This is a genomic window from Bradyrhizobium sp. USDA3010 (genome assembly GCF_056429065.1).
The window spans coordinates 57,672-113,973 of record NZ_JBWJZD010000007.1 but is presented as its reverse complement, the minus strand read 5'-3'; the positions used below and the strand labels follow the sequence as shown (position 1 = coordinate 113,973).

Here is a 56,302-nt window from a genome sequence, read left to right as displayed (position 1 = left end):
CGAGCGCGGCGCGCCAATCGGTGGCGGGACTGAGCGAGCCGATCGCCACGTCGTTTGCATCCTGCAGCGGGGTGCGCACCGCGCGTCGGACCAACCAGCCATTCTGCTGCAACTCCGGCACCACGTGGCGACCGACAAAGCCGCTCGCACCCGTCACCAGAACCGTCGGGCGGCGATCATTCATGCTGTCCGCTCCACATCGTGATTGGCTAACAGCTCCGCAATCAGCGCGGCGTAGCTCGACAGGGCCCGCTCGGGACTGAAGGTCCGCGCGGTCACAACGGCACGCTCGGCCATCGCGGCGTCCTGCGATTGCGACGCCATCCTGATCGCATCGGCGAGTTGGTTGGGCCGTCCCGGCGTGACGACCCAGCCCAGCCGGTTCTCGCTGACGGTCAGCGCGGCCTCGGCTTCCGGTTCGGAGACCAGGATGACGGGCCGGCCGGCTGCGAGCAGATTATAGAACCGGCTCGGGACCGATACACCGGCAACGTTCTCGCGATAAGGAATGAGCCAGACGTCCGCGCTGGAGAGCAGCGCATCGAGCTCGCCGTCCGCGACGCGGTCGACCAGCGTGACGTTGGCGAGCTGCGCCTCGGCCTGCATCTCCTTCAGCCGCGCAAAGCCCATGCCCCATCCCGAGAGCAGGAAATGGATGTCGCGTTCGTCACGCAACAGCCGCGCGGCCCCGAAGACGATGTCCGGATCGTGGGTGAAGCCGAGATTGCCGGACAGGCCGACGACGAAGCGGGCGGCGATCGCCTTGCGAAACGGATTATCGGGGCTGACGGGACGATTGCCGGGGTCGAGCGTGGCCCAGTTCGGGATGAACCTGATCTTGTCGGGTGTCATGCCGCGATAGCGCAGCAGCAGCTTCTCGGCGTCGCGGCCGATGACGATGACAGCGTTCAACGCACGGAACATCAGCGCGTTGATCGCACGCATCGCGCGCGCCACCAGCGAGGACGGCCGCAGCAGCCCGGCCATCACGAGAACATCCGGAAACAAATCGTGCAGGATCAACGCCGACTTCGCCCCCTTCAGCCGCGCCGCGGCGGCAACCGCATAGGGAAGCGCGAAAGGAGCGGTCACCGTCAGCGCCACGTCGCCGCGCTGCAGCCGCGACAACAACGCAAAGAACATCCGTGCGGTGAACAGCGCCTCGGCCAGCGCGCGCTTGATCAGCGCCGCCTTGCCCGGCAGCCAGTTCCTGATCTCGACGACGACGGGCCGACCCGGCGCCGGCGCCCGCGCCGAGCCCGGCATCCCGGAGACCACCACCACCTCCGCCTCCTGCGCGATCCGTTCGGCGATCGCGGACATGATCGCGGCGGTCGTGCTGTGGTCCGGCGGATAATGCTGGCTGGCGACCACGACTTTTCGAGAACTGGGCATCAATGGCTTTCGAAACGGTCCTGCCTGATTACCCGCAGGACGGCGCGGTCAGGCGGCATTCGATCCGAACTCGGGCACGGCGTCCTGAAGAACGGCACGGATGGTCACGCGGTCATCCCTCTCGATCGCATCTTCCAGCGCCGCGAGCCACTTGCGCAGCGTCGACATCGGAGGCTGGTTCGGCTTGGCGGCCATGACGCCGGCAACGCCGATTTCGAGCGTCGGCTCCTGGCTTGCGAACAGGATCTCGTTCAGCCGCTCGCCGGGACGGATGCCGCTGAACACGATCTCGACGTCGACGCCCGGTTGCAGGCCCGACAGGCGGATCATCCGCTCTGCGAGATCGACGATCTTCACCGGCTGCCCCATGTTCAGCACATAGACCGAGACGTCGGGTCGCGCCGGCGTCATGGCGTGCGTCGCGGCGGTGATCACGAGATCGCAGGCTTCGCGGATCGTCATGAAATAACGGACCATGTCCGGATGGGTCACCGTGATCGGTCCGCCGGCCTCGATCTGGGCCTTGAATTTCGGCACCACGGATCCGTTGGAGGCCAGCACATTGCCGAACCGCACCGAGATCAGCCGCATGTGCGACTTGCCCCTGGCCTCGGTCATCAGGTCATGATCCATCGCCTGACAGTACATCTCGGCGAACCGCTTGGTCAGGCCGAGCATCGACACCGGCTCGATCGCCTTGTCGGTCGAGATCATCACCATGGCGCTCGCGCCCGCGGCACGCGCGGCGTCGGCGACGTTCACCGAGCCGAAGATGTTGGTCTTGACCCCTTCGCTCCAGTCGCGCTCCAGGATCGGCACATGCTTGAGCGCCGCGGCATGGAACACGATGTCGGGCTTGAACTCGCTCATCAGGCGCGTGATGCGCTCGCGATCCCTGATGTCGGCGATCCGACCCTCGATCTCGGGGCCGGTGTCGCGCGCGGACAGCGCCTCGGTGACCGCATAGAGCGCCGGCTCCGAGTTCTCGACGACCAAGAGACGCGCCGCGCCGAAGGTCGCGACCCTCTCGCAGATCTCCGCACCGATCGAGCCGCCGCCGCCGGTCACGATGACGGACTTGCCCTTCACCAGCGTCTCGAGCCGCGCATAGTCGATCTTCTGGCTCGGGCGCAGCAGCAGGTCCTCGACCGCGACATTGGTGAGCCGTGGCGTATCGCCGCCCTCCAGCGACGGCAGGCGGCTGACCATCAGACCGAGCCGCTTGGCGCGCATCAGCACGCTTTCCGGATGTGCATCCGGCTCGAAGGCCGAGGGCGTCATGATCACGCGCTTGATCGGCCGCTGGCGGCTCTCGAAATCCCGAATCACGGCTTCGATATCATCGACGCCGCCGACCACGGGAATGTTGCGGATCATCTGGCCGCGGTCCGCGGCCGACGGCGAGAGCACGCCGACCGGCCAGAGCCGCTTGATGGCGCCGTTCTCGATGCCGCGCAGCACGACTTCCGCGTCGGCCGTGCGTCCGACCAGCAGCGCCGACGCGGCATTGTCGGATCGGGCATGAAGCCGCGTGCGCGAATAGCGGAAGTAGCGATAGCCGAGGCGCAGCGCGCTCAGCGCGAACACCTCAAGGAAGAAGAACAGGATGATCGTGACCCGGCCAAGGAACACGGGGCTTGGCGAATTCGCTCCGGTGAAGAAGTAGACGTAATCCACCACGACCAGCGCCAGCGTCAGCACCGCTGCGACCCGCAGGATGTTCACCGCGTCCGGCAGCGAGGTGAAGCGCCATTTCGCCGTGGTCAGATTGGAGAAATAGCTGACCACGACGCTGAACAGCACGAACCAGGGCAGAATGCGCAGCAAATGCGGCAGCCGATCGGTAAGCAGGCTGCCCTCGAAGCGCAGATAGAAGCTCGCCAGCAACGCAAACGTCGTCGCGAGCGCGTCATGCGCCAGAATCAGGAAGTTGCGCAGATGGAATTGTGAAAGGCGCGTCATCTAACGGACGGGTTGCTGGCAACTGGGAGTTGGCGACGAGACATTGGCAGGCTGTAGCGTATCTGCGGAGCCCTTGCCAGCGATCATGGACGGATCGGAGGCTCGGGTTCCATATCCGTCCCCAATCGCCCCTTCAACGCCATACCCCCCGCAACGCCGACGCCCAGCACGTACATCCAGCCTTCATGAAAGTCGAAGATGTGTGAATTAAACAACGAACTTGAAATATTCTGTACCACGACGAGAAGCCCGATCCAGTTAACGAGACCGTCGCCGCGGAACAGCAACAGGTGCAGCAGCCACATCGCGTACAGTATCGCTACACCCACAATGCCCCACTGCACAGCGACGTTCAACGTTTGATTGTGGGGGTTTCCGATGACTTCGGCGGAAGCCTGGTTCACGCCGCCGGCCGCGACGCGCTCGAATAGGCCCCGCGTTGCGCCGGTGCCATGGCCGATGACCGGGGCCTCGGCGAAGAAGCCGAGCGACTTGCGCCAGAATTCGAGCCGCAGACCAAGCGACGTCGGCTCGTTGCGCTCCATGTAGAGCTTGTAGTCGCGTTGGAATGAAGCGGCCGTCGCGCGCAGTTGTGGCGAGGCGTACCACGCCGCCACGGACAACGCACCGGCCGCACACAGGATCAGGGCGATGCTGCGCCAGCGCAGATGCAGCAGCGCAAACACCGCGAACATGATCGGAACGGTCACCAGCGCGGTCCGCGACACCACCACGAACGCCATGTTGGCAAGCAGGCTGAGCGCGATCCCGACCAGCAACACGGCCGGCAGGACGCGATTGGCCCGCAACAGCAGCACGATCGGATAGGCCAGCGCGACCGCGCACAGCGTGAATTCCTGGCTCTGGTCGATGTAGTTCTTGACGAAGACGCCCTGCTCGCCGGGGGCCGGTGCCCTCAGCGCGAGATGGGGCAAGGCAAGCACCAGCCACGACATCAGCATCAGAAGCGTGCAGGAGACGAGGAAAGCCACGAACACCCAAGTCCCGCGGGCCGAGCGCTGGAAGTGATAGAGCAGGACCGGAAGCACCAGCAGCTTTGCGGTCGGCCCGACCGCGTACAATCTCGCGCCCCAGGCGGCGTCCGACCAGAGCGTGCCGGTGAGCGCGAGGCAAAACAGCGCGATCGGTGCCACGCAGATCGGCCGCTTCAGCAGCGTCCAGAACGCCCGCAGGTCGACGGTCGGCGCAATCGAGATCAGCAGCACCACGCCGAAGATGCCGACCAGCGAGGTCGACCACGGCAGCGATAGTGCAATCAGGACCGCGACCACGTCGGTCGCACTCTGCCAGCGCGCCGGATCGCGCCAGGCCGGGCACGCCGCGGCGCCTGCCGGGGATGCCATGCTCGCGCTCACGCCTTGCCCTCGCGAGCCCGCGCAACCAGCGACGTCGTGCTGTGGCCCTGCAGGATCTCGACCAGCACCACCTCGCCGCCGGCGGCCTCGATGATCTCGTGGCCGACCACCTGCTCGCGGGTATAGTCGCCGCCCTTGACCAGCACGCTCGGCCGCACCTTCGTGATCAGGTTGATCGGCGTGTCCTCCTCGAAGATTGCGACGAGGTCGACGGCTTCCAGCGCCGCCAGTACCTCGGCCCGGGCGCGCTCATTCTGCACCGGACGCCCCTCGCCCTTCAGCCGCTTCACCGAGGCGTCGCTGTTCAATCCGACGATCAGGCGGTCACAGGCGCTGCGCGCGGCGGTCAGCACCTTGACGTGGCCCGGATGCAGGATGTCGAAACAGCCATTGGTGAAGCCGATCCGCAGATCCTGCCTCCGCCATTCATCGAGATACGCGTCGATATCGCCGCCGGCCGGGACGATCTTCTCCTCGGCCGCCAGCGAGGCGTGCGGCAGGATCCTTCGCCGCAACTCGGCGGACCTGACGGTCGCGGTACCGGTCTTGCCGACCGCAACCGCGGCCGCGGCACTCGCGATCCGCAGCGCGCCGTCCCAGTCGGCACCAGCAGCCAGCGCCAGCGCCAGCGCCGCAGCGACGGTATCGCCGGCCCCGGAGACATCGCGCACCTTGACCGGCAGTGCCGGCACGTGGATCGAACCGCCCTCCCGCGTCACCAGCGTCATGCCGCGCTCGCCCTGCGTCACCAGCATCGCCTCGCAATCGGCGAGGACCATCGCATCGGGCGCGGCCTGCGCGATGCTGTCCTGGCTGTCGGCGCGGCTGCGGGTCGCCTCCGCGAATTCCTTCCGGTTTGGCGTCAATACGGTCGCGCCGCGATAGATCGCGAGGTTGGCGCTCTTCGGATCGACGATCACGCGCTTGCCCGCCTGGCGCGCGGCGTCGATCACGTTGCGGATCACGCGCGCGGTCAGCACGCCCTTGGCGTAATCGGACAGCAGCACGATGTCGGCGCGCGCAAGGTGCGGCAGGATCGCGTCGATCAGCTGCTGCTCGATGGCCGGCGCGGCCGGCGCGGCCAGCTCCCAATCGGAGCGCAGCATGTGGGTCGAGAACTGTTCCGAGACGAAGCGCACCTTGCGCGTGGTCGGACGCGCGGCGTCGCGCACCAGCACGGTCTCGATCCCCGCCTCTTTCGCCAGCGCCTCGGTCAACACCGTCCCGGCGGCATCCTCGCCGATCAGGCCGACGAAGATGCAGCGGCCGCCAAGCGCGGCGATATTGCGCGCGACATTGCCGGCGCCGCCGATATTGATCTCGCTGCGCCTGACCGCGATCACCGGCGCCGGCGCCTCCGGCGAGATCCGCGACACCTCGCCATACACGAACTCGTCGAGCATGAGGTCGCCGACGCAGAGCACGGTCTGGCCGGACATTGCACGCGAGATCGCTTCAAAATCGAACATCAGTCACCGTCATCCGCTCTAGCGATAGCGATCCGCGCGATCGAGAAAGCCGTTCACATAGGCTCCGACCGCGTCTTCCAACTGCGTAAAACCGCCATTGTATCCGGCACGCCCGAGACGATCGACGACGCTCTGGGTGAAATATTGGTAACTGCCGCGAATCTGCTCGGGCATGTCGACATACTGGATGTTCGGCTGCAGGCCGAGCGCGCCGTAAGCCGAGACGATCAGGTCCTTGAAGCTGCGCGCCTTGCCGGTGCCGACATTGAAGAGGCCGCAGACCCGCGGCGTCGCGACCAGCCACATCATCACCCGCACGACGTCGTCGACATAGATGAAGTCGCGGCGCTGATCGCCATCGGCGATGCCCTCGCGATGCGACTTGAACAGTTGCACGACGCGGCCCGCCTTGATGTCGTCGAAGCGGCGCGCCAGCACGCTCATCATCGCGCCCTTGTGATATTCATTCGGGCCGAACACGTTGAAGAATTTCAACCCCGCCCATTGCGGCGGCAGAAGTTCGCCTTTCGCAGCGCGCTCGGCGACGGCGAGATCGAACAGGTTCTTGCTCCAGCCATACAGGTTCATCGGCCGCAGGCGCTTCAACGCCTCCACCGAACCATCGTCGTCGAAGCCCTGGTCGCCGTCGCCATAGGTGGCGGCCGAGGAGGCATAGATCAGCGGGGTTCCAGTCGCGGTGCACCAGTCGAGCAGCCGCATCGAGAGACGGAAATTGGTCTCGATCACCAGATCGCCATCGGTCGCGGTGGTCTCCGAGATCGCACCGAGATGGAGGACGGCATCCAGCCGCCGGCCCTGCAGCCAAGCCATCAATTCGGCCGGCGGCACGAAATCGGCGATCTGGCGCTTGGCCAGGTTCCGCCACTTGCCGTCGTCCCCAAGAATGTCGCAGACCGCCACGTCGCTACGCCCAACGTCATTCAACGCGGCCACGACGTTCGATCCGATAAAACCGGCGCCCCCGGTTACCAGAAACATGATGAAATCCCGCCAGATTCCTTTGCAGCCGCCAGCTTTGCCTCACTCCCGCGCCACAGGCAACGACGGCTTTACCTCACTTCGCGAACCGGTTACCGACTTGGCCGCGCCGATCCGGCTTTGGCCTGTTTAGAAATGAATATTGATTCAATATCTGACATCGAAACCCAGGATACCGAGGATGCCAGACCGATCCTCGTCGTGCCCTATGTTTGGATCGGCGATTTCGTGCGCGGCCACACCGTGGTCAGGGTGCTCCGCAAGCGCTGGCCCAACCGGCCGGTCGACCTCCTGACCAGCCGGCTTTGCGCCCCTTTGGTCGATTATATGCCCGGGGTCCGTGCCGCCGTCGTGTTCGACCTGCCGCGCAGCCGGCTGGCGCTGGCCCGGCAGCGGGCGCTCGCAGCCGAATTTCGCGCCCGGAATTACGCCACCGCGCTTGTGCTGCCGCGCACCTGGAAGGCCGCCATTGCACCGGCGCTGGCGGGCATTCCGGAGCGGGTCGGCTTCGTCGGCGAGGCGCGGTTCGGCCTGATCAACGCGATGCGATGGGGCGAGAAGAAGCAGCCGCGCTTCATCGACAAGAACGCCATCCTGGCGCTGCCCGATGGCACCCCTCGGCCGGCCGAATGGCCGGTGCCGCAGCTGCGGGTTCCCGCCGACGAGGTCGGCCGATGGCGGCAGGCCAACGGCTTCGGCGCCGGTCCGGCGATCGCACTCGGACCCGGCTCGGTCGGGGTCTCGAAGCGCTGGACCTATTATCCTGAAGCCGCGCGGCTGTTCGCCGAACACGGCTTCGACGTCTGGGTGGTTGGCGGCCCCGGCGAGAAGGCGCTGGCGCAGGAGATCGCCGCTGTCGGCGGCGCGCGCGTCCGCGATCTCACCGGCACCGATCTGCGCAACGGCGTGCTGGCGATGGCCGCAGCCAGCGTCGCTGTGACCAATGACTCCGGGCTGATGCACATCGCAGCCGCAATCGGCACCCCGACCATGGGCATCTTCGGCCCGACCGATCCCTATCTCTGGGCGCCCCTCAACGGCCTCGCCGCCACGGTGCGGCAGACCAAAAGCAAGCTGCCGTGCCAGCCGTGCCAGCGCACGGTCTGCACCATGAACGACCATCGCTGCATGCGCGACATCCCCCCCGAAGACATCGTCGGGATCGCCGAGCGCGTGCTGGCTCAGATCAGCGCGCGATAGACCGCCGCGATCGCGTTCGCCTCCGCATCGAGGCTGAACTTATCCACAACTCGTTGGCGTGCCTGCGCGCCCATCGAAGCGGCCGCGGCCGGATCGCGCATCAGGGGCTCGAGTGCCGCCACCAGCGCGTTGGCGTCCCCGGGCGGCGTCAGCACGCCGGTCGTGCCGTCCTCGACCACGAACTCGGCGGCGCCGGCGCGCGCGGCCACCAGCGCCGCGCCTGCCGACATCGCCTCGATCAAGGTCAGGCCAAAACCTTCATTGCGCGAGGTGAAGGCGTAGATCGTCAGCCGCTGGTACCAGCGCACGACATCCTCGATCGGTAGCTCGCCCGTGATGATGATGCGCGATTGCAGGCCGGCAGCCTCGATCTTCCGCTTCAGCTCGTTGGCAAAGGCCAGCTGCTCCGGCACCACCGCGCCGACGATGACCGCAGTGAAATCGGGATAGCGCGGCAGCAGCCTGCACATCGCCTCGACGAACACGTCGCTGCCCTTCTGTGCGCGCACCCGCCCGAAGCAGCCGATCGCGTAGCGCCCGGGCAAGCCGCTCTCGGCGAAGGCGCTGGCGCGATCGGCTGGCGGCGCATAACTGATGGTGTCGACGCCATGCATCACCACGGTGGCGTCGCGCTTCAGATAGGAAGCCGACAGCGGGCTGGTGGCGATGACCGCATCCATGTTGCGGATCAGCCAGCGCGTCAGCCAGGTGTGATGGCGCTGCGCGGCTGACGTGAACAGCAGCTTCAGCGGCCAGCCCAGCGCGCGCAGCAAGAGCCCGACAATCATCTCGTCATTGCGCCGCGCGTGCCAGATCAGCGGCCGCGCGCGCCGCCACAGCCGCATGAGATCGGCAAATCCGATCGCGTCGATGCCGTCCGGCCGGTGCGAGCCGAGCCAGGCTGCGCGAAACATCTTGGCAAGCTTCGGCGCGACCATGCGGTTGGTCGCGGTGACACCCGAATAGCGTCGGTGCAGATTGGGCACGATGAGCACGAGCTCGCCGGCAGGTGTGTTCTCGATCGGCACGCAAGTCTCCGTTTCGTGCCAGCTCCTATACGCAACATTAAGCATAGTGGCCAGTTCGGCCGCCGCGAAACCCCCTCTTCACCGCACTCCCGCTAGCATCACCGGTTAAAGATATCGGGAGAGCTCTATCCATGACCGTGCTCGTGACCGGCGGTGCCGGCTATATCGGAAGTCACATGGTTCATGCGCTGGTCGATGCCGGCGAAAGCGTCGTCGTCGTCGACAATCTTTCCACCGGCTTCTCGGCGTTCCTGCCCGAAGGTGTTCCGCTGTTCATCGGTGACGCCGGCGACGAGAACCTCGTCGAGGGTGTGATCGCACAGCACGGCATCGACAGCATCATCCATTTCGCCGGCTCGGTCGTGGTGCCGGACTCGATGCGCGATCCGCTCGGCTACTACCGCAACAACACCATGACGACGCGCAGCCTGCTCAACGCTGCGGTGAAGGGCGGCGTCAACCGCTTCATCTTCTCCTCGACCGCGGCCGTCTACGGCAATCCGGAGCAGGTGCCGGTGCCCGAGATCGCGCCGACGCGTCCGCTGTCACCCTACGGTTCGTCGAAGCTGATGACCGAGATCATGCTGCACGATGTCGCCTCCGCCCATGGCATGAGCTACGTCGTGCTGCGCTACTTCAATGTCGCCGGCGCCGACCCGAAGGGCCGCGCCGGTCTTGCCACCATCGGCGCCACCCATCTGCTCAAGATCGCGGTCGAGGCCGCGACCGGCCAGCGCGCCAAGATCGACGTGTTCGGCACCGACTATCCGACCCAGGACGGCAGCTGCGTGCGCGACTTCATCCATGTCAGCGACCTCGTCGAGGCGCATCGCTCGGCGCTGTCCTATCTCCGCGCCGGCGGGCAATCGGTGACCATGAACTGCGGTTACGGCCGCGGCTATTCCGTGCTCGAGACCATCGAGGCGGTGCGCCGGGTCTCGATGCGCAATTTCGCAGTCGCCTATGCCGCGCGCCGGCCCGGCGACATCATGACCATGGTGGCCGACACCACCCGGATCCGCTCGCTGCTCGACTGGACCCCGCGCTACGACGATCTCGAGACCATCGCGAACCACGCGCTGGCCTGGGAGGAGAAGCTGTTCCGGGAGCGCGGGGGCGCCGCGCGACAGGCAGAATCGGCCTAAAAATCAAGCCGTTATCAAGCAGTTATTGTGCTTGAAAAAGCCCCGCCAAGCGGGCAAGGAGGTCCGCAACCCTGACGGCCGGCGCTGCCCGCCGTCAATGGAACGCGGATGGCTCAGTTTCCAAAGAAAATTACCGACGATCCCTATGGCGCGGCGATCCTGATTCGCCGCCTGGTCACGGAACAGGGGATCACCTACTGGCGGCGCTATCTGACGGCGTTCGCCCTGATGGCCGTTGCGGCCGGCTCGACGGCCGGCGCCACTTACGTGCTCGGCCAGGTGATCAACCAGGCCTATGTCGACAAGAACATCCCCGGCATCGCGATGTTTGCCGGGGTCACCGTGGTGCTGCTGTTCATCAAGGGCGTGGCGACCTACGGCCACATGGTGATCCTGTCGAAGATCAGCAATGCCATCCTGGCGCGGAACCAGCGGCAATTATTCGCCAAGCTGATGAGCGAAAGCATCGGCTTCTTCTCGCAGCGGCACTCGTCGGAATTCCTGGCGCGGCTCACAGCCGGCGCCAAGTCGATCACCGACGTGCTCAACATGCTGGTCAATGCGATCGGCCGCGACTTCCTGATGCTGATCAGCATGGTCGCCGTCATGGTATGGCAGGATCCGCTGATGTCGTTCATCGGGCTCGTGGCGGTGCCGCCGGCGATGCTGGTGCTGCGCAAGCTGGTGAAGCGGATCAAGGGCCTCGCCTACAACCAGTTCACCGGCACCGCCGACATCATGGAGACGATGCAGGAATCGCTGCAGGGCATCCGCACGGTGAAGGCGTTCACGCTGGAAGACACCATGCAGCAGCGGATCGACGAGAACATCGCGATCGTCGAGCGCAACGCCAACAAGATGGCGCATGTCGCCAACCGCTCCAACCCGCTGATGGAGATGCTCGGCGGCTTCGCGGTCGCCGGCTGCCTGATGTATGGCGGCTACAGCGTGGTGGCGCTCGGTTCCACGCCGGGCCAGTTTTTCACCTTCCTGACCGCCTTCCTGATGGCGACCGAGCCGGCCAAGCGCCTGGCGCGGCTCAACATCGATCTCAACAGCCAGCTGGTCGGCGCGCGGATGCTGCTCGAGGTCGTCGACAGCCCCGCGAGCGAGCAGGCCGACGACGACAAGCCGGCGCTCAAACTCTCCGATGCGCGGATCGAACTGCGCGACGTCAGCTTCGCCTATCGCCCCGGTGAGCCGGTGCTGAACCGCTTGAGCTTCATGGCCGAGCCCGGCAAGGTCACCGCGCTGGTCGGCCCCTCCGGCGGCGGCAAATCGACGGTGCTCGCCCTGCTGCTGCGCTTCTACGAGACGCGCGAGGGCGACATCCTGATCGACGGACAGTCGATCCTGTCGGTCTCACGCAAGTCGCTGCGCCGGCAGACCGCCTATGTCGGCCAGGACGTCTATCTGTTCCGCGACACCATCCGCGCCAACATCGCCTTCGGCAAGCCGGGCGCGACCGAGGCCGAGATCGTCGACGCCGCCAAGGCCGCCTGCGCGCACGACTTCATCATGAGCTTCCCGCTCGGCTACGACACGCCGGTCGGCGAGCACGGCACGCAACTGTCCGGCGGACAGCGCCAGCGCATCGCGGTCGCCCGTGCGCTGGTCAAGAACGCGCCGATCATCCTGCTCGACGAGGCCACCGCCGCGCTCGACTCGGAGTCCGAGAAGCAGGTGCAGGAGGCGATCGAGCATCTCTGCCAGGGCCGCACCACGATCGTGATCGCGCACCGCCTGCACACCATAATGCATGCAGACGCGATCCTGGTGGTCGAGGGCGGCGAGATCGTCGAGCGCGGGCGACACGACGAGCTGCTGCGCCGCAGTGGCCGCTACGCCTCGTTCTTCCGCCTGCAGCACCACCACGACCCGTCGCCGCTGGCATTGGCGCCGATCAGCGCCACCGGCTAGACCGATCAAATCCACCCCAAGAGCAGCGAGACCCACATGAACGCCGCCTCCACCGTCATCCCGCTTCCCCCGCAGCCCTCGCTCCCCGTCGTCGGCGAATCCGGCGTCTATCCGGTCCGCCGCATCTGGTGCGTCGGCCGCAACTACCTCGAGCATATCAGGGAGATGGGCAATGACGAGCGTGCGCCGCCGTTCTTCTTCGGCAAGCATGCCGACATGCTGGTGCCGGATGGTGCGACGATCCCCTATCCGCCGCTGACCAAGGACCTGCATCACGAGGTCGAGCTGGTGGTGGCGATGAAGAGCGGCGGGCTCAACATTCCCGCCGACAAGGCGCTCGAGCATGTCTACGGCTATGCAGTCGGCATCGACCTGACCCGCCGCGACCTGCAGATCGCCTCGCGCAAGAAGGAGCGGCCCTGGGAGATCGGCAAGTCGTTCGACTATTCCGCGCCCTGCTCCGCGATCCAGCCGGCCTCGAAGATCGGCCACCCCTCCAGCGGCAAGATCTGGCTCACCGTCAACGGCAAGGAAGCGCAGAAGGGCGACCTCACCGAATTGATCTGGAATGTGCCTGAGATCATCTGGCAGCTCTCGCAGCAGGTGAAGCTCGCCGCTGGCGACATCATCATGACCGGCACGCCCGCCGGCGTCTCGCAGCTGCAGGTGGGCGACAAGCTCGAATGCGGCGTCGATGGCGTCGGCACGCTGAAAGTATCGATCGGCAAGCCGGAGTAGACTCCGGATCCGATCCACCAGCAGACCGCGGCCCCGAACCTGGTTCGGGGCCGTTGCTTTTTCAGAACTGCTCGTGGCCGGGATAGTTGGGGTCGCCGAGATATCCGCCGCCTCCGCTGCCACCGGCACTGTCACCGCTGTAACCCGTTCCGAGATAGGGCGGCGGATCGACCGGCTGGCGATGCGGGCCGCCCGAACCGCCCGGGGGCAGTTTCGCGCCCACGGGCCGGGCACCATGCGCCAGCTCCGACGCCGCACGCTTCGCACGATCGCACCGGCCTGGCTGTGAGGTGGGTCACGCCCATTCCGCGGCCACTTCCGGGCGACATCGCATCGCCCGGGAAACCCCGGACCAGAGGTCCGGGGCTTTCCGCTGCGCGTGGTCAGCGCATCGTGCCGGGCATGCAGGGCGGCTCGGTGAAGGGCGCGGTTGCGAACGATCCGACGTTCGGCGCGCGCACGCAATCAGTCGTCTTGCTGCTGACCGGTGTCGTCGTTGTCGTCGTCATCGAAGCATGGGCGCGCCGCACCGCAGCATTGTTGCTGGCGGCCGAGGCCTGAGCCGAGAACGCAGCTGCCGCAACCAGAGCAAGCGTCACGAAGGTCAATTTGGTCATCGGGTTTCTCCGCACGTGGATGAAGCCGACCAAGCTCGGCTCCTGTGACCAATGACTGTGGATGCCGGATAATTATTTCATCACGCGCGATCACCGAACCGCGAGCGACCTCATCACGTTCGATGGACCGGGGAATACCAGAACGCGAGAGGCACTCCATTTCATCAAGGCCGCGCGCAAACGCGGCGATGACTGTATGGAGATTCTCATGATCGATCTTCGGCGACTCGGGAAAAGACTTGGCCTGGCTGCAATCCTGTCAGTGGCAGTGACGACCTCCTGCTTCGCGCAGGCGACGGTCCAGGTGCCCCGTGCATTTGCCTCAAATGAAACCGCGACGCGGCCATGGTCGGCGCCCGTCGGTCATCGCCAGCCGCGCGCTGCCGACGTTCCGGCAGCGGCGTCGGCATCGCAGCAGATCATCGATCAGGAGGACGCGATCGTCGACCGCAAGATCAAGGGCATTTGCCGCGGCTGCTAGCTTCTAATGCTCCCCTGGTCCTGCGCTGCGGCCGGACCAAGATGCGTCTTCTCGTACTCGAGCCACAGCTCGAGCAGCGCCATGAATGCGACCACCGCACCCGCCGCGATGGCAAAATGCATCGCGCGGGTGTGCGTGAAGCCGAGCAGCCAAGGCGAGGCGATCAGCCAGCATCCGACGAACAGATTGATCCACTCCTCCCAGATCGAGAACGCGAAGATCGCCGCCAGCGACATGATCGCGATCGCGGCACCGCTGATCCTCAGATCGATCGCCGCCGTCGGGTTGGCCCGCGCAAACAGCCACGGTGCCGCGAGCAGGAAGATCGCTGCTGCGAGGTTATAGAGATCGAGCGCCGATTCCTTTCGCCATTTCATCATCGATTGCTCCCTTGCTCCTCAAGCCCGCTGCTGATGCGCGTCCGGCGCGTTGATGTCCCGGCCGGTGTAGTCGGTCATGAGCGCGGTCGCGACCAGCGTGATGACTGCGCAAGCCGCGATATAGGCCGCGATCGCGGTCGCCGAGTGGAACGTGCCGAACAGCCAGGTCGCGATCAGCGGTGCCGGACCGCCGGCGATCACGGAAGCGAGCTGATAGCCGAGCGAGGCGCCACTGTAGCGCAGGCGGCCTGTAAAGCTCTCGGCGATCAGGGCGGCCTGCGGGCCGTACTGCATGTCGTGCGGAATCAGCGACAGGAAGATCGCGAGGAAGACGATCGTTGCCGATCCGGTGTTGAGCATCGCGAAATAGATGAAGCCGAACACGCCGGTCACGGCAGCGCCGATCATGTACATGTTCTTGCGGCCGATCTGATCGGATATATGCCCGCACAGCGGGATCGAGACGAACGACAGAACCGAGGCCGCGAGCACCGCGGTCAACAGGAAGTCGCGCGACACGTGCAGCGTGCCGATGCCGTAGGAGAACACGAAGGCGGTGAAGATGTAGAATGGCGCCTGCTCGGACATCCGCGCGAAGGCGGACAGCAGGATCTCCTTCGGATGGTCGCGGATCACGGTCAGCATCGGCGTGCGGTCGAGCTGACGCTCGGCCACCAGCTTGGCGAAGACCGGTGTCTCCAGAATACCGAGCCGGATGTAGAGGCCGACGCCGACCAGAATGATGCTGAGCGCAAACGGAACGCGCCAGCCCCATGCCAGGAACTGGTCGCCCGACATCTGGCTGAACGCCAACACCGCAAGATTGGCGAGGAACAGCCCGCAAGGCACGCCGAATTGCGGCCATGACGCGATCAGGCCGCGGGAGCGATCGTTGCGCGCCCATTCCATCGACATCAGCACCGAGCCGCCCCATTCGCCGCCGACGCCGACACCCTGGATGAAACGCAGCACGGTGAGGATCACCGCGCCCCAGATGCCGATGCTGGAATAGGTCGGCACCAATGCGACCGCCGCGGTCGCCAGTCCCATCAACAGCAGCGTCGCGATCAGCGTCGACTTGCGTCCGATGCGGTCGCCAAAGTGGCCGAAGATCGCGGCGCCGATCGGCCGCGCGATGAAGCCGACAGCATAGATGGCGAAAGCCTCCAGCGTGCCGACCCAGGGGTCGGAATGCGGAAAGAACAGTTTTGCGAAAACCAGCCCGGTGACGGTGCTGTAGAGGAAGAAGTCATACCACTCGATCGCGGTCCCGATCGTGGAGGCGATCACCGCGCGGCGCAGCTGACGCTGATGCTCGGATGGCGTGAGTTGGGTCGAGTCGAGGCCAAGCGTCGTCATGGGAGCATCTCCCTCGGACAAGCCCCCGGATGGATTTTGACTGTTCGGGTCGTTTGAGTACGAACGACATGGCGGCAGCGAAGGTTCCAACAGAATGGAACGCGCAGGCTAGAACTTTAGTCGATCGTGAGCGGCGCCGGGCAGCGGCACCGAAGGAAAAACAGTGGCGGCGCGCGGCCACAAAGTTTTCCAAATTCGAACTTAGGCGAAAACCGAGGTGACGAAGATGGTTCGGATACGTTCGTTCTCGATCAGTCTCTTTTTACTGGCGCTGTCCGCGACTTGTCCCGCCGCGGGCCAGATTCCGGATGTCAGGACCGGCGGCTCGGTCCCGACGTTGGCGCCGCTGGTCCGCCAGATCACGCCGGCTGTCGTCAACATCTCCGTGCACGGCCGGATTCGCGAGGACAACCCGCTCTACCGCGACCCGGTCTTCCGCGAGTTTTTCGACATCCCGAAGCAGATCGAGAAGGAGGTCAACGCCACCGGCTCCGGCGTGATCGTCGATGCGCCGCGTGGCTATGTTCTGACCAACAATCACGTCGTCGAAGGCAGCACCGTGGTCCAGGTCACCACCAAGGACGGCCGCCAGTTCTCCGCCAAGGTGATCGGGCGCGACCCGCCGACCGATGTCGCCGTGTTGCGAATCCAGGACCCGGGCGGCCTCAAGGCGCTGGCGCTCGGCGATAGCGACACGCTCGAGGTCGGCGACTTCGTGCTCGCGATCGGCAATCCCTTCGGGCTCGGCCAGACCGTGACCTCGGGCCTCGTCAGCGCGCTCGGCCGCACCGGGCTCGGCAAGCAGGGTTATGAAGACTTCATCCAGACCGACGCCGCGATCAACCCCGGCAATTCGGGCGGCGCGCTGGTCAACTTGCGCGGCGAGCTCATCGGCATCAACTCGGCCATCATCTCGCCCGCCGGCGGCAATGTCGGGATCGGGTTTGCAATCCCGGTCAACATGGCGCGGCGCGTGATGGAACAGATCGTCGCCACCGGACGGGTCGAGCGTGGTCGCATCGGCGTCGCCTTGCAGGACCTCCACCCGTCCAGCAACAAGGGCCGCACCGAAGGCGCTCTGGTTGCCGAGGTTGCCTCGGATTCGCCGGCGCAACGAGCCGGCCTGCGCAAGGGCGACGTCATTACGATGGCGGACGACCGCCCGATCCGCACGGCGGCGCAGCTGCGCAATCTGATCGGCCTGGCCCGCATCGGCCAGGACGTGAGATTCACGCTGCTGCGCGACGGCGCCGCCGCCAGCGCGGTGGTGAGGGTGGCGCCGCCGCTTGAGCAAAGCGGCGCGCTGGCCGGCGGGAATCGGCTGCGCTAGACATAAACTATTCTCAAGCGAACGCGTCCGCGTCGCTCCTACACAGCGGATGGCTTTGCGCCCGTCAACCCTGCGTGCTGCGCCGATACGGCACGTAGCGCGGCGTCCAGACCTTGGCCTGGATGCGCGCCTCGACCTGGTCGATCGGAATATCCTTGGCGAGCCCTTCCTTGTGCGCCTGCAGCGCGACCGCCAGCGCCACCGTCAGCGACACATCGCGCAGCGCGCTGACCGGCGGCAGCAGATTGTGCTTCGGGTTGTTGCGGGCCGGCGAGACGCTGGCCAGCGCCTTGGCGGCAGCCATGAACATCCCGTCGCTGACCCGGCTGGCGCCGACCGCGAGCGCGCCGACACCGACACCCGGGAAGATGTAGGAGTTGTTGGTCTGGTCGACCTTGAAGCGCGCACCGTCGCGCGTGATCGGCGGGAACGGGCTGCCGACGCCGATCAGCGCCCGTCCCTCGGTCCACGCTTCGATATCGGAAGGCGTCGCCTCCTCGCGCGAGGTCGGGTTGGACAGCGGGAAGATCACCGGCCGCTTGTTGCACTCGGCCATCGCGCGGACGATCGGTTCGGAGAACGCGCCGGCCTGGCCGGAGACGCCGATCAGCACGGTCGGCCTGGCGTTGCGCACGACGTCGAGCAGCGCGATCTTGTCGGGATGGTTGAGCTGCCAGCCCGCGATCGCCTGGTTGCTCTGGACAAACGGCAACTGGAACGGGGCGAGCCCGCTCATGCCCTCGAGCAGCAGTCCGTCGCGGTCGACCATGAAGAAGCGCTTCGCCGCCTCGCTCTCGGACAGGCCGGCGTCGATCATCGCAGCGCGGATCAGGCTGGCGATGCCGCAGCCGGCGGAGCCCGCGCCGAACACCGCGACACGCTGCTCGGTCAGCGGCACGCCGGTGACGTTGATCGCGGAGAGCAAGGCGCCGGTCGCGACCGCCGCGGTGCCCTGAATGTCGTCGTTGAAGGTGAGGAGCCGGTCGCGATAGCGCTCGAGCATGCGCGTCGCGTTGTTCTTGGCGAAATCCTCCCATTGCAACAGGACGCGCGGCCAGCGCTTCACAACCGCCGAGACGAACGCCTCGATGAAGTCGTCATAGGCCTGACCGCGGACGCGCTCGTTGCGCCAGCCGATATAGAGCGGATCGGCCAGGCAGTCGGGATTGTCGGTGCCGACATCGAGCAGGATCGGCAAGGTCGTCGCCGGGTGCAGGCCGCCGCAGCCGGTATAGAGCGAGAGCTTGCCGATCGGGATGCCCATACCGCCGGCGCCCTGGTCGCCGAGGCCGAGGATGCGCTCACCGTCGGTCACCACGATCGCCTCGACATGATCGAAGCGCGGATGGGCGAAAATGCGGTCGATCCGGTGCTGGTGCGGAATGCTGAGGAACAGCCCGCGCGGCTTGCGAAACAGCCGACTGAATTTCTGGCAGCCCTCGCCGACGGTCGGCGTGTAGACGATCGGCAACAGCTCCTCGAGATTCTCGACCAGCAGCGCGTAGAACAGCGTCTCGTTGGTGTCCTGCAGTTCGCGCAGAAAGGCATAGCGCTCGATGTCGGTCTCGTAGCCGCGCAGCGCCTCGAGGCGGCGCGAGACCTGTTCGTCCAGCGTCAAGATATTGGGCGGCAGCAGGCCATGCAGGTCGAATGCCTCGCGCTCGGCCTCGGAGAACGCCGTGCCCTTGTTCAACTGCGGATCGGCCAACAGCTCGTAACCGCTCAGCGCAGTCGTCGCAAAAGCTCCAGTAGTCTCCGACATGGCAAGATCTCCTTCAATGCGAAACGCCGGATCGGACTCTATCACGCCCGTGTAACGGATCGGAGCGCGAAGACGTCATGCTGCGCAAAGTTGAACGGCGCCGACGTCGCGGCCGGCGAGATGGACCTCGTAGAAGACTGCATCAGCCCGGTGGAGTTTCGGCGAGGCGGCCATCAGCGCTCATCCGGACTGAGGCAACGCACTCCCGCTGCGCCTCCGGACAGACATCAACATACCTTGGTATGGCCTCTCTGATTCCTTGTGATGCCTGTACCTACGCTCGTACAGTTGAGCGATGGCGGGCGATTTTTATACTTGCGGCCACTCCAACGGGCGACCAACGACTGCGGGCGCAAAAAGTGTTCCGAAATCTGTGATCGGGATCACTGCACCGAGGCATGAAGCGCGGGACTATCACGAGTAGTAAGTGTCGACTGGGAACGCGGGTTATCGAGGAACATTCACATGATCGTCAACATTCAGAAGCTGAACGGCCTGTGGCACCTCGTCGTCGGATCATGCACGATCCGAACGCCGTTCCTGGAGACCCAGGACCGGGAGTGGGTCGTCGCCTATGCCCGGCGCGTCTACCCCGGCGCCAAGGTTTTCGAACGCGACTGATGCCGTTGCGCTTCACAGCTCACACCCAGACAAAAAGCCCCGGTTTGCTCCGGGGCTTTTGCGTTCAACGCGGCGCGGCCGCTGCCTTCACCGCAGCGCCGACACCACGATCAGGCCGAGGATCAGCGCGGTCAGGGAATATTTCAGCGTGTAGTACACGTTCCGGTTCCACGCCTTGACCTTGCGGCTGGCGAGATGGATCTCGTAGAGCTTGCCGAACACCTTGTTCAGCGCGCCGACATGTTCGCCGTCGACGTTCTGGGTCGCCGACGCCTTGACGATGTTGTGGCTGACCCAGCGATTGATCCGGGTCATGAAGCCGTACTTCATCGGGCGCTCGACGTCGCAGAACAGAATGATGCGGTTGACGTCGGTCTTGTTCTCGGCGCTGTGGATGAAGGTCTCGTCGAACATGAAGGCTTCGCCGTCGCGCCAGACGCATTCGACGCCGTCGACCAGGATGCGGCACTCCTTCGAGTTCGGCGTCACCAGGCCAAGGTGATAGCGCAGCGAGCCGGCGAAGGGATCGCGATGCGCCCCGAGCTTGCCGCCGGGCGGCAGCATCGCAAACATCGCGCCGTGCACGTTCGGGATCGAGTTCAGCAGCTCCACCGTCTTCGGGCACAGCGTGCGCGCCGACGGCAGGAAGTCGTCGTACCATTTCAGATAGAACCGCTTCCAGCCGCTCTTGAAGAACGAGTAGAAGCCCCAGTCGTTGTTCTTGGCCGCGGCACGGATGAAGCCCTCGTCGAACAGGCGCGTCGCCTCGTCGCGGATCGTCTCCCAATTGTCGGAGAGCTTCTTGAGCTCGGGAAACTGCTCGACCGGGATCACCGGCGTGTTCGGCACCGCTGAGCCCGCATACATCAGCACATTGTAGGGCGCGAGGTAGGTCGAGTGATCGCCGAGCTGGCGGGCGAAGCGCAGCCGTTGCTTGCCGCGGAAGTGTACGTAGAGCGTGGAGGCCGCCAGCACGTAGAGAATGACGAGCTGCGGCGCAAAGAGTTGTCTCAACATGGTCCGTCTATGATCGCAGCGCGCCGATGCTCTCCGTGCACCGCCCCGTAGCAGCCTTGACCCTTGATGGGCGGCTTAGCCCCGGGCGGCGAAGCGCAACGCCGTCCGCGAAATTCCCCTGTTTCATAGTGACTTGGCACTGCCGCTGAACTCTGGCGCGAGCCCGAAGTTCTGCCGCGGTGCCATCCCGGATGAGCCATGTAAGCGTATGCTCACCAAATGTGAAGCACCGCCTCATTCGAGCGGACCGCCCTGTGGCAACATTCCCACACCTATTATTCGTCATTGACAAACCGATTAGATAATTACTAATCGCCAGATGGTCCGCCCGAGAACGCGGACATCAGAGGGAGGAACGATGAGACACGTTTTGGCGGCAGCCATTCTCGCGGCGATGACCACGGCCGCGCACGCGCAGGTTTCCGATGACATCGTGCGCATCGGGGTGCTGACCGACCTGTCGAGCTGGGGGCGCGACAATTCCGGCCCGGGCTCGGTCGAAGCGGCCAAGATGGCGGTCGAGGAATTCGGCCCCACCGTGCTCGGCAAACCGATCGAGATCATCTCGGCCGACCATCAGATGAAGACCGACGTCGGCGTCCAGATCGTGCGCGGCTGGTTCGACAACGGCAAGGTCGACGCCGTCGTCGACATTCCCAATTCCGGCATTGCAATCGCCGTCCACAACATGGTGCGCGAGCGCAACAAGATCGCGCTGCTGTCCGGCCCCGGCGCGAGCTCGCTGACCGACGAATTGTGCAGCCCCAACACCGTGCACTTCACCTACGACACCTACGCGCTGTCGAAGGTCACGGCCTCGGCCGTGATCGCGGAGGGCGGCAAGTCCTGGTACTTCATCACCGCGGACTACGCCTTCGGCCAGCAGCTCGAGAAGGATGCGACGCGCTTCATCAATGAGATGGGCGGCAAGGTGCTCGGCAGCGTGCGCCATCCGACCAACACGGCCGACTTCTCCTCGTTCGCGCTGCAGGCGCAGAGCTCGAAGGCGGACGTGGTGGCGTTCGCCAATGCCGGCCAGGACACCGACAATTCGATCAAGCAGTCCGGCGAGTTCGGCCTCGTGCAGGGCGGCCAGAAGCTGGTCGGCCTTTTGATGTTCGACACCGACGTGCATGCGATCGGGCTCAACGCCGCGCAAGGCACCTACATGACGACGGCGTCCTACTGGAACATGGATGAGACGACCCGCGCCTGGTCGAAGAAATTCTACGCCCGCACCAACGTGATGCCGACCATGATCCAGACCGGCGTCTATGGCTCGGTGCTGCACTATTTGAAGGCGATCCAAGCCGCCGGCACAGATGATCCGAAAGCGGTGATGGCGAAGATGCGCGAGCTGCCGATCGAGGACACCTTCGTGCATGGCGGCAAGCTGCGCGAGGACGGCCGCGTCATCCGCGACATGTATCTGGCGAAGGTGAAGAAGCCCTCGGAATCCAAGGAGCCGTGGGACTATCTCGACATCATCAAGACGGTGAAGGGCGAGGACGCCTATCGTCCGGTGTCAGAGTCCAAGTGCCCGCTGCTCAAGAAATAGGATCGATCGCGTGGCCAACGAAGAAACCTATGACTGCGACGCGCTCGTCGTCGGCTCCGGCTGCGCCGGGCTGTCGGCGGCGGTCACCGCCGGCCATCATGGCCTGAAAGTCCTCGTCGTCGAGAAGGAGCCGCGCTTCGGCGGCACCACCGCGCGCTCCGGCGGCTGGCTGTGGATTCCCGGCACCTCGCTGGCGAAGGCCTGGGGCATCGAGGAAGGCCCCGATCAGGCCAGGACCTATTTGCGCCACGAGGCCGGCAACAGCTTCGATGCCGCGCGCGTCGATGCGTTCCTGACCGAAGGGCCGAAGGCGGTCGACTTCTTCACGACCAAGACCGCGGTGCGCTTCGACATGCCGCTGACCTTCCCGGACTATCATGCGGAAGCGCCCGGCGGCGCGCAGGGCGGCCGCTCGATGGTGACGCGGCCGTTCGACGCCCACGAGCTCGGCGACGCCCTCAAAAATCTCGGCAGCCCCCTGCCCGAGCTCACCGTGTTCGGCATGATGCTCGGCTCCGGCAAGGAGATCGTCCATTTCATGCGCGCGACGCGGTCGCTGACCTCGGCGGCCTATGTCGCCAGGCGGCTGTCGAAGCACGCGATCGACGTGATGCGCAACGGCCGCGGCATGACGCTGACCAATGGCAATGCGCTGGCCGGCCGGCTGGCGAAATCCGCCTTCGACCTCAGGATCCCGCTCTGGCTCAATTCGCCGGTGCGCGAATTGATCGTCGAGAACGGCGTGGTGCGCGGCGCGGTCATCGAGCGCGAAGGCCGCACCATCCGCGTCAACGCCAAGCGTGGCGTCGTGCTCGCCTGCGGCGGCTTCCCGCATGACGTCGCGCGGCGGCAGAAGATGTTTCCGCACGCGCCGACCGGGAAAGAGCACTACTCGCCGGGACCTGCCGGCAACACCGGCGACGGCCTGCGGCTCGCGGAGTCGGCCGGCGGCCGCGTCGAGGACTCGCTGCCGAATGCCGCGGCCTGGGTGCCGGTCTCGGTCACCACCCGCAAGGACGGCTCGAAGGGCGTGATGCCGCATTTCATCGACCGCGCCAAGCCCGGGGTGATCGCGGTCATGCGCGACGGCAAGCGCTTTGCCAATGAAGGCAATTCCTACCACGACTTCGTGCAGGCGATGATCAAGGCGGCGAACCCCGGCGAGGAGATCGCGGCCTATCTCGTCTGCGATCACGAGACGCTGCGCAAATACGGCCTCGGCTGCGTGCCGCCGCGCCCGATGCCGCTCGGCCACCATCTGAAGACCGGCTATCTCAAGCGAGGCGCGACGCTGTCCGAGCTTGCTGCGCAGGCCGGCATCGACGCCAAAGCGCTCGAGGCAACCGTCGCGGCGTTCAACACAACCGCGGCGGAGGGCCGCGACCCCGTCTTCGGCAAGGGCTCGCGCGCCTACAACCGCTATCAGGGCGATGCGCTGCACGGCCCCAATCCGTGCATCGCGCCGATCCAGCACGGGCCGTTCTACGCCATCAAGATGGTGGTCGGCGATCTCGGCACCTATGCCGGCATCCGCACCGATGCCAATGCCCGCGCGCTCGACGCCGATGGGCAGCCGATCGCCGGCCTCTATGCCGCCGGCAACGACATGGCGAGCATCATGGGCGGCAACTATCCCGGCGCCGGCATCACGCTCGGGCCCGCACTGACCTTCGGTTACATCGCGGGCAAGCACATCGCCGGCGCCGCGGCGGAAAGCAGCGAGGCATGAGCACGATGGCGACGCTGCTGGCAGGCAAGCGCGCATTGGTGACCGGCGCCGCGCACGGCAACGGACGTGCCATCGCGCTTGGCCTCGCGGCGCACGGCGCAGAAATCGTGGTCGCCGACATCGATCGCGCCGGCGCCGAGCAGACCGCTGCCGACATTGGCCAGCGCGGCCGCGCGGCCTGGTCGTTCGAGCTCGACGTAACCGATGCCGAGGCGTGCTCCGCCCTGGCGCAGGGTGTGGCGCGCGAAGTCGGGCCGATCGCGATTCTGGTCAACAATGCTGGCATCATCATCCGTGAAGGGATCTCTTCGCCCCGTGCCCAGGAGAATTGGCGGCGGGTGCTCGACGTCAACCTGACCGGCACCTTCAACGTCACGCACGCCTTCCTCCCGGCGCTGCGCGAGACGCGCGGCACGATCATCAACCTCGGCTCGATCGCCTCCTTCCTCGGCGTGGCCGATACGCTGGGCTACGCGCCGTCGAAAGGCGGCGTGAAGCTGCTCACCCAGGCGCTCGCCCGCGAGCTTGCCGCCGACGGCATTCGCGTCAATGCAATCGCGCCCGGCGTGATCGAGACCGCGATGACCAAGGCGACCCGCAACGACCCTGCCCGGCTCGCCGGATTTCTGGGGCGCACGCCGCTCGGCCGCGTCGGACAGCCGGAAGAGCTGGTCGGCCCGGTGGTGTTCCTGGCGTCGGAGCTGGCATCTTATGTGAACGGCGTGACGCTACCCGTCGACGGAGGGTTTCTCGCCGTATAAGCAAATTGTCGAAGAACTGACAGGGCGACATGACGAGAGAAAGCCGCGGCATACAATCGATCGAGGTCGGCGGAGAATTGCTCCGCGCGCTCGCCCGCAGCGGCGAACCGATGATGCTGCGCGATCTCGCCCGCGAGGCCGGCATGCCGCCGGCCAAGGCGCATCCCTATCTCGTGAGTTTTTCCCGCATCGGCCTGATCGAGCAGGACGAGACCACCGGCCGCTATGAGATCGGGGCGCTCGCGCTCGAGCTCGGCTTGATCAGCCTGCGCCGGCTCTCCGCCGTGCGGATCGCGACGCCGCGGATCGCCGCGCTCGCCGACAGCATCAATCATGCGGTGTCGCTGTCGGTTTGGGGCACCCACGGCGCGACCGTGGTACGGCTCGAGGAGCCGAGCCATCCCGTGCATATCGCGATGCGCGTCGGATCGGTGGTGGCGCTGCTCGAGACCGCGACCGGCCGCGCCTTCGCCGCCTTCATGCCGCCGAACGCCGTCAAGACGGCGCTCGAGAGCGGCCTCGACCGCCTCGGCGTCGGCTACAATCCGAAACGCGAGACCATCACCGCGAAGACCACGGAGATGCTTGCCGAGGTTCAGAGCCGCGGGCTCGCGCGCGCGATCGGCGATCCGCTTCCCGGCGTCAACGCCTTCGCCGCCCCGGTGTTCGATCACGCCGGCCACGTGGCTTTGGTCATCACCGCGATGGGGCCCGAAGGCACCTTCGACGCCAGCTGGGACAGTGCGATCGCAACCGCGCTGCGTGATTGCGCGAGCGACATCTCGCGGCAGCTCGGGCACGGCACGGTGCGGGGTGTCGATATTGCGGTGAAGTGATCAGAGTGTTCAGCCGCCCTCTCATGCACATGCGCGGGTGATTACACCGAGAGCTTGGCTGTTTGACATCATGAACCCAGACGATCCTCATCGTCGTTCCGGCGAAGGCCGGGACCCATAACCACCGCTGCAAATGGTTGCGCGATTCTGGAACGACGAGTCCCGCCGACAACATCCGCCGCGGCGTATGGGTCCCGGCCTTCGGGACGACGGTTTGTAGATGCAGACCGCGCCACACTATCGGTATCGTCCTGGCTAAAGCCAGGACGACGGACGAAGAGGCCCGCCCCACACCACCTCAGCAAAAAGCCCCGGACGATGCCGGGGCTCTTCACTTCATCGATCACGGTCAGCGCAGATCAGTAGCGGTAATGGTCCGACTTGTACGGACCTTCCTGCTTGACGCCGATGTAGTCGGCCTGGTCCTTGCGCAGTTCGGTCAGCTTGACGCCGATCTTGGCAAGGTGCAGGCGGGCGACCTTCTCGTCGAGCGTCTTCGGCAGCACGTAGACCTTCTTGGCGTACTTGCCGTCCTTGTTGTTGGCGAACAGCTCGATCTGCGCCAGCGTCTGGTTGGTGAACGAGGCCGACATCACGAAGGACGGATGGCCCATCGCATTGCCGAGGTTCACCAGGCGTCCTTCCGACAGCATGATGATGCGATGCTTGTCGGGGAATTCGATCTCGTCGACCTGCGGCTTGATGTTGGTCCACTTCAGATTGCGCAGCGAAGCGATCTGGATCTCGTTGTCGAAGTGACCGATGTTGCAGACGATGGCGCGATCCTTCATCGCGCGCATGTGCTCGATGGTGATGATGTCCTTGTTGCCGGTGGCGGTGACGAAGATGTCGGCGCGCGGCGCCGCGTCTTCCATGGTCACGACCTCATAGCCTTCCATCGCCGCCTGCAGCGCGCAGATCGGATCGACCTCGGAGACCATGACGCGGCAGCCGGCCTGGCGCAGCGAAGCCGCCGAGCCCTTGCCGACGTCGCCGAAGCCCGCGACCATCGCGACCTTGCCCGACAGCATCACGTCGGTGCCGCGGCGGATGCCGTCGACCAGCGACTCGCGGCAGCCATAGAGGTTGTCGAACTTCGACTTGGTGACGCTGTCGTTGACGTTGATCGCCGGGAACAGCAGCGTGCCCTTGTTGGCCATCTCGTACAGGCGATGCACGCCCGTGGTGGTCTCTTCCGAGACGCCCTGGATGTTCTTGGCGATCTCGGCGAAGTAGCCCTTCGGCTTCTCCTTCAGCAGGCGCTTGACCAGCGCGTAGAAGATCTCTTCTTCCTCGGAGGTCGGCTTGTCGAGGAACGCGGTGTCGCCCTGCTCGGCGCGGTAGCCGGCATGCACCAGCATGGTGGCGTCGCCGCCGTCATCGAGGATCATGTTCGGCGTACCGCCGCCATGCCAGTCGAACAGTTTTGCGGTGTAGTCCCAATACTCGGTCAGCGTCTCGCCCTTCACGGCGAACACCGGAATGCCGGCGGCGGCGATCGCGGCGGCGGCGTGATCCTGGGTCGAATAGATGTTGCAGGAGACCCAGCGGATGTCGGCGCCGAGCGCGGCCAGCGTCTCGATCAGCACGGCGGTCTGGATCGTCATGTGCAGCGAGCCCGCGATGCGCGCGCCCTTCAGCGGCTGCTTGGGGCCGAACTCTTCGCGGGTGGCCATCAGGCCGGGCATCTCGGTCTCGGCCAGCGAGATCTCCTTGCGGCCGAAATCGGCGAGCGCAATGTCCTTGACGATGTAGTCGGTGAAGCCGGGCTTCGTGGGGGCGTTCATGTTGTTTTCCTGGTCGGTGTGTTCAGCGTGTCAGTAACAAAGCGAGCCAACCGCCCTACGGCGCGGCCTACTCCCTCTCCCCGTTCTTACGGGGAGAGGGTTGGGGTGAGGGGCTCCATCCGCGCACTGAATTCGCGGAGAGTCCCCCTCACCCGCCACTTCGTGGCGACCTCTCCCCGCAAGCGGGGCGAGGTAAGAGCGTCAGAGCGCGCGCTTCAGCGGCTCGACGAGATCGGTCTTCTCCCAGGAGAAGCCGCCCTCATTATCGGGCGTACGGCCGAAATGTCCGTAGGCCGAGGTGCGCGCATAGATCGGGCGGTTGAGATCGAGATGGGTGCGGATGCCGCGCGGCGTCAGATCCATCGCCTTGGCCGCCGCCTTCTCGAGCTCGTCCTCCGACACCTTACCGGTGCCGTGGGTGTCGATGTAGATCGACAGCGGACGCGCTACGCCGATCGCGTAGGCGAGCTGCAGCGTGCAGCGGTCGGCGAGACCGGCCGCGACGATGTTCTTGGCGACGTAGCGCGCGGCATAGGCGGCCGAACGGTCGACCTTGGTCGGATCCTTGCCGGAAAACGCGCCGCCGCCGTGCGGGGCTGCGCCGCCATAGGTGTCGACGATGATCTTGCGACCGGTCAGGCCGGAGTCGCCGTCGGGACCGCCGATGAAGAACTTGCCGGTCGGATTGATGTGCCAGATCGTCTTGCCGTTGATCCACTCCTTCGGCAGCGCCTCGCGCACATAGGGCTCGACGATGTCGCGGATCTGGCTGGACGAGAGGTCCTCGACCAGATGCTGGTGCGACACCACGATCTCGCGGACGCCGACCGGCTTGCCGTTCTCGTACTGCACGGTGACCTGGCTCTTGGAGTCCGGACCGAGCACCTTCTCCTTGCCGGAGTGGCGCGCTTCGGAGATCAGCCGCAGGATCTTATGGGCGTAGAAGATCGGCGCCGGCATCAGGTCCGGCGTCTCGTTGGTGGCGTAACCGAACATGATGCCCTGGTCGCCGGCCCCCTCTTCCTTGACCTCGCCCGGCTGCAGCGCGTCGACGCCCTGCGCGATGTCGGCCGACTGCGGATGCAGCAGGATCTCGATGTCGCAGGTGTTCCAGTGGAAGCCGTCCTGCTCGTAGCCGATGTCCTTGATCGCGGAGCGAACCACGCCCTCGATCTGCTCGTTGGTGACCGAGGCCGGCCCACGGGTTTCGCCGGCAATCACCACCTTGTTGGTGGTCGCGAGCGTTTCGCACGCCGCGCGGATCTGCCACGGGTCGATGCCCGCCTTCGGCCCCTCGCGATAGAACAGATCGACGATCTCATCCGAGATGCGATCGCAGACCTTGTCCGGATGGCCTTCCGAGACCGACTCGCTGGTGAAGAGATAAGACGCGCGCATCAAGCAAACCCCTTGTTTCGTCGAAGTCCGACGTTGGTTGGTGAATATGTCCCCGGAATGTCAGTCTCGTCGCCGCGAGATGACGTAGGATTCGTCGTAGAACCACAGCCCGTTGTGTTTACGGAGAACCTCGCGTGTGGCCTCGAGAGCTCGTCCGTTTTCGGTCGTTTCAGTCAACCGCTCATCTTCGATCTGCGCGACATACACTGCTGCGTTCCAGGCGGCGAAGGCGGTCGAGGTTCCGATCGACCCGGTCACCTCATTAGGCAGCGCTTCCATATCATATCGGAAGATCGAACGGTTATCGGCGTAGGCGTTGAAATTCAGCTCGCGGCCGGCCGAGCCCAACTCGTATTTCACAGCGCGCAGTATCTCATGACGGCTGACGGCGAAAGGATTTTCTCCGGGCCAGACTGCTTGAATGATTTCAAGTCCGGGATCGCTTCCGTGGGAGTGGATTCCTATCAGCCGTCCGCCGCCGCGCAGCGCCCGGGCCAGCGGCGCGATGATCCGCTTGGCGCGGAAATTCACCGAGGATTTGGCGCGATAGGGCTGCGAGGCGATCACCAGGTCGAAATTGGCCTCGGTCCGGCCGGCGCGGGGAATGATGGAATCGAGCAGGAACCGGTGGTCGTCCCGGTACAGCACCAGCGCCACCGGCCGCTCATAGATCGGCATCGCATTGCCGGGGCTGAGATTGGCGCGCCAGTTCTGCTCCAGGAAGGGACCGAGTTCCGCGATCTGGGTCTCGAACTCGCCGGAGGAAGCACCCCGCAGGGCCACCTCGTGCCAGATCATGCTGGCCGCGGCCGCGGAGTTCTTTGGCGTCAGCCAGGGCGCCTCGGCGTAATACATGTTGGTGAACACGAAGACGCTGGCCGGGTGCTCGAACAGGCGGTCGGGCACCTTGTCGAGGGTGAGGCGGACGTCCTCCAGGCTCAGTTCCTTGCCGGCGACATAGAACGGCATATGTGGGAAGCGGCCATGCATGGCACGCAGGACCCGCGCCAGCACCGTGCCGTCGCCCATGCCGGCATCGAACACTCGCAGCGCCGGGGGCCGCGGGTGGATCGCGGCCAATTCGAGCGCAACCCGGTCGGCGATCACCCGCTTCTCGCTGCAGGTGTGCACGAACAGCAGATAGCGCTGCCGGTTCTCAAAAAAGCGAAAATTGCCCCTCGGATCGCGCTTTTCCGGCGGCACCACGAGGCCGCGCGGCGGCGCCACGCCGCCCGGCGTCGAGGTCGCGATGAACGCATTGATGCGGTCGAGCGTATCGATGGTGATGCGCTTGCCCTCGCGCAGCCGGTGCACCAGCTTGCCGTCGTTGACGGCACGGCGGCCGAACGTCGTCTCCGCCATGTCGGAGTGACGGCAGAAATCCGTGATCTGACTGAGGATTTCGTCGTTCTTCATGGTGCCTGGAGTGGGCAGCGCCCAGTGGGACAAAAGTGGGCAGAGATAGTGAGCGGCAAGGTCTTATCATCATTTTCCCACCAGTTGAACCCCCCTCCACGGCAGATCACCAATCAGTCATGGATAGCCTCCTGGACCGCCTTGCCGCCACCGACCACCGCGACGGCCCTACCCCCGGATGACCGATGCGCCGACTGCTCCTGATCCCCTGCCTGCTCGCGGCCATCCTGTGGTCGGCGCCCTGCGTCGCCCAGGCGCGCTCCCAGCTCGGCCCGCTCTGCACGACCGACACCACGCCGGCCGACCAGATGATCGACGCCTGCACCAAGATCATCGCGTTGAAGGTGTTTTCCGGCGAGAAGCTCGCGACGATCTATTTCTGGCGCGCGGTGGGCTGGAACAAGAAGGGCAACTACGCGCAGGTGATCGCTGACGCCACCGAGGCGTTGCGTCTGAAGCCGAGCACTGCCGTCTACAATTTGCGCGGCTCGGCCTATTACGACAAGGGCGAGTACGACATCGCGATTGCCGACTTCAACGACGCGCTGCGCATGGGGCCGCCGAGCGGCATCATCTTTCACAACCGCGGCAACGCCTATCGCGGCAAGGGCGACTACGCCAAGGCGATCGCCGACTATGACGCCGCGATCAAGGCCGGTCCGAAGTCGGCCTTCTCCTATCAGAACCGCGGCGCCTCGAAGCAGGCGCTCGGCGATCTCGACGGCGCGCTCGCCGACATCAACGAGGCCGTCAGGATCGACCCGTCGCTGCCGCAGCCGCTGATCAGCCGCGCCGTGATCTGGCGCGCCAAGGGCGACATCGCGCGCGCGATTGCAGACACCTCAGAAGCGATCCGGCTGGCGAAGGCGAAGGCGCCCGCCAACATCATGACCCCGCCCGGCAGCGTGCTGATCTCGGCCTACACCCAGCGCGGCCTCGCCTATGAGGCGAAGGGCGATGCAGCGCACGCCAAGGAGGACTACGCCGCGGTGCTCGAGGGCCAGGCCTCCGATGCCGGCAGCAAGGCCAACCAGGCCACCGCCAAGGTGCGGCTCGCACTGCTCAGGGAAGCCGACGCAGCCCCGCGCAAGAGCGTGGCGGCACCTGCGGCCGAAAGCAGCCCTGCGCCCGCACCGCCGGCGCCCGCGGCAGCAGCTCCGGCCACACCCGCGGCGCGCGTGCAGGCCGCGGCAACCGGCCGGCGCGTCGCGCTGGTGATCGGCAACGGCGCCTATGCGCATGTGAAGGCGCTGCCCAATCCGCCCAACGATGCTCGTGCCATCGCCAAGAGCCTGCGCGACATCGGCTTCACCGTTTCCGAGGGACTCGATCTCGATCGCGACACGATGCAGAAGACGATCCATGACTTCCTGCGCGAGGCGGCGCGGTCGCAGATCGCCGTGGTCTACTACGCCGGTCATGGCGTGCAGGTCGACGGCCGCAACTACCTCGTGCCGGTCGATATCGAGTTCAAGGCGGGCGGCCGCATGACCGACGCGATGGTCGACATGGACACCATCATGGCCGGCCTCGACGATCAGATCCGTACCAACATCCTGATCCTCGATGCCTGCCGCAACAATCCGATGGCGCCGCAGGTGGCATCCGCAGGCCCGAGCCGCGGTATCGAGGCCGGCTCCGGCCTTGCCGCACCGGCTTCGCTCGGATCGGGCTCGACGCTCGGCGCCGGCACGCTGATCGCGTTCGCAACCGCGCCGGGCCAGGTCGCGCTCGACGGCGAAGGCGCCAACAGCCCATTCTCGGCCGCGCTGTCGCGCCATGTCGGCACGCCCGGCCTCGAGGTGCAGCAGATGCTGACGCGAGTCCGTGCCGAGGTCGTCGCTGCGACCAAGGGCAAGCAGGTGCCGTGGTCGAACTCCTCGCTGCTCGGCGAGGTCTATCTGGCGGAGCAGTGACGCTAGGCTCTCTCCCCGTCATTGCGAGGAGCGAAGCGACGAAACAATCCATTCCGTCCTCGCGGGCAGATGGATTGCTTCGCTTCGCTCGCAATGACGAAAACGAGACTTGCGAAGCCTACTTGCCCCACACCTCGTTGGCGACCTCGACCGCGAGCCTGAGCTTGGCCCACTGCTCTTCCTCGGAGAGGATGTTGCCCTCCTCGGTCGAGGCGAAGCCGCATTGCGGGGACAGTGCAAGCTGCTCGATCGGCGCGAACTTCGATGCCTCCTCCAGCCGCCGCTTGATGTCGTCCTTCTTCTCGAGTTCGCCGAACTTCGAGGTGATGACGCCGACCACCACGACCTTGTTGCCCTTGGGCAGGAAGCGCAGCGGCTCGAAGCCGCCGGCACGATCGGAATCATATTCGAGGAAGTAGCCGTCGTAATTGGTGCCGGCGAGCATGGTCTCGGCGACCGGCTCGTAGCCCCCGGAGGAAATCCAGGTCGAGCGGAAATTGCCGCGGCAGACATGCGTCGTAATCACCATGTCGGACGGACGATCGGCGATCGCGTAGTTGATGACGCGGGCATAGATCTCCTGCAGGCCATCGGGATTGTCGCCGCGGTCGCGCGACTTCTGCAATTCCTCCTGCGCGCACAGATAGGCCCACACCGTGTCGTCGAATTGCAGGTAACGGCAACCGGCGTCGTAGAACGCCTTCACCGCCTTGCGATAGGTCTTGCCGAGGTCCTGGTAGAACTCCTCAAGGTCCGGATAGACCTCCTTCGAGATCAGCTTGCGGCCGCCGCGGAAGTGCAGCACCGCCGGCGACGGGATCGTCATCTTCGGGGTGACATGCGCCTGGTCGGCGTACTTCTTCAGGAACCTGAAGTGATCGAGCATCGGGTGATGATCGGAGAAGTCGAGCTTGCCGATCACCCGGATGGCGTCGTGCCGGGTCTGCACGCCCGCGAACTGGATGCCCATGTCGGGGTGGAACAGCTCGCAGCCGGTCAGGTGGCTCAGGAAATCGAAGTGCCACCAGGAGCGGCGGAACTCGCCGTCGGTCGCAAGCTTCAGGCCGACCGAGGCCTGCTTGTGCACGACCTTCTCGATCTCCATGTCCTCGATCTTGCGCAGCTCGTCGGCCGAGATCTCGCCCTTCTCCAGCCTGGCGCGCGCTTCCTTGATCTTCGGCGGACGCAACAGGCTGCCGACCTCGTCGGCGCGGAACGGTGGCTTTGTTCGTTGCATGGTCAACTCCCTGAGGGCGTCAGTGTTTTTTGGTCCCGGCGACGCCGAGATGGCGCTCGAGGACGGAGGGATCGGCCTTCAGCGCGCTGCTCGCGGCATCGTGCACGATCGTCCCGCGTTCCAATATCACAACGCGGTCGGCGAGCCCGAGAATCTTTTGTGCATTCTGCTCGACGATGATCGAGCAGATGCCGCCCGAGCGCGTGATGGTTCCGATCGCCTTTAACAATTCCTCAACGATGATCGGCGCGAGGCCCTCGGTCGGCTCGTCGAGCAGCAGCACTTTCGGATTTAGCGTCAGCGCGCGGCCGATCGCCAGCATCTGCTGCTCGCCGCCGGACAGCTGGTTGCCGAAATTGCCGCGCCGCTCCTTCAGCCGCGGAAACATCTCGTACACCCGCTCGACCGTCCACGGACCGGGCTGCGCCACCGCGGTCATGTTCTCTTCCACCGTCAGCGAGCGAAAAATGTTGCGCTCCTGCGGCACCCAGCCGATCCCGGCACGGGCGCGCTGGTCGGGCCGCAGTGCCGTGATGTCGTGGCCGGCGAGCGCGACGCTGCCACTGAGGCGCCTGACGATGCCGACGATCGAATTGATCAGGGTCGTCTTGCCGGTACCGTTGCGGCCGAGCAGCGCGAGCACCTGGCCCTCGGCAAGCGCCAGCGACATGTCGGGCAGCACGACCGCCTCGCCATATCCTGCGCGCAAGCCCTTGATGGAGAGCAAGTCAGACATCGGCCGCCTCGCCGAGATAGACCGCCCTCACCTGCGGATCGCGCGCGACCTCGTCGGGCGCGCCCTCGGTGAGCAGCCCGCCATTGACCAGCACCGAGATGCGGTCGGCAAAGGAGAACACGAGATCCATGTCGTGCTCGATCAGCAGCACGGTGACGTCGCGCGGCAATGCTGCGACCGCCGCCAGGATATCATGGCGCTCGCTTTCGGGCACGCCGGCCGCGGGCTCGTCGAGCAGCAGCACGCGTGGCTTGGCGGCGATCGCGACCGCGATCTCGAGCAGGCGCTGCTTGCCGTAGGGCAATGTCGAAGTGAGCTCGGTCATCACGTCGAACAGATGGAAGCGCGACAAGATCTCGGCGATCTCGGCGTTGACGTCGCTTCGCGTCCCCATCCGCCGCCACCAGTCGCCGCCGCGGCCCATCCGTTCGGAGACCGCAAGCCCAATTGTTTCGAGCGGGGTCAGGTCGGGATAGAGCTGGTTGATCTGGAAGGTACGCGACAACCCGCGGAGCACCCGCTTGTGCACGGAGAGGCCGGTGATGTCGCTGCCCTCGAGCAGGATTTGTCCGCTGTTCGGGGTCAGCACACCGGTCAGCTGATTGATGACGGTGGTCTTGCCGGCGCCGTTCGGTCCGATCAGCGCGTGGCGGGCGCCCTGCATCACCTTCAGCGAGAGGTCGCGCGTGACGCCAAGACCGCCGAAGGATTTCTCGAGGCCGCGGGTTTCGAGCGCGATCGTCATGGCGCGTCGCCCTCAGGCACGCCGGCCGCGGCCTTGCGGCCGGCGAACTGGCGGATGATCAGGTTCGGCACGAACAGCGCCCAGCGGTGGATCCGCGCCCGGCCGACCATCACGATCACGACCAGCACGAGGCCGATCCAGAACAGCCAGTATTGCGGGGTGATGCTCTGAAACAGCTCCTGCAGCATCTTGAACACGACGGCGCCGATCAGGCCGCCATAGAGATAGCCGGTGCCGCCGATCACGAGCACCAGCATCAGGTCGGCGGAGCGTTCGAAGGAAAACACGTCGAGCGAGGCCAGCGCCGTGGTCTGGGTGAACAGCGCGCCGGCGATCCCGGCATAGAAGGCGGCAAGCGTATAGACCGCGATCAGGCGGCGGTTGACCGGTATGCCGATCGCGGCCGCGCGCAGCGGATTGTTCCTGATCGCGCGCAGCGACAGGCCGAACGGCGAATGCACCACGCGACGAGCGAACAGGAACAGGATGAACAGCACGATCAGCGAGTAGAAGAGCCCGGTCTTGCCGAACATGTCGAAGGCGAACAGCCCGAGGATCGGCTGCATCTCGATGCCTTGGAGGCCATCGGTACCGCCGGTGATGTCGGAGAAGCGTTCGGCGAGCGCTTCCAGCAGCAGCGCGATGCCGAGCGTCACCATCAGCCGGGTCAGGTCGACGCCGCGAATAACGAGGAAGCTGGTCAGGAAGCCGAGCACCGCCGCAACGAAGCCGGCGGCGACCAGCGCGATGACGGGCTCGTTGATGATGCCGTGCAGCGCCAGCAAGCCGGCCGAATAGGCACCGACGCCGAAGAAGGCCGCGTGGCCGAGCGAGACGATGCCGGCATAGCCGAGGATCAGGTCGAGCGACAGTGCGAACAGGCCGAGCCGCACGATGTCGGTAATGATCAGATAGCGCGACGGGAACAGGAACGCGCAGGCGAGCGCCAGCACCCAGAAGGCGACCTCGCTGATCCGCCAGCGCGCGCTGGCCATCGCATGAGTGGAGACGTCGGACAGCGCGGTCATGCCCGCCTCACCGCGCCGCGGTGCGGCCGAACAGGCCGTTCGGGCGCCAGAGCAGGATCACGATCATGACAGTGTAGATCACGAAGGGGCCGACCTTGGGCACGTAATATTTGCCGGCGACGTCGGCGATGCCGAGCAGCAATGATGCGAGGAACGGCCCGGTGATCGAGGAAGAGCCGCCGACCGTGACCACGATCAGGAAGTAGATCATGAACTTCAGGGGGAAGTACGGATCGAGCCCGAGGATTTCCGCACTCAGCGCGCCGCCGAGCCCCGCGAGGCCGCAGCCGAAGGCAAAAGTGAACGCGAACACCTGCGGCACGTTGATGCCGAGCCCGATCGCGGCGCGCGGATCGTCGACCGCCGCGCGCAGGCGGCTGCCGAACCGTGTCTTGGCGAGGATCAGTTGCAGCGCCAGCGTGAGCAGGCCGCAGATCACGACGATCATCAGCCGGTAACGCCCGATGCCGACGCCGAACAGATCGATCTGCCCTTCCAGCGCCGCCGGCAATTTGATGAAGACCCGCGACGATCCCATGATGTAGTCGACCGCCGCCACCGACATGAAGACGAGCCCGATCGAGAACAGCACCTGATCGAGATGGCTGCGGCTATAGAGATGGCGATACAGCGAGCGCTCCAGCGCAACGCCGATCACAGCGCTCCCGACAAAGGCGAGCGGCAGGCCTGCGAAGAACGGCCAGCCGGAATTGTTGACCAGCACGGCGCAGATATAACCGCCGGCCATCGCGAATGCGCCGTGCGCGAGGTTGACGAAGTTCATCAGCCCGAGCGTCACCGCAAGCCCGCAGGCCAGCACGAACAGCAGCATGCCGTAGGCGACGCCATCGAACAGGTTGGTGAGGATAGAGGCCATGAAGTCAGCTTAAGCGAGAGGGCGCAAACGACACCACGTCAACAGGATCGTCATGGCCGGGCTCGTCCCGGCCATGACGCGCAGCGAGCGGAGCTTACGCGCGTCACTTCTTGGTCTTGCCGGAATCCTTGACGGCCTCGAAGGTCGCGAACTCGACGTTGTAGAGTTCGCCGTCGACTTTCTCGACCTTGCGGATGTAGATGTTCTGCACGATGTCGCGGGTTTCCGGGTCGATCGAGATCGGACCGCGCGGGCTCTCCCACTTCATGCCCTTCATCGCCTCGATCAGCTTGTCGCCGTCGGTCGCGCCGCCGGTCTTCTTCAGCGCCTCGTAGATCAGATGGATGCCGTCATAGCCGCTGACCGCCATGAAGCCCGGCCGGTTGCCGAACGCCTTCTTGTAGGCGGCGACGAAATCCTTGTTCATCGCGGACGGATGCGCCGCCGAATAGAGATGCGCCGTCACCGCGCCGAGCGCGGCATCGCCCATGTTGTTGAGCAGGTCGTCGTCCATCACATCGCCGGGGCCGATCACCTTGATGCCGCTCTTGTCGAGCCCGCGCTCGGCATATTGCTTCATGAAGTTGCCGCCCTGCCCGGCCGGCACGAACACGAACATCGCGTCGGGCTTGGCATCCTTCATGCGTTGCAGGAACGGCGCGAAGTCGGGATTGGCGAGCGGCACCTTGACCTCTTCCACGATCTCGCCACCGCCGGCGGTGAAGTGCTGCTTGAAGAAGGTCAGCGCGTCATTGCCCGGCGCGTAGTCGGAGGTCAGCGTCGCGACCTTCTTGATGCCGTTCTTGACCGCCCAGTCGCCGATGATGGTGGAGGACTGCGCGAGCGTGAAGCTGGTGCGCACGATATAGGGCGAGCGCTCGGTGATGATCGAGGTGCCGGCAGCCATCACGACTTCCGGGATCTTGGCCTGCGTCGCCAGCGGCGCCGCGGCCAGCGCCGCGGGCGTCACGCCGAAGCCGGCGATGAAATTGACCTTATCGTTGACGATCAGTTCCTGCGCGAGCCGCTTGGTGTTGTCGGGCACCGCGGCGTCGTCCTTCAGGATGATCTCGATCTTCTTGCCGGCGACGGTGTCGCCCTTCTGCTGCATGTAGAGCTTGATCGCGTTATCGATCTGCTTGCCGGTCGAGGCCTGGCCGCCGGTCATCGGCAGGATCAGGCCAATCTTGACGGCGTCGTCCGCCCACGCCGGCACGCTGGCGCACAAACCCGGAAGCACGGCCGAAGCGGCGCCCCACAGCAATATCTTGCGACGATTGAACATCGACGTCCCTCCCCCTTCCATTCTTCTGCGTCGAGCCGAGTGCCCGGCCCTTGCCTTACGTTAACCCAAGCATGTCACGGCCGAGCCGCAACGCGACAAGGCGTTTCCCCGCGCCCTCTGTCAATCGGACGATGGACCTGTGTCGCGCTCGCCGCGATCTGGCCCGCCGCAGAAACAAGTATCAGGGTACCAGAATCATTCCCCGAAACTCAACGCCCCCACAAGAACCGCTCTCGCCTCTCAGGCCTCCGTTGGCCCGCTACATTTGTACGATCGTACAAATCAATCAGCAATGTCAACAAACAAGCACAATTGCAGCCGAACGGTCGCGCCCGAGATCATCATCCTTAAAGACCAGGGCTGTATGCTGCCGCCAATGCCTATCTTCACACGCCACGTCCCTGCCCTGACTGCCCTCGCGCTCGCGGCCTGCGCGCTCGGGGGATGCAGCACGATGAACCAAAAGGTCTCGGCCGGCATGGCCGACACCATCCCGGCCTGGGCCGGCGGCCTGCCCGCAGACGCACCGCCGCGGGCGGGCACCCCCGAATACGACAAGTTCATGCAGGAGCGGGAACGCAAGCGCCTGATGCCGGCAGCGGAGCGTGGCGACGACGCCAAGCCGGCGGCGCCGGCGCAGAACGCTACCCAATGACTGCCTGGCTGGGCGAATCCTCGCTGAGGAGGTCGCCGCGGTAGCCGAACTCCACCATATGCACCGTGACGTAGTCCGCGCCGATCAACGCGATGCCATAGGACTCCGGCAGATCGGCGACGGTCAAGACCTCCGCGAACACAGGATAGCTGGCGTGGTTCGTTCCGCGCAGCGAGGTCGTGGGGACACCGGCAACCGAACCGCTCAGCACCATGTGGCAGTGACCGAAGAAGATGTGCCGGATCTTGCTCCGGTGCTTCGCGACGATCGACCGGAACGCGGCATCGTCGAGCAGGCCGATCCGGTCCACCGGGGCGATATGCGTCGGGAATGGATTGTGATGCATGAACAGGACGAACGGACCGTCATGCTCCGATAGCTGCCGCTCCAGCCAGGCCTGCCGCCTCTCGCAGAAACTGCCGGCGGCGGTCTGCGGCTCGCAGGTATCGAGGAGCAGGCAGCGGCCGAACGAGGCGTCGTGAACGCCCTGCGCGAAGCCGTCCGCGTCGGCGCATTCGGGAAACACGCCGAGAAACGTCTCGCGATGGTCGTGGTTGCCGATACAAAGCCGCGTCGGGATCGGAAACCGGCTCAGGCGTTCGCGCAGCAATTGATAGTCGGCGAGGTCGCCGAGATCGGAAAGATCGCCCGAGATCACCATGAGCTCGGCATCGCGATGATCGGCAAGCACATGATCGAGCGCACGCTCGAAATTGCGCAGTGGATCACGGCCGAAGATCGTCCTCCCCGGCGCCGTCAGATGGATGTCGCTCATGTGGATGAGTTTCATGCAGCACCTCGATGCAGCGCGACACCATCGCCGTCAAAAGCGCGGCAACCGGGCGAACCTGCGGATCAGTCCACGAACACCACGGTCTTGCGCCCGTTGAGGATGACGCGGTCGGCGAGATGGTAGCGGATCGCGCGCGCCAGCACGCGGCGCTCGATGTCGCGGCCCTTGCGCACGAGATCCTCGGGCGTATCGCGATGGCTGATACGCTCGACGTCCTGGTCGATGATCGGCCCCTCGTCGAGATCACTGGTGACGTAATGCGCGGTGGCGCCGATCAGCTTGACGCCGCGCTCATGCGCCTGGTGGTAGGGCTTGGCGCCCTTGAAGCCCGGCAGGAAGGAATGATGGATGTTGATGCAGCGGCCCGACAGCCGCGCCGACATCTCGTCCGACAGGATCTGCATGTAGCGGGCGAGCACCACGAGGTCGGTATTGGTGTCCTGGGCGAGCTTCCAGACCGCGTCTTCCTGCTGCCGCTTGGTGTCTTTGGTCAACGGCAGATGATGGAACGGGATATCGCCGAAATCGAGCGATCCGTAGCTCTCACGCGGATGATTGGAGACGATGGCGGTCGGGATCATCTCGAGCTCGCCAGTACGCCAGCGATAGAGGATGTCGACCAGGCAGTGATCGGACTTCGACACCAGCAGCATCACCCGGCGGCGGCTGGCGCGATCGCGCATCTGCCACTCCATGCCGAAGCGTTCGGCAATTGCGGCAAAGCCGGTCTGCAGCGCCGGCAGCCCGACCGCGAGGTCGGCCGCGGTGAACACCACGCGCATGAAGAACTTGCCGGTCTCGATGTCGTCGAATTGCTGGGCGTCCAGGATGTTCTGGCCATTATGCGCCAGGAACGTCGAGACCGCGGAGACGATCCCCGGTCGATCCGGACAGGACAGGGTCAGAACGAATTGATGGTCGGGCATGCCAATTGACCAAAGCTTGAGCAGATGCGTGGAACGGTCATTTTCGGCCTCCGTCTACACCGCAGGCGGCCTTGCGCCAATCCCGGCGCGGGGGTCAAATCGAACAAATGACGACAATGTTTGTTAGGGACCATCATGGCTGATCGGCTGAACGGCTACCGCATCCTGATCCTCGAGACGCGCGAGGAAGCGCAGTTTTCCCGCCTGCTCGCCGAGCAGGGCGCCGACGTGCTGCAATGCCCGATGTTCACCATCCACGACGCGCCGGATTCGGCGCCGATCGAAGCCTGGATTCGCCGCGCCATCGAGCGGCCCCTCGATGACCTCGTGCTGATGACCGGCGAAGGCCTGCGCCGGCTGATGAAGGTGGTACGCCGGATCGGGGTCGAGGCGGAGTTTGTCACGAGCCTCGACAAGGCGCGCAAATTCGCCCGCGGCCCCAAACCCGGCCGCGCGCTGCGCGAGATCGCCCTGGAGCCGCAAATGACGACGGAGAAGCCGACCTCGGAAGGCGTCGCCGAGATGCTGGCGAAGCTCGACCTGAGCGGTCATCGGCTCGGCCTGCAGCTCTATCCGGACAAGGATCACGCCACCCTGATCGGCGCGATCAAGGCGCAGGGTGCCGAAGTCGATACGGTGCTGCCTTATGTCTACGATGCGCAAGCCGCCGACGCCAACATCGTGACCGCGATCGAGGAGATGGCGCAAGGCCGCATCGACGCCGTCGCGCTCACCAGTTCGGGTCAGGTTCGTCGGCTGATCGAGGTGGCCCAGGCGCATCGCTGCGAGGCGCAATTGCGCGAGGGCTTGCAGCAGACCCCGATCGCCTCCGTCGGGCCGGTGGTGTCGGACGAATTGAAGACCTACGGCCTATCCACCGATATCTACCCGGCGAACGACGCGTTCTTCATGAAGCCGCTGATCTCGGCGATGGCGACGGCGCTGACGAAGGCGCCGCCGCGCGCGGCGGCGAAGTAGTTGCCATAAGCGTCATTGCGAGGAGCGAAGCGACGAAGCAATCCATTTCTCCACAGCGGCGTGATGGATTGCTTCGCTGCGCTCGCAATGACGGCGCGGAAATAGTCGAATTCTATTCCGCCGCCTGCTTGGTCTCGCTCAGATAGGCCTGGTAGGCGAGCTTGATGCCATCCTCGAGCGAGGTGGTGGCGCGCCAGCCGAGCTTGGCGAGCCGGCTGACGTCGAGCAGCTTGCGCGGCGTGCCGTCCGGGCGTGAGGAGTCGAAGCTGATCTCACCGCGATAGCCGACAGTAGCGGCGACCACGCGGGCGAATTCGGCGATGGTGATGTCCTCGCCGGTGCCGATATTGACCAGCTCCGGCGAGGAATAGGTCTTCATCAGATGGATGCAGGCGTCGGCGAGATCGTCGACATAGAGGAATTCACGGCGCGGCGTGCCGGTGCCCCACACCACGACGTTACCAGCGCCGGAAACCTTGGCCTCGTGGAAACGGCGGATCAGCGCGGCGACGACGTGGCTGTATTCGGGATGATAATTGTCGCCGGGACCGTAAAGATTGGTCGGCATCACGCTGATGAAATCGGCGCCATACTGGCTGCGATAGGCCTCGGCCATCTTGATGCCGGCGATCTTGGCGATGGCATAGGGCTCGTTGGTCGGCTCCAGCGGGCCGGTCAGCATCGAATCCTCGCGCAGCGGCTGCGGCGCCAGGCGCGGATAGATGCAGGACGAGCCGAAGAACATCAGCTTCTCGCACCCGTTGGCGTGTGCCGCCTGGATCACATTGGTCGAGATCGCCAGATTGTCGTAGAGGAATTCCGCGCGCAGCGTGTTGTTGGCGACGATGCCGCCGACCTTGGCGGCGGCGAGGAACACCGCCTGCGGCCGCTTCGCGGCAAACCAGGCGTTGACCGCGGCCTGGTCGCGCAAATCGACCTCGCCGCGCGACAGCGTCAGCAGATCCGCCTGTTCGCGCGCCAGACGGCGCATCAGCGCCGAGCCGACCATGCCGCGATGGCCGGCAACGAAGACCGTCTTGCCCTTCAGTTCAAACGCCGTGCTTGCCATTGGCCGCATCCTGCCTGGCCTCGACGAGATCGCTGGCGACCATTTCCTTCACCAGCTGCGCGAACGGCGTCTTCGGCGCCCAGCCGAGCTTGGCGCGCGCCTTGCTGGCGTCGCCGATCAGAAGATCGACCTCGGTCGGACGGAAATAGACCGGGTCGATCTGCACCAGGGTGTTGCCGGTCGCCTTGTCGACGCCGACCTCTTCGACGCCCTTGCCACGCCATTCGATGCTGCGGCCGACCTCGGCAAATGCCAGCTCGACGAACTCACGGACCGAGCGCGTCTCGCCGGTCGCGAGCACGAAGTCGCCGGGCTCGTCCGCCAGCAGGATCTTGTGCATGCCCTCGACATAGTCGCGGGCGTGGCCCCAGTCGCGCTTGGCATCGAGATTGCCGAGATAGAGCTTGGTCTCCAGGCCGACCTCGATGCGGGCGACGGCGCGGGTGATCTTGCGCGTCACGAAGGTCTCGCCGCGGATCGGGCTCTCGTGGTTGAACAGGATGCCGTTGCTGGCGAACATGCCGTAGGCCTCACGGTAGTTCACCGTGATCCAGTAGCCGTAGAGCTTGGCGACGCCATAGGGCGAACGCGGATAGAACGGCGTGGTCTCCTTCTGCGGCACCTCTTGCACGAGCCCGTACAGCTCCGAGGTCGAGGCCTGGTAGAACCGGGTCTCCTTTTCCATGCCGAGGATGCGGATCGCCTCCAGCAGGCGCAGCACGCCGATGGCGTCGGCGTTGGCGGTATATTCCGGGCTCTCGAAACTGACCTGGACGTGGCTCTGGGCGGCGAGGTTGTAGATCTCGGTCGGCCGGATCTGCTGCATCAGCCGAATCAGATTGGTCGAATCGGTCATGTCGCCGTAGTGCATCAGGAACGGCACGTTGCCGGCGTGCGGATCCTGGTAGAGATGGTCGACCCGCGCGGTGTTGAACGAGGACGACCGGCGCTTGATGCCGTGCACGGTATAGCCGAGACCAAGCAGATATTCGGCGAGGTACGCGCCGTCCTGCCCGGTGATGCCGGTGATCAGCGCAACGCGCCGCTTTGAGTCCTGAGCCGTCGAATCCTTAACCGCCATGTCATCTCCAGAGAGCGCGAAAACCGCGCGGTCCCGACAAGGCCGGTCTGTAGCATCCAGCCTGCTTCAAGTCTAATGGCTTAATCGTTTGAAATCAGGACTTTAGAGCCTCGAAAAGTGGCGTCGTTCGGCCCCGAGCCGGTCACTCCCCGTAATGGCGCAGGCGGTCGAGCTCGATGATCGTCACCCCGCCATATTCGAGCCGCAGCAGGCCCTCGCGCTCGAGCCGTTTCAGGCACTGGTTGGCGTTCTGCCGGGAGATACCCGACAGCGCCCCGATCTCCTCCTGGGTGATCTCCAGGTGCAAAGTGAGCTCGGGGTAGAGAATCGGATTGAACAGCGAGGCGATCGAGCGCGCCAGCCGCGCGGTGGCGTCCAGCGTGCGACCATATTCGAGCAGCGCGATGAACTGACCGAGCCGCTCGTTGAGCTGTCCCACCAGGAAGCGGTTGAAGCCGACGCTGTTCTCGAACAGCCAGACGAAGGTCCGGCGATCCATCATCGCGAGGCGCGTGTCGCGCAGCGCGACCACGTCGTAGCGCCGCAGCTCGTTCTTGAGCACGGTGCCCTCGCCGAACCAGGCGCCGGCGGTGAGGCCCGCGAAGCTCGCCGCCTTGCCGCCGCGCGAGACGATGCCCATCCGCGCCAGCCCGGTGACGATGCCGGTCCAGTACTGGAAATTGTCGCCACGCATGAAGATGAATTCGTTGGCGCGGTAGGACTTCTCGGAAATGCCGGCGCGCGCGATTTCGATCTCTTGCTCGCTCAGTTCGCGCGACCAGGCCGCGATGCGCTTGAGGTGATCAGCAGCAATCATTCTGGCGACGGCATCCCACCCCAAGATACTGACACGATATTGCACCGCAGCAACGCCGTGCGCGAAGCCAGGAACCCGCTTCCTGCAATGCCAGCGAAAATTCCTGACCAATTGTCGGGCACATGACAATTCAACCTATCGCTTTCTCGTATTCAGAGCCACCTCGCCTAACGCCGCGTGCAGCCCCTTGATGGATCGCTGACCGCGGACGACGCGAGAGACGGGCTTGCAGGCGGGGTGCGACGTTACCGCGCATGACGCAGGCGATCGGGGCGAGCGATGCTCCCGAACGCCGGCTTCATTAGTCGGATGGTCTCCCTCCAGCGGCCCATGTAAGATCGAAGCAGGATCGAAGCGAAGATAAAGAGCGCGCCAAAGCGCCCGTATCTGGAGGGAACAGGGTGGCCAACAGTCTCGAGGTGCGCGGAGTCTCATTGCGCTTTGGCGGCGTCCGCGCACTGACCGAAGTCAGCTTCGGCGTCAACGAGGGCGAGCTGTTCTCCATCATCGGCCCGAACGGCGCCGGCAAGACCTCGATCGTCAACTGCATCTCCGGCCGCTACAGGCCAACCGAAGGCCAGCTGTTCTATCGCGGCCAGGACATCACCGGCCTCACCCCGAACGCGCGGCCCCGTCTCGGCATCGGCCGGACCTTCCAGAATCTCGCGCTGTTCCACCATATGAGCGTGCTCGACAACATCATGGTCGGCCGCCATCACCTGCTGAAGAACAATTTCATCACGGGATCGCTCTACTGGCTGACCGGCGCGCGCCGCGAGGAGCTGGAGCACCGCCGCAAGGTCGAGGAGATCATCGACTTCCTCGATCTGCAGTCGGTGCGCAAGGCGACCGCCGGCACCCTGCCCTACGGCCTGCGCAAGCGCGTCGAGCTCGCCCGCGCGATGGCGCTGGAGCCGCAACTGATCCTGCTCGATGAGCCGATGGCCGGCATGAACTTCGAAGAGAAGGAAGACATGGCGCGCTACATCGTCGATCTCAACGAAGAGTTCGGCATGACGGTGATGATGATCGAGCACGACATGGGTGTCGTGATGGACATCTCCCACCGCGTCATGGTGCTCGATTTCGGCCGCAAGATCGCCGAGGGCGATCCGGCCGCCGTGCTGGCCGACCCCCACGTCAAGCGCGCCTATCTCGGCGAAGAGGACGAAGTGCTGGTCGATCCCGACGACAAGCCGGCGGTGCGGGAGAGCGCGGCATGATGGACTATGCCGGTCGGGCCGCGCAGGCCGACACCTTTCCCAAGATGCTGCGCCTGAACGCCAGGGAGCACGGCGGCGAGATCGCGCTGCGCGAGAAGGATCTCGGGCTCTGGCGCGAATTCACCTGGAACGACTACCAGACCCGCACCCATGATTTCGCGCTCGGCATGGTCGAGCTCGGGCTCGGCCGCGGCGACGTGATCGGCATCATCGGCGACAACCGGCCGGACTGGGTCGCGGCCGAGATCGCGAGCCACGCGATCGGCGCGATGAGCCTCGGCCTCTACCGCGACGTGCTGGACGAGGAAGCTTCCTATCTCCTGACCTATGGCGAGGCCAAGCTGGTGTTCGCCGAAGACGAGGAGCAGGTCGACAAGCTGCTCGGCCTTGCCGATCGCGTGCCCAACCTCAAGCACATCGTCTATTCCGACCCGCGCGGCATGCGCAAATACGACGATCCGAGGCTGATGGAGGCCGGCAAGCTCGTCGCACTGGGCCGCGACCGCGCCGCGCGCGAGCCAGGCCTGTACGAGCGGCTGGTCGACGCCACACGCGGTGAGGACGTCGCAATCCTCTGCACGACCTCGGGCACGACGGCCAACCCGAAGCTTGCGATGCTCTCGGCCGGCCGCGTGCTGCGGCACTGCGCGACCTATCTCGCCTTCGATCCGAAGGGGCCGGACGACGAATATGTCTCGGTGCTGCCGCTGCCCTGGATCATGGAACAGATCTACGCGCTGGGCAAAGCGCTGCTCTCCCGGATGAAGGTCAACTTCGTCGAAGAGCCCGACACGATGATGAACGACTTCCGCGAGATCGCGCCGACCTTCGTGCTGTTCGCGCCGCGGGTCTGGGAATCGATCGCGGCCGACGTCCGCGCCGGCGTGATGGACGCCTCGCCGTTCAAGCAGCGGCTCTACGAGCTCGGCATGAAGACTGGGCTTGCGGCGCTCGCCGAAGGCAAGCGCTCTGTCTTCGCCGACCAGGTCTTGTTCCGCGCGCTGCGCGACCGGCTCGGCTTCACGCGGCTGCGTTCGGCGGCAACCGGCGGCGCGGCGCTCGGGCCAGATACCTTCAAGTTCTTCCAGGCGATGGGCGTGCCGCTGCGCACGCTGTACGGCCAGACCGAGCTGCTCGGCGCCTACACGCTGCATCCCGAAGGCAAGGTCGATCCCGATACCACGGGCGTGCCGATGGCCGACAACATCGAGATCCGCATCGACAATGCCGACGTCAACGGCGTCGGCGAGATCGTGGTGCGGCACCCGAACATGTTCCACGGCTACTACAAGAACCCCGAAGCATCGGTCGCCGACATCAGGGACGGCTGGATGCACTCGGGCGATGCCGGCTACTACAACGACAATCGGCAGCTCGTCGTGATCGACCGCATCAAGGATCTCGCCGAGACCTCGCGCGGCGAGCGCTTCTCGCCGCAATATATCGAGAACAAGCTGAAGTTCTCGCCCTACGTCGCCGAAGCCGTCGTGCTCGGCGCCGGCCGCGACGCGCTGGCCGCGATGATCTGCATCCGCTATTCGATCATCTCGAAATGGGCGGAGAAGAACCGGATCTCGTTCACGACCTATACCGACCTGTCCTCGCGGCCCGAAGTCTACGCGCTGTTGAAGAAAGAGGTCGAGACCGTCAACGCCACCTTGCCGCCGGCGCAGCGCATCTCGCGCTTCCTGCTGCTGTACAAGGAGCTCGATGCCGACGACGGCGAGCTGACGCGGACCCGAAAGGTCCGGCGCAGCGTGATCAACGAGAAATACGCCGATATCATCGAGGCGATCTACCGCGGCAAGGCCAACATCCCGGTCGACACCGTGATCCGCTTCCAGGACGGCACCACGCAGCGCGTCCGCACCACACTCGAGGTCGTCGATCTCGGCCGCGCCGCGATCGCGGAGGCCGCGGAATGACTCACCCAGCGGCATGCACTAGCTTTCACCTCGCCCCGCTTGCGGGGAGAGGTCGGATCGCGTCAGCGATCCGGGTGAGGGGGGGTCTCCCCGAGGGCGGTGACAATCGTTTCGAGGACACCGGCCAAATTGCCGGAGACCTCGTTGTTCCAAAACCGCAGAACACGATAATTGTGGTCGACGAGCCATTTGTCGCGAACAGCGTCGGGTTGACTGTCGGCGTGTTGCCCGCCGTCCACTTCAATCACGAGACGGCGTTCTCGACAGATAAAGTCGACGGTATAGGGTCCAATCGGTTCCTGTCTTACGAACTTGTGGCCATTCAGCCTGCGGGCACGAAGGCAGTACCAGAGCGTTCCTTCAGCATCTGTCGAAGCGGTTCGCAACCTCCTTGCGCGTTTGATCTTGGACTCATCGGCACCGCGCATGCGGAGGCTCCCCCTCACCCGTCGCGCTCCGGACGATGCTTCGCATCGCTCGGCGCGCGCCGGCCTCTCCCCGCAAGCGGGGCGAGGCGAACGGTCCAGTGTAGCACATGAACATCCAGTTCCTGATCCAGCTGATCGTCAATGGCCTCGTGGTCGGCACGCTCTACGGCGTGGTCGCGATGTCGTTCGTGCTGATCTACAAGGCGACGCAGGTCGTCAACTTCGCGCAGGGCGAATTGCTGCTGGTCGGCGCCTGGGTGTGCTGGGCGCTGCTGACGAAGTATCAGGTGCCGTTCTGGGTCGGCATGCCGATCACGCTGGTGTTCATGTTCATCTTCGGCATCGCGATCCAGGTCGTGATCCTGCGGCCGATGATCGGCGAACCGATCATCTCGGTCATCATGGTGACGATCGGCCTCTCGACCGTGTTCCAGGCCGCGCTGAAGTGGATCTTCGGCGTCAACCCGCAGCCGTTCCCGCGCGTGTTCCAGAGCCAGTCGGTCAGCCTGTTCGGGCTGCAGATCCAGACCGTCTATGTCATGAGCCTCGTGGTCTCGCTTGCCATGATGGTCGGCATGGCCTGGTTCTTCCGTGCCTCCAAATACGGCCTCGCGATGCGCGCCACCGCTTTCAACCAGCAGGTCGCGCAATCGCTCGGCATTTCCGTGAAGAGCGTGTTCGCGATGGCGTGGGCGATCTCGGCCACCGTTTCGGCAGTCGCCGGTGTCGTGGTCGCCGTGGTCAACGGCGTCTCGTCCGGCCTCTCCGCCTACGGCATCAAGGTGTTTCCGGCCGCGATCCTCGGCGGGCTCGACTCGGTCGGCGGCGCGGTGCTCGGCGGCATCATCATCGGGCTGCTGGAAAACGTCGCCCAGTATGTCGACAGCGAGTATCTGCACTGGGGCAATCTGTACGAGATCGCGCCGTTCTACGTCCTGATCATCATCCTGATGATCAAGCCGTACGGGCTGTTCGGCACCAAGGACATCGAGCGGGTCTGATCAATGGCAACGAGCACCCTCATTCCGTCGGGCGACTTCCGCACCAGCTACGCGGCCGACACCACGATCTTCCCGACCGCGACCAGCCGCAACTTCGCGATTCTGGGCATCGCGCTCGCGTGCTTCGCGCCGATGCTGCTGTCCAACTACCTGCTCTCGATCGCGATCCAGATCGGCATCTTCGCGATCGCGGCGCTCGGCCTCAACGTGCTGGTCGGCTTCACCGGCCAGATCTCGATCGGCCACGCCGCGTTCTTCCTGTTCGGCGCCTTCACCTCGGCCTACATTTCCAACAACGCGCCGATCCCGGTGTTCTTCGCGATCCCCCTCGCCGGCGTGATCACGGCGCTGGTCGGCCTGGTGTTCGGCGTGCCGGCGGCACGGCTGAAGGGGCTCTACCTCGTCATCGCAACGCTCGCCGCGCAGTACATCCTGCTCGACTTCTTCTCGCGCGCCGACTGGTTTTCGGGCGGCTCGGTTCCGGCCAGCGCCAATCCGTTCTCGATCTTCGGCTACACGCTACGCGGCGACCGGCAGTATTTCTACGTCGTGCTCGCCTACATGGTGATCAGCTATCTGCTGGTCACCAATCTGATGCGCACCCGCGACGGCCGTGCGCTGGTCGCGATCCGCGATCACTATCTCTCCGCCGAGATCATGGGCATCAACCTGACCAAGTACCGGACGCTGTCGTTCGGACTTGCCGCCTTCTTTGCCGGCATCGCCGGCGCGCTCTACGCGCACTATCAGCTGGTCGTCTCCCAGGAAGGCTTTGGTATCGAACGCTCGGTGCTGTTCCTGGCGATGGTCATCATCGGCGGCACCGGCTCGGTGATGGGCACGCTGATGGGTACGGCCTTCGTGGTGCTGCTGCCGGAATCGATGGAATGGCTGAGCGCCTGGCTGAAGGGCAGCGCCATCGACAAGGCGCTGCAGCTCAACAACAACATCACCTTCCTGCGCGAGATCGCGATCGGCCTGATCATCATCGGCTTCCTGATGTTCGAGCCTGACGGCCTCGCGCATCGCTGGCGGCAGATCAAGGCCTACTGGAAGCTCTATCCGTTCTCGCACTGACGCTTGGAACAACTCAAATTCGGTTCAACGAATAAAAGGAGGAAACAACGATGACGATTAGATCCCTTTTGAGCTCGGTCTCGCTTGCGCTGCTGGTCAGCAGCGCGGCCGCCACCGCGCAGGCGCAGATCGCCATCGGCCATCTGCAGGACCTCTCGGGCGGCACCTCCGATGTCGGAACGCCCTATGGCCAGGGCGTCGCCGACACCTTCGCCTGGGTCAACAAGAACGGCGGCGTCGGCGGCAAGCAGCTCAATGTCGACAGCAACGATTATGGCTACCAGGTACCGCGCGCGATCGCGCTGTACAAGAAGTGGTCGGCATCCGACGCCAAGGTCGCGGCGATCATGGGATGGGGCACTGCCGATACCGAGGCGCTGACCGGCTTTCTCGCCCAGGACAAGATCCCCGACATCTCCGGCTCCTACGCCGCCGCGCTGACCGATCCGGAAGGCACCAGCGGCAAGGCCAAGCCGGCGCCGTACAATTTCTTCTACGGCCCGAGCTATTCGGACGCGATGCGCGCGATGCTGACTTGGGCCGCCGAGGATTGGAAGGCCAAGGGCAAGTCCGGCAAACCGAAATTCGTCCACATGGGCGCCAACCATCCCTATCCGAACGCTCCGAAGGCGGCCGGCGAAGCGCTCGCCACCGAACTCGGCTTCGAGGTGCTGCCGCCGATGGTGTTTGCGCTTTCACCCGGCGACTACTCGGCGCAGTGCCTGAGCCTGAAGAGCTCCGGCGCCAACTACGCCTATCTCGGCAATACGGCTGCCTCCAACATCTCCGTGCTGAAGGCCTGCAAGACCGCCGGCGTCGACGTCCAGTTCCTGGGCAATGTCTGGGGCATGGATGAGAACGCCGCCAAGACCGCCGGCGATGCCGCCGACGGCGTGATCTTCCCGCTGCGCACCGCGGTGAGTTGGGGCGGCAACGCGCCCGGCATGAAGACGGTGATGGAAATCTCCAAGATGTCCGACCCATCGGGCAAGGTTTATCGCCCCGTGCACTACATCGCGGCGGTGTGTAGCGCGCTCTATCTGAAGGAAGCGCTCGACTGGGCGGCCAAGAACGGCGGCGCCACCGGCGAGAACGTCGCCAAGGGCTTTTACCAGAAGAAGGACTGGGTGCCGGCCGGAATGGACGGCGTCTGCAATCCCTCGAACTGGACCGAGAAGGATCATCGCCCGACGACGAAGGTCGACCTCTATCGCGCCAAGGTTTCCGGCGCGACCGATGGCGACATCAACGACCTGATGGGCAAGGGTACGATCAAGCTCGAGAAGGTGAAGACCGTCGAGCTGCCGCGCAAGCCGGAATGGTTTGGCTGGTAAGGCCGTGAGGCTGCCACCAGCGCAGCCTCGACAACAATCGTCATCCCCCGCGAAAGCGGGGGATCCAGTCCGCCGCGGCCTCTCGATTGATCGCCGGCGTCTCTGGAATACTGGGTCACCCGCTCCAGTGCGCAGTTGCGCACGAAACGCGGGTGACGACCGTGGAGAGTGATCGAGACCATGAACGAAACCCTCGAAACGACCCGCCCGGTGCCGACGGCAGTCCCGCCGCCGCCACTGCTCAGCGTCAACAACATCGAGGTCGTCTATGACGACGTCATCCTGGTGCTGCGCGGGCTCAGCCTCGAGGTACCGAAGGGCGCGATCGTGGCGCTGCTCGGCGCCAACGGCGCCGGCAAGTCGACCACGCTGAAGGCGATCTCCGGCCTGCTCAAGACCGAGGACGGCGAAGTCACCCGCGGCGAGATCCTGTTCGAGGGCCAGCGCATCAACGGCATCGATCCCGACAAGATCGTCCGCCGCGGCATCTTCCAGGTGATGGAAGGCCGCCGCATCGTCGCCGACATGACGTCGCTGGAGAATCTGCGGCTCGGCGCCTTCACCCGGCGCGACCGCGAGGTCTCGGCTGATATCGACATGGTGTTCAAATATTTCCCGCGGCTGAAGGAGCGCACCGGCCTCGCCGGCTACCTCTCCGGCGGCGAGCAGCAGATGCTCGCGATCGGCCGCGCGCTGATGGCGCGCCCGAAGATGATCCTGATGGACGAGCCCTCGATGGGATTGTCACCCCTGCTGGTCAAGGAAGTGTTCGCGATCATCAAGGAGATCAACCGCGATCTCGGCGTCACGATCCTGCTGGTCGAGCAGAACGCCCGCGCCGCGCTGTCGGTCGCGAGCCATGGCTACATCATGGAACAGGGCAAGGTGGTGCTCGACGGCTCCGCCGACGAGCTGCGCGACAACGAGGACGTCAAGGAATTCTACCTCGGCGGCGCCGGCGACCAGCGCAAGAGCTTCAAGAACCTGAAGAGCTTCAAGCGGCGCAAGCGCTGGCTGTGAGGATATCGAGCGTTTTCGGGCGGAGTTGCGTGTGCAGAAAACGCGTCAGACCAGAAAGGCGGTTCTATCCGAGCACCTGCTCGGCCTCAGTGACCGCACAGAGCACATGGTAGAACGAGGACGCCGGGATCGTGGCGACCAGCGACCTGCCCTCGCGGTCGAACTGGTCGTACCAGCCGCCGGCCACGGGATGGCCGAGATAGTGCCGCTCCAGCAGCACCAGCGCTGCGCGGGCCTCGTCCGCCGCGCCGGCTTCGCCCGACTCGGCCTGCGCGATCCAGGCCTTCGCCAGCTCGCTCTGCGGCCACAGCCGCCTGCTGTGGCGGCGGATGTTGCCCTCGGCATCGCCCTCGTCGATCAGGCAGCCGGTGGCGTCGCGATAGCGCAGCGCAGAGGCCAGGAGCTCGCCGCGCGGGCGCCCCGTGGGGCAACCGGTGATCCGTTCAAATCCCTTCAGCAGCCAGACCCATTCCGCGAGGTGCCCAGGCTCGACGCTGACCGGCGGGATCTTCGACCAGTCCTCCTCGAAATATTCGCCGAGAGTGTGGGTCTGCTTGTCGTAGAGATTGGCCAGGAACAGCGCGAAGAAATCGCCGGCGCGGTTCTGGAACGACAAATCATGCGTCGCGTCGAAGCAGGCGATCATCGCCTCGAACAGATGCATCTGCGGGTTCTGCCGGCGCGGCATCGACGGCGGCAGGCCTTCCTGGAAGCCGCCATGGGGCGAGCGCAGCTGGGTGTCGAGGAACGACAGCAGCGCGTCGATCTCGGCGCGAATCTGGGCGTCCTGGTCGAGGCCGTAGGCGGTCGCCAGCGCGAGCAGCACGAAGGCATGGCCGTAAGTGTCGCGCAGCGGGTCATGCACACCGCCTTCCGGCGTCAGGCTGAACACGAAGCCTGGCCGGCCATCCGGCGCCTTCGCCTTGGCCAGCAGGTAGTCAAGCCCCTTCAGCGCGATCGCGCGGCCCTCGGGATACCAGCCCATCTGGGCCGCCTTGGCGTAGCAATAGATCTGGCGCGCCTGCACAAGCAGGCGGCGCGGCGCGGCGTTGTCGGCTGTCCCATCCTGATGCAGCCGGTCGACAAAGCCGCCGGCCGTGCCGTCCCAGCCGACCGTCGACCACAGCGGCAAGGCGTGGTCGATGATGCGGCGCTTCAATCTCGCGACGACGTCGGTGGCCCCGTCCGCCGCAACGCTCTCTGCCTCAGCCATCGTGCTCCCTGGAACCGTCCCAATGTCAGCGGTCACCGTCTGATAGCACGGGCGGACCGGCACGCCACCTGCGCAAATCCTCTCAAGGACCTGCCATGACCGACCATTACGACGCCCTTGAAACGCGCGATCCCGCCCAGCGCGAGGCCGCCCTGTTCGCCCGGCTGCCGGACGTGCTGCGCAAGGCGATGGCGGCGCCCGCCTATGCCAACCTGCTGAGGGGCACCGATCCCGCCTCCATCACCAGCCGGCGGGCGCTGGCGAGGCTGCCGGTGCTGCGCAAGTCGGAACTGCCGGCCCTGCACAAGGCCGCCCCGCCCTTTGGCGGCTTCGTGGCCGACAAGCCCGGCTCGTTTGCCCGTCTGTTCACCTCGCCCGGACCGATCTTCGAGCCCGAAGGCCGCCAGGCGGATCCCTGGCGCGGGGCGCGGGCGCTGTTTGCGGCCGGCTTTCGCGAAGGGGACGTGGTTCTCAACACCTTCAGCTATCACCTCACCCCCGGCGGCTTCATCTTCGACGCCTCCGCGCGGGCGCTCGGCTGCGCGGTGATCCCGGCCGGCCCAGGGAATACCGAGCAGCAATTCGAGCTGATCGAGGCCTATCGCCCGGTCGGCTATAGCGGCACACCGGATTTCCTGAAGATCCTGCTCGACGCCGCCGCAGCGGGCGGCCGCGACGTGTCCTCGATCAAGCGCGCCCTGGTCTCCGGCGCCGCCTTTCCGAAATCGTTGCAGGAGGAGATGAAGTCGCGCGGCGTCGAGGCCTACCAGGCGTTCGGCACGGCCGATCTCGGCCTGATCGCGTTCGAGACGCCGGCGCGCGAGGGAATGACGGTCAATGAGGATTTGATCCTGGAGATCGTCAAGCCCGGCACCGGCGATCCCGTTGCGCCCGGTGACGTCGGCGAGATCGTGGTGACGTCGCTCGATCCGCATCATCCCTGGATCCGCCTCGCGCTCGGCGATCTGACCGCCGCCCTGCCCGGCGCGAGCCCGTGCGGACGCACCAACATGCGCATCAAGGGCTGGATGGGCCGCGCCGACCAGACCACCAAGGTCAAGGGCATGTTCGTGCGCCCCGAGCAGATCGCCGAAATCGCCAAGCGCCATCCCGAGCTCGGACGGCTGCGCCTCGTCGTCACGCGCGCCGGCGAGGCTGACGCGATGACGCTGAAGGCGGAATGCGCTTCAGCGCCGGATGCGCTGCTGAACGAAGTTGCGGCCACGCTGCGTGCCGTGACAAAGCTTGGCGGCGCCGTCGAACTGGTCGGCGCAGGCTCGCTGCCGAACGATGGCAAGGTGATTGCGGACGAGCGATAGCCTTGAGGCCATCCGGGGCATGCTCGGTCCGCATTGTCGCGCGCGGCATTGTGAACTATTGAGCTGGCTTATGCCTCGTGGAGACGGGATCATCACCTCATGAGCAGCGCTTCCGAAAGTGAGCCGCGACGACCGGCGGTTTTCTTCGATCGGGACGGCGTCCTGAACCGGGATATCGGCTATCTGTTCGAGAGCCACAGGCTGGTCTGGATCGAAGGCGCCCGCGAGGCGGTGAAGGCCGTCAACGACAAGGGCTATCTCGCGTTTGTCGTGACCAACCAGTCAGGCGTTGCGAGAGGCCTCTATGAGGAGGCGCACATCCGGCAGCTCCACGACTGGATGGCCGCCGAGCTCGGCAAGATCGGCGCGCATATCGACGCCTTCGAGTATTGCCCGTTCCATCCGGAAGGAACCGTTGAGCGCTATCGGCAGGTCAGCCCCCGACGCAAGCCGTCGCCGGGCATGATCACCGATCTCCTGGAGCGCTTTCCGGTGGATATCGAACGAAGCTTTCTGATCGGTGATCAACCGACCGATCTCGAGGCCGCGCGCGCAGCGGGCCTGAAGGGTTACCTGTTCTCAGGCCCCAATCTGGAAGCGTTCCTGAAGCCGCTGCTGCAGCGAAGCTGAGCCCCGCACCCGGTGCGAGGCCACCATCGCGATCAGAACTTGCGAACCAGGTCGATCACTTCGTCCTGCTGCTGGCGCGTGATCTCGGCGAAGATCGGCAGCGAGAGAATCTGGCCCTGATCGCGATGCGCGTTGGGAAATTGCTCCGGCCGGTGGCCAAACCGTGCATAGGCCGGCAGGAATGGCAGCGCGGTGGGGTAGTTGATCGCGGTCTGCACACCATTGGCGTTCAGATGCGCGGCGAGCGCGTCGCGGCGCGGGTGCCGGATCGTGTAGAGGTGGTAGACGTGGCTGCGCGCCGGCGCGACCTCGGGCACCACGACATCCTCGATCTGGTTGAGGCCGGCGTCGTAGACCTCGGCTGCGGCCTGCCGGGCCTCGGTCCATGCGGTGAGATGGGGTAGCTTGGCGGAGAGGATCGCGGCCTGCATGCCGTCGAGCCGGCTGTTGACGCCCTCGATGTGGTGTTGGTGCTTCACCAGCCCGCCATGGCGCGCCAGCATCGCCATCTGCTCGGCGAGCGCCGCATCATTGGTGACGACCGCGCCGGCATCGCCCATCGCGCCGAGATTCTTGCCGGGATAGAATGAATAGGTCGCGGCCTCGCCGAACGTTCCGACCATGCGGCCCTTGTAGCGCGCGAGATGGGCCTGCGCGCAATCCTCGATCACCCAGAGCTTGTGCTTCTGCGCGATCGCCATGATG

Annotated in this window: 52 protein-coding genes (2 of these 52 only partly in view); 22 read left to right on the top strand and 30 right to left on the bottom strand. The window is 65.2% G+C overall.

Annotated features, from left to right (window positions below):
- From AC066Y_RS13655 to rfaD, 6 genes are all read right to left on the bottom strand, one after another.
- Positions 1–184: the 5' portion of an NAD-dependent epimerase/dehydratase family protein gene (locus tag AC066Y_RS13655; protein WP_478274321.1), read on the bottom strand. Its footprint begins 758 nt before the window's first position; only the first 184 of its 942 coding nucleotides appear in the window; its start codon is at positions 182–184; its stop codon lies beyond the left edge, outside the window.
- Complete coding sequence (locus AC066Y_RS13650) at positions 181–1,395, bottom strand: glycosyltransferase family 4 protein (RefSeq protein ID WP_478274320.1); 1,215 nt, start codon at positions 1,393–1,395, stop codon at positions 181–183. Before AC066Y_RS13650 ends, AC066Y_RS13655 begins: the two co-directional genes overlap by 4 nt.
- 48 nt (positions 1,396–1,443) lie before the next feature.
- The gene (locus tag AC066Y_RS13645; protein ID WP_478274319.1) at positions 1,444–3,357 is read right to left on the bottom strand and encodes an SDR family NAD(P)-dependent oxidoreductase; all 1,914 of its coding nucleotides are present in this window, start codon (positions 3,355–3,357) and stop codon (positions 1,444–1,446) included.
- Positions 3,358–3,440: 83 nt separating this feature from the next.
- The gene (locus AC066Y_RS13640; protein ID WP_478274318.1) at positions 3,441–4,721 is read right to left on the bottom strand and encodes an O-antigen ligase family protein; all 1,281 of its coding nucleotides are present in this window, start codon (positions 4,719–4,721) and stop codon (positions 3,441–3,443) included.
- 8 nt (positions 4,722–4,729) lie between these two features.
- Positions 4,730–6,202 (bottom strand): D-glycero-beta-D-manno-heptose-7-phosphate kinase, encoded by a 1,473-nt coding sequence (gene rfaE1 / locus AC066Y_RS13635; protein ID WP_478274317.1) that lies wholly within the window; start codon positions 6,200–6,202, stop codon positions 4,730–4,732.
- Between the two features lie 18 nt (positions 6,203–6,220).
- The gene (gene rfaD, locus AC066Y_RS13630; RefSeq protein ID WP_478274316.1) at positions 6,221–7,201 is read right to left on the bottom strand and encodes an ADP-glyceromanno-heptose 6-epimerase; all 981 of its coding nucleotides are present in this window, start codon (positions 7,199–7,201) and stop codon (positions 6,221–6,223) included.
- 135 nt (positions 7,202–7,336) lie between these two features.
- On the opposite strand from rfaD, the gene waaF reads away from it, so the two are divergent.
- A complete protein-coding gene (waaF, locus tag AC066Y_RS13625) occupies positions 7,337–8,401 on the top strand; it encodes a lipopolysaccharide heptosyltransferase II (protein ID WP_478274315.1) in 1,065 nt (354 codons plus the stop codon).
- Here waaF and AC066Y_RS13620 read toward each other — a convergent pair.
- A complete protein-coding gene (locus AC066Y_RS13620) occupies positions 8,383–9,423 on the bottom strand; it encodes a glycosyltransferase family 4 protein (protein WP_478274466.1) in 1,041 nt (346 codons plus the stop codon). The two genes, waaF and AC066Y_RS13620, sit on opposite strands and share 19 nt — an antisense overlap.
- Positions 9,424–9,560: 137 nt before the next feature.
- On the opposite strand from AC066Y_RS13620, the gene galE reads away from it, so the two are divergent.
- The 3 genes from galE to AC066Y_RS13605 all read left to right on the top strand — a co-directional run bounded on the left by galE (position 9,561) and on the right by AC066Y_RS13605 (position 13,232).
- Positions 9,561–10,574: a UDP-glucose 4-epimerase GalE gene (gene galE, locus AC066Y_RS13615; protein ID WP_478274314.1), complete on the top strand. Its 1,014-nt coding sequence runs from the start codon at positions 9,561–9,563 to the stop codon at positions 10,572–10,574.
- Between the two features lie 108 nt (positions 10,575–10,682).
- A complete protein-coding gene (locus AC066Y_RS13610) occupies positions 10,683–12,494 on the top strand; it encodes an ABC transporter ATP-binding protein (RefSeq protein ID WP_478274313.1) in 1,812 nt (603 codons plus the stop codon).
- Between the two features lie 36 nt (positions 12,495–12,530).
- Positions 12,531–13,232, top strand: a complete 702-nt coding sequence (locus AC066Y_RS13605) for a fumarylacetoacetate hydrolase family protein (RefSeq protein ID WP_212310131.1) — start codon at positions 12,531–12,533, stop codon at positions 13,230–13,232.
- Between the two features lie 61 nt (positions 13,233–13,293).
- On the opposite strand, the gene AC066Y_RS13600 is transcribed toward AC066Y_RS13605, so the two are convergent.
- Together AC066Y_RS13600 and AC066Y_RS13595 are read right to left on the bottom strand one after the other, a co-directional pair.
- The gene (locus AC066Y_RS13600; RefSeq protein ID WP_478274312.1) at positions 13,294–13,455 is read right to left on the bottom strand and encodes a hypothetical protein; all 162 of its coding nucleotides are present in this window, start codon (positions 13,453–13,455) and stop codon (positions 13,294–13,296) included.
- Between the two features lie 160 nt (positions 13,456–13,615).
- Positions 13,616–13,849, bottom strand: a complete 234-nt coding sequence (locus tag AC066Y_RS13595; RefSeq protein WP_176530157.1) for a hypothetical protein — start codon at positions 13,847–13,849, stop codon at positions 13,616–13,618.
- 208 nt (positions 13,850–14,057) lie between these two features.
- On the opposite strand from AC066Y_RS13595, the gene AC066Y_RS13590 reads away from it, so the two are divergent.
- Entirely contained in the window at positions 14,058–14,330 is a 273-nt protein-coding gene (locus tag AC066Y_RS13590; protein ID WP_478274311.1) for a hypothetical protein, read from the top strand.
- Here AC066Y_RS13590 and AC066Y_RS13585 read toward each other — a convergent pair.
- Together AC066Y_RS13585 and AC066Y_RS13580 are read right to left on the bottom strand one after the other, a co-directional pair.
- Positions 14,327–14,710 (bottom strand): SPW repeat protein, encoded by a 384-nt coding sequence (locus AC066Y_RS13585; protein ID WP_478274310.1) that lies wholly within the window; start codon positions 14,708–14,710, stop codon positions 14,327–14,329. The genes AC066Y_RS13590 and AC066Y_RS13585 overlap by 4 nt on opposite strands.
- Positions 14,711–14,728: 18 nt before the next feature.
- Entirely contained in the window at positions 14,729–16,069 is a 1,341-nt protein-coding gene (locus AC066Y_RS13580) for an MFS transporter (RefSeq protein WP_478274309.1), read from the bottom strand.
- 226 nt (positions 16,070–16,295) lie between these two features.
- Between AC066Y_RS13580 and AC066Y_RS13575 the strand changes: the two genes are divergently transcribed.
- Entirely contained in the window at positions 16,296–17,399 is a 1,104-nt protein-coding gene (locus tag AC066Y_RS13575; RefSeq protein ID WP_478274308.1) for a trypsin-like peptidase domain-containing protein, read from the top strand.
- 64 nt (positions 17,400–17,463) lie between these two features.
- Here the strand turns inward: AC066Y_RS13575 and AC066Y_RS13570 are convergent, their stop codons facing one another.
- A complete protein-coding gene (locus tag AC066Y_RS13570; protein WP_478274307.1) occupies positions 17,464–19,161 on the bottom strand; it encodes an NAD-dependent malic enzyme in 1,698 nt (565 codons plus the stop codon).
- 465 nt (positions 19,162–19,626) lie between these two features.
- On the opposite strand from AC066Y_RS13570, the gene AC066Y_RS13565 reads away from it, so the two are divergent.
- Positions 19,627–19,782, top strand: a complete 156-nt coding sequence (locus AC066Y_RS13565; RefSeq protein ID WP_173637640.1) for a hypothetical protein — start codon at positions 19,627–19,629, stop codon at positions 19,780–19,782.
- A gap of 87 nt (positions 19,783–19,869) precedes the next feature.
- On the opposite strand, the gene AC066Y_RS13560 is transcribed toward AC066Y_RS13565, so the two are convergent.
- A complete protein-coding gene (locus AC066Y_RS13560) occupies positions 19,870–20,799 on the bottom strand; it encodes an aspartyl/asparaginyl beta-hydroxylase domain-containing protein (protein WP_478274306.1) in 930 nt (309 codons plus the stop codon).
- A gap of 358 nt (positions 20,800–21,157) precedes the next feature.
- On the opposite strand from AC066Y_RS13560, the gene AC066Y_RS13555 reads away from it, so the two are divergent.
- From AC066Y_RS13555 to AC066Y_RS13540, 4 genes are read left to right on the top strand one after another with little or no spacing between them, the layout of a single operon-like run.
- Positions 21,158–22,357 (top strand): ABC transporter substrate-binding protein, encoded by a 1,200-nt coding sequence (locus AC066Y_RS13555; RefSeq protein ID WP_478274305.1) that lies wholly within the window; start codon positions 21,158–21,160, stop codon positions 22,355–22,357.
- A 10-nt stretch (positions 22,358–22,367) separates the two neighbouring features.
- A complete protein-coding gene (locus AC066Y_RS13550) occupies positions 22,368–24,086 on the top strand; it encodes an FAD-dependent oxidoreductase (protein WP_478274304.1) in 1,719 nt (572 codons plus the stop codon).
- Positions 24,083–24,847, top strand: coding sequence for an SDR family NAD(P)-dependent oxidoreductase (locus AC066Y_RS13545; protein WP_478274303.1), 765 nt, complete (start codon positions 24,083–24,085; stop codon positions 24,845–24,847). Before AC066Y_RS13550 ends, AC066Y_RS13545 begins: the two co-directional genes overlap by 4 nt.
- A 29-nt stretch (positions 24,848–24,876) precedes the next feature.
- Positions 24,877–25,683 (top strand): IclR family transcriptional regulator, encoded by an 807-nt coding sequence (locus tag AC066Y_RS13540; RefSeq protein ID WP_478274302.1) that lies wholly within the window; start codon positions 24,877–24,879, stop codon positions 25,681–25,683.
- Between the two features lie 359 nt (positions 25,684–26,042).
- Here AC066Y_RS13540 and ahcY read toward each other — a convergent pair whose 3' ends face one another.
- The 3 genes from ahcY to AC066Y_RS13525 form a co-directional block, all read right to left on the bottom strand.
- Complete coding sequence (gene ahcY, locus AC066Y_RS13535; protein ID WP_092115494.1) at positions 26,043–27,470, bottom strand: adenosylhomocysteinase; 1,428 nt, start codon at positions 27,468–27,470, stop codon at positions 26,043–26,045.
- A 201-nt stretch (positions 27,471–27,671) separates the two neighbouring features.
- Positions 27,672–28,868, bottom strand: coding sequence for a methionine adenosyltransferase (gene metK / locus AC066Y_RS13530; protein WP_223969238.1), 1,197 nt, complete (start codon positions 28,866–28,868; stop codon positions 27,672–27,674).
- 60 nt (positions 28,869–28,928) lie between these two features.
- Positions 28,929–30,284: a hypothetical protein gene (locus AC066Y_RS13525; RefSeq protein ID WP_092115496.1), complete on the bottom strand. Its 1,356-nt coding sequence runs from the start codon at positions 30,282–30,284 to the stop codon at positions 28,929–28,931.
- 185 nt (positions 30,285–30,469) lie between these two features.
- On the opposite strand from AC066Y_RS13525, the gene AC066Y_RS13520 reads away from it, so the two are divergent.
- On the top strand, positions 30,470–32,200 hold the full coding sequence (locus AC066Y_RS13520) for a caspase family protein (RefSeq protein WP_478274301.1): 1,731 nt from the start codon (positions 30,470–30,472) through the stop codon (positions 32,198–32,200).
- Between the two features lie 118 nt (positions 32,201–32,318).
- On the opposite strand, the gene AC066Y_RS13515 is transcribed toward AC066Y_RS13520, so the two are convergent.
- The 6 genes from AC066Y_RS13515 to AC066Y_RS13490 all read right to left on the bottom strand — a co-directional run bounded on the left by AC066Y_RS13515 (position 32,319) and on the right by AC066Y_RS13490 (position 38,108).
- Positions 32,319–33,437 carry a cobalamin-independent methionine synthase II family protein gene (locus AC066Y_RS13515; RefSeq protein WP_478274300.1) on the bottom strand — a complete coding sequence of 373 codons (1,119 nt, stop codon included), beginning with the start codon at positions 33,435–33,437 and terminating at the stop codon, positions 32,319–32,321.
- 19 nt (positions 33,438–33,456) lie between these two features.
- Positions 33,457–34,173, bottom strand: a complete 717-nt coding sequence (locus AC066Y_RS13510) for an ABC transporter ATP-binding protein (RefSeq protein ID WP_176530144.1) — start codon at positions 34,171–34,173, stop codon at positions 33,457–33,459.
- The gene (locus AC066Y_RS13505) at positions 34,166–34,918 is read right to left on the bottom strand and encodes an ABC transporter ATP-binding protein (RefSeq protein ID WP_478274299.1); all 753 of its coding nucleotides are present in this window, start codon (positions 34,916–34,918) and stop codon (positions 34,166–34,168) included. The genes AC066Y_RS13510 and AC066Y_RS13505 overlap by 8 nt, the downstream gene beginning before the upstream one ends.
- On the bottom strand, positions 34,915–35,946 hold the full coding sequence (locus tag AC066Y_RS13500; protein ID WP_478274298.1) for a branched-chain amino acid ABC transporter permease: 1,032 nt from the start codon (positions 35,944–35,946) through the stop codon (positions 34,915–34,917). Before AC066Y_RS13500 ends, AC066Y_RS13505 begins: the two co-directional genes overlap by 4 nt.
- Before the next feature lie 7 nt (positions 35,947–35,953).
- Entirely contained in the window at positions 35,954–36,823 is an 870-nt protein-coding gene (locus AC066Y_RS13495; RefSeq protein ID WP_478274297.1) for a branched-chain amino acid ABC transporter permease, read from the bottom strand.
- A gap of 103 nt (positions 36,824–36,926) precedes the next feature.
- Positions 36,927–38,108 carry an ABC transporter substrate-binding protein gene (locus tag AC066Y_RS13490; RefSeq protein WP_478274296.1) on the bottom strand — a complete coding sequence of 394 codons (1,182 nt, stop codon included), beginning with the start codon at positions 38,106–38,108 and terminating at the stop codon, positions 36,927–36,929.
- A 454-nt stretch (positions 38,109–38,562) separates the two neighbouring features.
- On the opposite strand from AC066Y_RS13490, the gene AC066Y_RS13485 reads away from it, so the two are divergent.
- The gene (locus tag AC066Y_RS13485) at positions 38,563–38,763 is read left to right on the top strand and encodes a hypothetical protein (RefSeq protein ID WP_371821781.1); all 201 of its coding nucleotides are present in this window, start codon (positions 38,563–38,565) and stop codon (positions 38,761–38,763) included.
- Here AC066Y_RS13485 and AC066Y_RS13480 read toward each other — a convergent pair.
- Positions 38,753–39,553, bottom strand: coding sequence for a phosphodiesterase (locus AC066Y_RS13480; RefSeq protein WP_478274295.1), 801 nt, complete (start codon positions 39,551–39,553; stop codon positions 38,753–38,755). The two genes, AC066Y_RS13485 and AC066Y_RS13480, sit on opposite strands and share 11 nt — an antisense overlap.
- A 65-nt stretch (positions 39,554–39,618) precedes the next feature.
- A complete protein-coding gene (gene purU, locus AC066Y_RS13475) occupies positions 39,619–40,482 on the bottom strand; it encodes a formyltetrahydrofolate deformylase (protein WP_478274294.1) in 864 nt (287 codons plus the stop codon).
- Positions 40,483–40,617: 135 nt separating this feature from the next.
- On the opposite strand from purU, the gene AC066Y_RS13470 reads away from it, so the two are divergent.
- Positions 40,618–41,460: a uroporphyrinogen-III synthase gene (locus tag AC066Y_RS13470; protein ID WP_478274293.1), complete on the top strand. Its 843-nt coding sequence runs from the start codon at positions 40,618–40,620 to the stop codon at positions 41,458–41,460.
- A gap of 112 nt (positions 41,461–41,572) precedes the next feature.
- On the opposite strand, the gene fcl is transcribed toward AC066Y_RS13470, so the two are convergent.
- The 3 genes from fcl to AC066Y_RS13455 form a co-directional block, all read right to left on the bottom strand.
- Positions 41,573–42,529 carry a GDP-L-fucose synthase gene (gene fcl / locus AC066Y_RS13465; RefSeq protein WP_478274292.1) on the bottom strand — a complete coding sequence of 319 codons (957 nt, stop codon included), beginning with the start codon at positions 42,527–42,529 and terminating at the stop codon, positions 41,573–41,575.
- Positions 42,510–43,610: a GDP-mannose 4,6-dehydratase gene (gmd, locus tag AC066Y_RS13460; protein ID WP_478274291.1), complete on the bottom strand. Its 1,101-nt coding sequence runs from the start codon at positions 43,608–43,610 to the stop codon at positions 42,510–42,512. The genes fcl and gmd overlap by 20 nt, the downstream gene beginning before the upstream one ends.
- Positions 43,611–43,752: 142 nt before the next feature.
- Positions 43,753–44,427, bottom strand: a complete 675-nt coding sequence (locus AC066Y_RS13455) for a Crp/Fnr family transcriptional regulator (RefSeq protein ID WP_478274290.1) — start codon at positions 44,425–44,427, stop codon at positions 43,753–43,755.
- A 401-nt stretch (positions 44,428–44,828) separates the two neighbouring features.
- Here AC066Y_RS13455 and AC066Y_RS13450 point away from each other — a divergent pair, with 401 nt between their 5' ends.
- Together AC066Y_RS13450 and AC066Y_RS13445 are read left to right on the top strand one after the other, a co-directional pair.
- Positions 44,829–45,650, top strand: a complete 822-nt coding sequence (locus AC066Y_RS13450) for an ABC transporter ATP-binding protein (protein ID WP_106328397.1) — start codon at positions 44,829–44,831, stop codon at positions 45,648–45,650.
- Complete coding sequence (locus tag AC066Y_RS13445) at positions 45,647–47,575, top strand: AMP-binding protein (RefSeq protein ID WP_478274289.1); 1,929 nt, start codon at positions 45,647–45,649, stop codon at positions 47,573–47,575. The genes AC066Y_RS13450 and AC066Y_RS13445 overlap by 4 nt, the downstream gene beginning before the upstream one ends.
- Positions 47,576–47,637: 62 nt before the next feature.
- On the opposite strand, the gene AC066Y_RS13440 is transcribed toward AC066Y_RS13445, so the two are convergent.
- The gene (locus AC066Y_RS13440; protein ID WP_478274288.1) at positions 47,638–48,003 is read right to left on the bottom strand and encodes an endonuclease domain-containing protein; all 366 of its coding nucleotides are present in this window, start codon (positions 48,001–48,003) and stop codon (positions 47,638–47,640) included.
- Positions 48,004–48,110: 107 nt separating this feature from the next.
- Here AC066Y_RS13440 and AC066Y_RS13435 point away from each other — a divergent pair, with 107 nt between their 5' ends.
- The 4 genes from AC066Y_RS13435 to AC066Y_RS13420 all read left to right on the top strand — a co-directional run bounded on the left by AC066Y_RS13435 (position 48,111) and on the right by AC066Y_RS13420 (position 52,435).
- Entirely contained in the window at positions 48,111–49,004 is an 894-nt protein-coding gene (locus AC066Y_RS13435; protein WP_375788921.1) for a branched-chain amino acid ABC transporter permease, read from the top strand.
- Positions 49,005–49,007: 3 nt separating this feature from the next.
- Positions 49,008–50,081: a branched-chain amino acid ABC transporter permease gene (locus tag AC066Y_RS13430; protein ID WP_173637664.1), complete on the top strand. Its 1,074-nt coding sequence runs from the start codon at positions 49,008–49,010 to the stop codon at positions 50,079–50,081.
- 50 nt (positions 50,082–50,131) lie between these two features.
- Positions 50,132–51,415, top strand: a complete 1,284-nt coding sequence (locus tag AC066Y_RS13425; RefSeq protein ID WP_478274287.1) for an ABC transporter substrate-binding protein — start codon at positions 50,132–50,134, stop codon at positions 51,413–51,415.
- A 180-nt stretch (positions 51,416–51,595) separates the two neighbouring features.
- Positions 51,596–52,435 carry an ABC transporter ATP-binding protein gene (locus AC066Y_RS13420; protein ID WP_092115514.1) on the top strand — a complete coding sequence of 280 codons (840 nt, stop codon included), beginning with the start codon at positions 51,596–51,598 and terminating at the stop codon, positions 52,433–52,435.
- A gap of 64 nt (positions 52,436–52,499) precedes the next feature.
- Here the strand turns inward: AC066Y_RS13420 and AC066Y_RS13415 are convergent, their stop codons facing one another.
- The gene (locus AC066Y_RS13415; RefSeq protein ID WP_478274286.1) at positions 52,500–53,648 is read right to left on the bottom strand and encodes an AGE family epimerase/isomerase; all 1,149 of its coding nucleotides are present in this window, start codon (positions 53,646–53,648) and stop codon (positions 52,500–52,502) included.
- Positions 53,649–53,743: 95 nt separating this feature from the next.
- Here AC066Y_RS13415 and AC066Y_RS13410 point away from each other — a divergent pair, with 95 nt between their 5' ends.
- Both AC066Y_RS13410 and AC066Y_RS13405 read left to right on the top strand, forming a co-directional pair.
- The gene (locus AC066Y_RS13410; RefSeq protein WP_478274285.1) at positions 53,744–54,967 is read left to right on the top strand and encodes a phenylacetate--CoA ligase family protein; all 1,224 of its coding nucleotides are present in this window, start codon (positions 53,744–53,746) and stop codon (positions 54,965–54,967) included.
- Positions 54,968–55,066: 99 nt separating this feature from the next.
- Positions 55,067–55,597 carry an HAD-IIIA family hydrolase gene (locus tag AC066Y_RS13405; protein WP_478274284.1) on the top strand — a complete coding sequence of 177 codons (531 nt, stop codon included), beginning with the start codon at positions 55,067–55,069 and terminating at the stop codon, positions 55,595–55,597.
- Positions 55,598–55,629: 32 nt separating this feature from the next.
- Here AC066Y_RS13405 and AC066Y_RS13400 read toward each other — a convergent pair whose 3' ends face one another.
- Positions 55,630–56,302, bottom strand: partial view of a DegT/DnrJ/EryC1/StrS family aminotransferase gene (locus AC066Y_RS13400; RefSeq protein ID WP_478274283.1) — the 3' portion only. Its footprint extends 425 nt past the window's final position; the window shows 673 of its 1,098 coding nt (coding positions 426–1,098); its start codon lies beyond the right edge, outside the window; it ends in the stop codon at positions 55,630–55,632.

Excerpts from the sequence above, each read along its gene's own strand:
- AC066Y_RS13430 (WP_173637664.1), top strand. The coding sequence starts at position 49,008 with ATGGCAACGAGCACCCTCATTCCGTCGGGCGACTTCCGCACCAGCTAC.
- AC066Y_RS13500 (WP_478274298.1), bottom strand. The coding sequence starts at position 35,946 with ATGACCGCGCTGTCCGACGTCTCCACTCATGCGATGGCCAGCGCGCGC.
- metK (WP_223969238.1), bottom strand. The coding sequence starts at position 28,868 with ATGCGCGCGTCTTATCTCTTCACCAGCGAGTCGGTCTCGGAAGGCCAT.
- AC066Y_RS13405 (WP_478274284.1), top strand. The coding sequence starts at position 55,067 with ATGAGCAGCGCTTCCGAAAGTGAGCCGCGACGACCGGCGGTTTTCTTC.
- AC066Y_RS13485 (WP_371821781.1), top strand. The coding sequence starts at position 38,563 with ATGAACCAAAAGGTCTCGGCCGGCATGGCCGACACCATCCCGGCCTGG.
- AC066Y_RS13575 (WP_478274308.1), top strand. The coding sequence starts at position 16,296 with ATGGTTCGGATACGTTCGTTCTCGATCAGTCTCTTTTTACTGGCGCTG.
- AC066Y_RS13445 (WP_478274289.1), top strand. The coding sequence starts at position 45,647 with ATGATGGACTATGCCGGTCGGGCCGCGCAGGCCGACACCTTTCCCAAG.
- AC066Y_RS13495 (WP_478274297.1), bottom strand. The coding sequence starts at position 36,823 with ATGGCCTCTATCCTCACCAACCTGTTCGATGGCGTCGCCTACGGCATG.
- AC066Y_RS13435 (WP_375788921.1), top strand. The coding sequence starts at position 48,111 with ATGAACATCCAGTTCCTGATCCAGCTGATCGTCAATGGCCTCGTGGTC.
- AC066Y_RS13555 (WP_478274305.1), top strand. The coding sequence starts at position 21,158 with ATGAGACACGTTTTGGCGGCAGCCATTCTCGCGGCGATGACCACGGCC.
- fcl (WP_478274292.1), bottom strand. The coding sequence starts at position 42,529 with ATGGCAAGCACGGCGTTTGAACTGAAGGGCAAGACGGTCTTCGTTGCC.
- AC066Y_RS13640 (WP_478274318.1), bottom strand. The coding sequence starts at position 4,721 with ATGGCATCCCCGGCAGGCGCCGCGGCGTGCCCGGCCTGGCGCGATCCG.
- AC066Y_RS13545 (WP_478274303.1), top strand. The coding sequence starts at position 24,083 with ATGAGCACGATGGCGACGCTGCTGGCAGGCAAGCGCGCATTGGTGACC.
- AC066Y_RS13580 (WP_478274309.1), bottom strand. The coding sequence starts at position 16,069 with ATGACGACGCTTGGCCTCGACTCGACCCAACTCACGCCATCCGAGCAT.
- purU (WP_478274294.1), bottom strand. The coding sequence starts at position 40,482 with ATGCCCGACCATCAATTCGTTCTGACCCTGTCCTGTCCGGATCGACCG.
- AC066Y_RS13455 (WP_478274290.1), bottom strand. The coding sequence starts at position 44,427 with ATGATTGCTGCTGATCACCTCAAGCGCATCGCGGCCTGGTCGCGCGAA.
- AC066Y_RS13515 (WP_478274300.1), bottom strand. The coding sequence starts at position 33,437 with ATGCAACGAACAAAGCCACCGTTCCGCGCCGACGAGGTCGGCAGCCTG.
- AC066Y_RS13570 (WP_478274307.1), bottom strand. The coding sequence starts at position 19,161 with ATGTCGGAGACTACTGGAGCTTTTGCGACGACTGCGCTGAGCGGTTAC.
- AC066Y_RS13585 (WP_478274310.1), bottom strand. The coding sequence starts at position 14,710 with ATGATGAAATGGCGAAAGGAATCGGCGCTCGATCTCTATAACCTCGCA.
- AC066Y_RS13440 (WP_478274288.1), bottom strand. The coding sequence starts at position 48,003 with ATGCGCGGTGCCGATGAGTCCAAGATCAAACGCGCAAGGAGGTTGCGA.
- AC066Y_RS13590 (WP_478274311.1), top strand. The coding sequence starts at position 14,058 with ATGATCGATCTTCGGCGACTCGGGAAAAGACTTGGCCTGGCTGCAATC.
- AC066Y_RS13510 (WP_176530144.1), bottom strand. The coding sequence starts at position 34,173 with ATGTCTGACTTGCTCTCCATCAAGGGCTTGCGCGCAGGATATGGCGAG.
- AC066Y_RS13425 (WP_478274287.1), top strand. The coding sequence starts at position 50,132 with ATGACGATTAGATCCCTTTTGAGCTCGGTCTCGCTTGCGCTGCTGGTC.
- rfaD (WP_478274316.1), bottom strand. The coding sequence starts at position 7,201 with ATGTTTCTGGTAACCGGGGGCGCCGGTTTTATCGGATCGAACGTCGTG.
- AC066Y_RS13520 (WP_478274301.1), top strand. The coding sequence starts at position 30,470 with ATGCGCCGACTGCTCCTGATCCCCTGCCTGCTCGCGGCCATCCTGTGG.
- AC066Y_RS13605 (WP_212310131.1), top strand. The coding sequence starts at position 12,531 with ATGAACGCCGCCTCCACCGTCATCCCGCTTCCCCCGCAGCCCTCGCTC.
- rfaE1 (WP_478274317.1), bottom strand. The coding sequence starts at position 6,202 with ATGTTCGATTTTGAAGCGATCTCGCGTGCAATGTCCGGCCAGACCGTG.
- AC066Y_RS13470 (WP_478274293.1), top strand. The coding sequence starts at position 40,618 with ATGGCTGATCGGCTGAACGGCTACCGCATCCTGATCCTCGAGACGCGC.
- AC066Y_RS13420 (WP_092115514.1), top strand. The coding sequence starts at position 51,596 with ATGAACGAAACCCTCGAAACGACCCGCCCGGTGCCGACGGCAGTCCCG.
- AC066Y_RS13415 (WP_478274286.1), bottom strand. The coding sequence starts at position 53,648 with ATGGCTGAGGCAGAGAGCGTTGCGGCGGACGGGGCCACCGACGTCGTC.
- AC066Y_RS13480 (WP_478274295.1), bottom strand. The coding sequence starts at position 39,553 with ATGAAACTCATCCACATGAGCGACATCCATCTGACGGCGCCGGGGAGG.
- waaF (WP_478274315.1), top strand. The coding sequence starts at position 7,337 with ATGAATATTGATTCAATATCTGACATCGAAACCCAGGATACCGAGGAT.
- AC066Y_RS13645 (WP_478274319.1), bottom strand. The coding sequence starts at position 3,357 with ATGACGCGCCTTTCACAATTCCATCTGCGCAACTTCCTGATTCTGGCG.
- AC066Y_RS13650 (WP_478274320.1), bottom strand. The coding sequence starts at position 1,395 with ATGCCCAGTTCTCGAAAAGTCGTGGTCGCCAGCCAGCATTATCCGCCG.
- AC066Y_RS13565 (WP_173637640.1), top strand. The coding sequence starts at position 19,627 with ATGATCGTCAACATTCAGAAGCTGAACGGCCTGTGGCACCTCGTCGTC.
- AC066Y_RS13490 (WP_478274296.1), bottom strand. The coding sequence starts at position 38,108 with ATGTTCAATCGTCGCAAGATATTGCTGTGGGGCGCCGCTTCGGCCGTG.
- AC066Y_RS13610 (WP_478274313.1), top strand. The coding sequence starts at position 10,683 with ATGGCTCAGTTTCCAAAGAAAATTACCGACGATCCCTATGGCGCGGCG.
- AC066Y_RS13410 (WP_478274285.1), top strand. The coding sequence starts at position 53,744 with ATGACCGACCATTACGACGCCCTTGAAACGCGCGATCCCGCCCAGCGC.
- AC066Y_RS13540 (WP_478274302.1), top strand. The coding sequence starts at position 24,877 with ATGACGAGAGAAAGCCGCGGCATACAATCGATCGAGGTCGGCGGAGAA.
- ahcY (WP_092115494.1), bottom strand. The coding sequence starts at position 27,470 with ATGAACGCCCCCACGAAGCCCGGCTTCACCGACTACATCGTCAAGGAC.
- AC066Y_RS13505 (WP_478274299.1), bottom strand. The coding sequence starts at position 34,918 with ATGACGATCGCGCTCGAAACCCGCGGCCTCGAGAAATCCTTCGGCGGT.
- AC066Y_RS13525 (WP_092115496.1), bottom strand. The coding sequence starts at position 30,284 with ATGAAGAACGACGAAATCCTCAGTCAGATCACGGATTTCTGCCGTCAC.
- AC066Y_RS13595 (WP_176530157.1), bottom strand. The coding sequence starts at position 13,849 with ATGACCAAATTGACCTTCGTGACGCTTGCTCTGGTTGCGGCAGCTGCG.
- galE (WP_478274314.1), top strand. The coding sequence starts at position 9,561 with ATGACCGTGCTCGTGACCGGCGGTGCCGGCTATATCGGAAGTCACATG.
- gmd (WP_478274291.1), bottom strand. The coding sequence starts at position 43,610 with ATGGCGGTTAAGGATTCGACGGCTCAGGACTCAAAGCGGCGCGTTGCG.
- AC066Y_RS13560 (WP_478274306.1), bottom strand. The coding sequence starts at position 20,799 with ATGTTGAGACAACTCTTTGCGCCGCAGCTCGTCATTCTCTACGTGCTG.